Annotated in this window: 52 protein-coding genes (1 of these 52 running past the window's edge); 10 read left to right on the top strand and 42 right to left on the bottom strand. The window is 33.5% G+C overall.

Annotated features, from left to right (window positions below):
- On the bottom strand, window positions 1-8 hold the beginning of the coding sequence (locus JJD95_RS03810; RefSeq protein WP_291640526.1) for a hypothetical protein. It extends 502 nt beyond the left edge of the window; the window shows 8 of its 510 coding nt (coding positions 1-8); the start codon lies at window positions 6-8; its stop codon lies beyond the left edge, outside the window.
- A gap of 221 nt (window positions 9-229) precedes the next feature.
- On the opposite strand from JJD95_RS03810, the gene JJD95_RS03805 reads away from it, so the two are divergent.
- Entirely contained in the window at window positions 230-1,876 is a 1,647-nt protein-coding gene (locus JJD95_RS03805; protein ID WP_291640524.1) for a tetratricopeptide repeat-containing diguanylate cyclase, read from the top strand.
- 43 nt (window positions 1,877-1,919) lie between these two features.
- On the opposite strand, the gene JJD95_RS03800 is transcribed toward JJD95_RS03805, so the two are convergent.
- The 18 genes from JJD95_RS03800 to JJD95_RS03715 form a co-directional block, all read right to left on the bottom strand.
- Window positions 1,920-2,948: a 3-deoxy-7-phosphoheptulonate synthase gene (locus JJD95_RS03800; protein ID WP_291640522.1), complete on the bottom strand. Its 1,029-nt coding sequence runs from the start codon at window positions 2,946-2,948 to the stop codon at window positions 1,920-1,922.
- 183 nt (window positions 2,949-3,131) lie between these two features.
- Window positions 3,132-6,266: an AAA family ATPase gene (locus tag JJD95_RS03795; RefSeq protein WP_291640520.1), complete on the bottom strand. Its 3,135-nt coding sequence runs from the start codon at window positions 6,264-6,266 to the stop codon at window positions 3,132-3,134.
- Window positions 6,267-6,270: 4 nt separating this feature from the next.
- Complete coding sequence (locus JJD95_RS03790; protein WP_291640518.1) at window positions 6,271-7,443, bottom strand: exonuclease SbcCD subunit D; 1,173 nt, start codon at window positions 7,441-7,443, stop codon at window positions 6,271-6,273.
- 148 nt (window positions 7,444-7,591) lie between these two features.
- Entirely contained in the window at window positions 7,592-8,749 is a 1,158-nt protein-coding gene (locus JJD95_RS03785) for a glycerate kinase (RefSeq protein WP_291640536.1), read from the bottom strand.
- Window positions 8,750-9,043: 294 nt separating this feature from the next.
- Window positions 9,044-11,398: a xanthine dehydrogenase family protein molybdopterin-binding subunit gene (locus JJD95_RS03780; RefSeq protein WP_291640516.1), complete on the bottom strand. Its 2,355-nt coding sequence runs from the start codon at window positions 11,396-11,398 to the stop codon at window positions 9,044-9,046.
- Window positions 11,391-11,933, bottom strand: coding sequence for a (2Fe-2S)-binding protein (locus JJD95_RS03775; protein ID WP_291640514.1), 543 nt, complete (start codon window positions 11,931-11,933; stop codon window positions 11,391-11,393). The genes JJD95_RS03780 and JJD95_RS03775 overlap by 8 nt, the downstream gene beginning before the upstream one ends.
- A 1-nt stretch (window position 11,934) precedes the next feature.
- A complete protein-coding gene (locus tag JJD95_RS03770; protein WP_291640512.1) occupies window positions 11,935-12,789 on the bottom strand; it encodes a xanthine dehydrogenase family protein subunit M in 855 nt (284 codons plus the stop codon).
- A gap of 109 nt (window positions 12,790-12,898) precedes the next feature.
- Window positions 12,899-14,155, bottom strand: coding sequence for a uracil-xanthine permease family protein (locus JJD95_RS03765; RefSeq protein ID WP_291640510.1), 1,257 nt, complete (start codon window positions 14,153-14,155; stop codon window positions 12,899-12,901).
- A gap of 163 nt (window positions 14,156-14,318) precedes the next feature.
- Entirely contained in the window at window positions 14,319-14,651 is a 333-nt protein-coding gene (locus tag JJD95_RS03760) for an OB-fold domain-containing protein (RefSeq protein ID WP_291640509.1), read from the bottom strand.
- Window positions 14,652-14,653: 2 nt separating this feature from the next.
- Window positions 14,654-15,850 (bottom strand): acetyl-CoA acetyltransferase, encoded by a 1,197-nt coding sequence (locus tag JJD95_RS03755; protein ID WP_291640506.1) that lies wholly within the window; start codon window positions 15,848-15,850, stop codon window positions 14,654-14,656.
- Entirely contained in the window at window positions 15,847-16,521 is a 675-nt protein-coding gene (locus JJD95_RS03750; protein WP_291640504.1) for a hypothetical protein, read from the bottom strand. The genes JJD95_RS03755 and JJD95_RS03750 overlap by 4 nt, the downstream gene beginning before the upstream one ends.
- A gap of 37 nt (window positions 16,522-16,558) precedes the next feature.
- Window positions 16,559-17,350 (bottom strand): cyclase family protein, encoded by a 792-nt coding sequence (locus JJD95_RS03745; protein ID WP_291640502.1) that lies wholly within the window; start codon window positions 17,348-17,350, stop codon window positions 16,559-16,561.
- A 22-nt stretch (window positions 17,351-17,372) separates the two neighbouring features.
- Window positions 17,373-18,776, bottom strand: coding sequence for a DUF1116 domain-containing protein (locus JJD95_RS03740; RefSeq protein WP_291640501.1), 1,404 nt, complete (start codon window positions 18,774-18,776; stop codon window positions 17,373-17,375).
- 14 nt (window positions 18,777-18,790) lie between these two features.
- Window positions 18,791-20,359 carry an acyl-CoA synthetase FdrA gene (gene fdrA, locus JJD95_RS03735; protein WP_291640499.1) on the bottom strand — a complete coding sequence of 523 codons (1,569 nt, stop codon included), beginning with the start codon at window positions 20,357-20,359 and terminating at the stop codon, window positions 18,791-18,793.
- A complete protein-coding gene (locus JJD95_RS03730; protein WP_291640497.1) occupies window positions 20,337-21,335 on the bottom strand; it encodes a DUF2877 domain-containing protein in 999 nt (332 codons plus the stop codon). The genes fdrA and JJD95_RS03730 overlap by 23 nt, the downstream gene beginning before the upstream one ends.
- Before the next feature lie 187 nt (window positions 21,336-21,522).
- A complete protein-coding gene (locus JJD95_RS03725; RefSeq protein ID WP_291640495.1) occupies window positions 21,523-22,176 on the bottom strand; it encodes a pentapeptide repeat-containing protein in 654 nt (217 codons plus the stop codon).
- Window positions 22,177-22,386: 210 nt separating this feature from the next.
- Window positions 22,387-22,983, bottom strand: a complete 597-nt coding sequence (locus JJD95_RS03720; RefSeq protein ID WP_291640493.1) for a hypothetical protein — start codon at window positions 22,981-22,983, stop codon at window positions 22,387-22,389.
- 133 nt (window positions 22,984-23,116) lie between these two features.
- A complete protein-coding gene (locus JJD95_RS03715; RefSeq protein WP_291640491.1) occupies window positions 23,117-23,836 on the bottom strand; it encodes a M15 family metallopeptidase in 720 nt (239 codons plus the stop codon).
- A gap of 278 nt (window positions 23,837-24,114) precedes the next feature.
- Between JJD95_RS03715 and JJD95_RS03710 the strand changes: the two genes are divergently transcribed.
- A complete protein-coding gene (locus JJD95_RS03710; RefSeq protein ID WP_291640489.1) occupies window positions 24,115-24,498 on the top strand; it encodes a thioesterase family protein in 384 nt (127 codons plus the stop codon).
- Between the two features lie 82 nt (window positions 24,499-24,580).
- Here the strand turns inward: JJD95_RS03710 and JJD95_RS03705 are convergent, their stop codons facing one another.
- A complete protein-coding gene (locus tag JJD95_RS03705; protein ID WP_291640487.1) occupies window positions 24,581-25,894 on the bottom strand; it encodes a hemolysin family protein in 1,314 nt (437 codons plus the stop codon).
- A gap of 84 nt (window positions 25,895-25,978) precedes the next feature.
- Window positions 25,979-26,440, bottom strand: coding sequence for a peptide-methionine (R)-S-oxide reductase MsrB (gene msrB, locus JJD95_RS03700; protein WP_367114775.1), 462 nt, complete (start codon window positions 26,438-26,440; stop codon window positions 25,979-25,981).
- Window positions 26,441-26,749: 309 nt separating this feature from the next.
- Here msrB and JJD95_RS03695 point away from each other — a divergent pair, with 309 nt between their 5' ends.
- A complete protein-coding gene (locus JJD95_RS03695) occupies window positions 26,750-27,634 on the top strand; it encodes a cation diffusion facilitator family transporter (RefSeq protein WP_291640485.1) in 885 nt (294 codons plus the stop codon).
- Between the two features lie 108 nt (window positions 27,635-27,742).
- Here the strand turns inward: JJD95_RS03695 and JJD95_RS03690 are convergent, their stop codons facing one another.
- Complete coding sequence (locus tag JJD95_RS03690) at window positions 27,743-28,933, bottom strand: pyridoxal phosphate-dependent aminotransferase (protein WP_291640483.1); 1,191 nt, start codon at window positions 28,931-28,933, stop codon at window positions 27,743-27,745.
- 354 nt (window positions 28,934-29,287) lie between these two features.
- Between JJD95_RS03690 and JJD95_RS03685 the strand changes: the two genes are divergently transcribed.
- Window positions 29,288-29,485 (top strand): cold-shock protein, encoded by a 198-nt coding sequence (locus tag JJD95_RS03685; protein ID WP_071611355.1) that lies wholly within the window; start codon window positions 29,288-29,290, stop codon window positions 29,483-29,485.
- A gap of 115 nt (window positions 29,486-29,600) precedes the next feature.
- Here the strand turns inward: JJD95_RS03685 and JJD95_RS03680 are convergent, their stop codons facing one another.
- A complete protein-coding gene (locus JJD95_RS03680; RefSeq protein ID WP_291640473.1) occupies window positions 29,601-30,770 on the bottom strand; it encodes a YgeY family selenium metabolism-linked hydrolase in 1,170 nt (389 codons plus the stop codon).
- Between the two features lie 181 nt (window positions 30,771-30,951).
- Window positions 30,952-31,599: a L,D-transpeptidase family protein gene (locus JJD95_RS03675; RefSeq protein WP_291640471.1), complete on the bottom strand. Its 648-nt coding sequence runs from the start codon at window positions 31,597-31,599 to the stop codon at window positions 30,952-30,954.
- Between the two features lie 175 nt (window positions 31,600-31,774).
- On the opposite strand from JJD95_RS03675, the gene JJD95_RS03670 reads away from it, so the two are divergent.
- Window positions 31,775-32,368 (top strand): LysE family transporter, encoded by a 594-nt coding sequence (locus JJD95_RS03670; RefSeq protein WP_291640469.1) that lies wholly within the window; start codon window positions 31,775-31,777, stop codon window positions 32,366-32,368.
- A gap of 81 nt (window positions 32,369-32,449) precedes the next feature.
- On the opposite strand, the gene modA is transcribed toward JJD95_RS03670, so the two are convergent.
- The 17 genes from modA to ssnA all read right to left on the bottom strand — a co-directional run bounded on the left by modA (window position 32,450) and on the right by ssnA (window position 51,003).
- Entirely contained in the window at window positions 32,450-33,277 is an 828-nt protein-coding gene (gene modA / locus JJD95_RS03665) for a molybdate ABC transporter substrate-binding protein (protein ID WP_291640468.1), read from the bottom strand.
- On the bottom strand, window positions 33,270-34,064 hold the full coding sequence (locus JJD95_RS03660; RefSeq protein WP_291640466.1) for an ABC transporter permease: 795 nt from the start codon (window positions 34,062-34,064) through the stop codon (window positions 33,270-33,272). Before JJD95_RS03660 ends, modA begins: the two co-directional genes overlap by 8 nt.
- Before the next feature lie 29 nt (window positions 34,065-34,093).
- A complete protein-coding gene (locus tag JJD95_RS03655) occupies window positions 34,094-35,116 on the bottom strand; it encodes a molybdopterin-binding protein (RefSeq protein ID WP_291640464.1) in 1,023 nt (340 codons plus the stop codon).
- Between the two features lies 1 nt (window position 35,117).
- Entirely contained in the window at window positions 35,118-35,915 is a 798-nt protein-coding gene (locus JJD95_RS03650) for an XdhC family protein (protein WP_291640462.1), read from the bottom strand.
- A 14-nt stretch (window positions 35,916-35,929) separates the two neighbouring features.
- Window positions 35,930-36,694: an ABC transporter ATP-binding protein gene (locus JJD95_RS03645; RefSeq protein ID WP_291640460.1), complete on the bottom strand. Its 765-nt coding sequence runs from the start codon at window positions 36,692-36,694 to the stop codon at window positions 35,930-35,932.
- Between the two features lie 14 nt (window positions 36,695-36,708).
- Entirely contained in the window at window positions 36,709-37,737 is a 1,029-nt protein-coding gene (locus JJD95_RS03640; RefSeq protein ID WP_291640458.1) for an iron ABC transporter permease, read from the bottom strand.
- Window positions 37,712-38,728, bottom strand: a complete 1,017-nt coding sequence (locus JJD95_RS03635; protein ID WP_291640456.1) for an ABC transporter substrate-binding protein — start codon at window positions 38,726-38,728, stop codon at window positions 37,712-37,714. The genes JJD95_RS03640 and JJD95_RS03635 overlap by 26 nt, the downstream gene beginning before the upstream one ends.
- A 6-nt stretch (window positions 38,729-38,734) precedes the next feature.
- The gene (locus JJD95_RS03630) at window positions 38,735-39,274 is read right to left on the bottom strand and encodes a nucleoside-triphosphatase (protein WP_291640454.1); all 540 of its coding nucleotides are present in this window, start codon (window positions 39,272-39,274) and stop codon (window positions 38,735-38,737) included.
- Window positions 39,275-39,392: 118 nt separating this feature from the next.
- Window positions 39,393-39,722, bottom strand: a complete 330-nt coding sequence (locus JJD95_RS03625; protein WP_291640452.1) for a winged helix-turn-helix domain-containing protein — start codon at window positions 39,720-39,722, stop codon at window positions 39,393-39,395.
- On the bottom strand, window positions 39,723-40,532 hold the full coding sequence (locus JJD95_RS03620) for an XdhC family protein (RefSeq protein ID WP_291640450.1): 810 nt from the start codon (window positions 40,530-40,532) through the stop codon (window positions 39,723-39,725). It lies immediately after the preceding gene.
- Window positions 40,525-41,346, bottom strand: coding sequence for a selenium-dependent molybdenum cofactor biosynthesis protein YqeB (gene yqeB / locus JJD95_RS03615; RefSeq protein WP_291640448.1), 822 nt, complete (start codon window positions 41,344-41,346; stop codon window positions 40,525-40,527). Before yqeB ends, JJD95_RS03620 begins: the two co-directional genes overlap by 8 nt.
- Entirely contained in the window at window positions 41,339-41,950 is a 612-nt protein-coding gene (gene mocA, locus JJD95_RS03610) for a molybdenum cofactor cytidylyltransferase (protein ID WP_291640445.1), read from the bottom strand. The genes yqeB and mocA overlap by 8 nt, the downstream gene beginning before the upstream one ends.
- Window positions 41,947-42,690 carry a selenium cofactor biosynthesis protein YqeC gene (gene yqeC, locus JJD95_RS03605; protein ID WP_291640443.1) on the bottom strand — a complete coding sequence of 248 codons (744 nt, stop codon included), beginning with the start codon at window positions 42,688-42,690 and terminating at the stop codon, window positions 41,947-41,949. Before yqeC ends, mocA begins: the two co-directional genes overlap by 4 nt.
- A 14-nt stretch (window positions 42,691-42,704) precedes the next feature.
- The gene (gene xdh, locus JJD95_RS03600; protein WP_291640441.1) at window positions 42,705-45,263 is read right to left on the bottom strand and encodes a selenium-dependent xanthine dehydrogenase; all 2,559 of its coding nucleotides are present in this window, start codon (window positions 45,261-45,263) and stop codon (window positions 42,705-42,707) included.
- A complete protein-coding gene (gene hydA / locus JJD95_RS03595; protein WP_291640440.1) occupies window positions 45,256-46,629 on the bottom strand; it encodes a dihydropyrimidinase in 1,374 nt (457 codons plus the stop codon). The genes xdh and hydA overlap by 8 nt, the downstream gene beginning before the upstream one ends.
- Window positions 46,630-46,649: 20 nt before the next feature.
- On the bottom strand, window positions 46,650-49,652 hold the full coding sequence (gene ygfK / locus JJD95_RS03590) for a putative selenate reductase subunit YgfK (protein ID WP_291640438.1): 3,003 nt from the start codon (window positions 49,650-49,652) through the stop codon (window positions 46,650-46,652).
- A 19-nt stretch (window positions 49,653-49,671) separates the two neighbouring features.
- Complete coding sequence (gene ssnA, locus JJD95_RS03585; RefSeq protein ID WP_291640436.1) at window positions 49,672-51,003, bottom strand: putative aminohydrolase SsnA; 1,332 nt, start codon at window positions 51,001-51,003, stop codon at window positions 49,672-49,674.
- A gap of 290 nt (window positions 51,004-51,293) precedes the next feature.
- Between ssnA and dpaL the strand changes: the two genes are divergently transcribed.
- The 5 genes from dpaL (at window position 51,294) to JJD95_RS03560 (ending at window position 57,480) form a co-directional block, all read left to right on the top strand.
- Window positions 51,294-52,496, top strand: coding sequence for a diaminopropionate ammonia-lyase (dpaL, locus tag JJD95_RS03580; RefSeq protein ID WP_291640434.1), 1,203 nt, complete (start codon window positions 51,294-51,296; stop codon window positions 52,494-52,496).
- 57 nt (window positions 52,497-52,553) lie between these two features.
- Complete coding sequence (locus tag JJD95_RS03575; protein ID WP_291640432.1) at window positions 52,554-53,864, top strand: YgeY family selenium metabolism-linked hydrolase; 1,311 nt, start codon at window positions 52,554-52,556, stop codon at window positions 53,862-53,864.
- A 25-nt stretch (window positions 53,865-53,889) separates the two neighbouring features.
- On the top strand, window positions 53,890-55,083 hold the full coding sequence (gene ygeW, locus JJD95_RS03570; protein ID WP_291640430.1) for a knotted carbamoyltransferase YgeW: 1,194 nt from the start codon (window positions 53,890-53,892) through the stop codon (window positions 55,081-55,083).
- 97 nt (window positions 55,084-55,180) lie between these two features.
- Entirely contained in the window at window positions 55,181-56,110 is a 930-nt protein-coding gene (gene arcC / locus JJD95_RS03565; RefSeq protein WP_291640428.1) for a carbamate kinase, read from the top strand.
- A 29-nt stretch (window positions 56,111-56,139) separates the two neighbouring features.
- Window positions 56,140-57,480 carry a nucleobase:cation symporter-2 family protein gene (locus JJD95_RS03560; protein WP_291640426.1) on the top strand — a complete coding sequence of 447 codons (1,341 nt, stop codon included), beginning with the start codon at window positions 56,140-56,142 and terminating at the stop codon, window positions 57,478-57,480.
- Window positions 57,481-57,572: 92 nt separating this feature from the next.
- Here the strand turns inward: JJD95_RS03560 and JJD95_RS03555 are convergent.
- A partial coding sequence (locus JJD95_RS03555; RefSeq protein WP_291639266.1) for an IS3 family transposase occupies window positions 57,573-57,671 on the bottom strand: 99 nt, incomplete at its 5' end.

Raw genomic sequence — 57,671 nt, 5'->3', positions numbered from 1 at the left:
TTATTCATATATGTCCTTCTTCATTTAATTGTTATAATTCAATATATTCTTTTGCTAGTAAAATGTAACGAAAACTTTTTCTTATCAAATTTTTATTTTAAAATAAAAAGAATCAAAACAAATGCTTTAAATTGATCATTTTTTTTAAAAATAAAGGAAAAAAATATGTTATGTAGAATTATAAATATATAAATACAACACACTAATTATACAAAGCTGGGGGATATTTATGGATATTTCAGAAATTATAATGAATAAAATTAAAGAGTCAAAAAAAATATCGTTTAAGCAACCAAGCCTTGCTTTTGCTATGAGTTTGGAAGCTTATAATACCGCAAAGAAAAATAAGTTAAAGTTAGAAGAGGCTTATGCACTCTTTGCAATGGCATTAGCTTGTAGGTCAATGACAAAGATAAATGACTGCTTTAATTATGCTTTAGATGCTTTTAAGATATTTAAGATGTATGATAACCCTTTGGATTTAGCGGATACTTTAAATCTCATAGGAATTGTACATTTTTATAATGCCATGTATGAGAGAGCACTGGAGAACTTTTTAAAAGCATTACATCTTCTAGAAGGAACAAAAAACTATCCAACAATGAGTAGAATCCTTAACAATATAGGTGAGGTTTATAAGGAAGTTGGCAATCATTCAGAATCATTAATTTATTATAATAAGGCCCTAACATTATGCAAAGAATATAACTCTATAAGTAACACAGCAGTTATATTAGCAAATATGGGAGAGATATATTTTATAAATGAAAATTATTCTACTAGCTTTGAATATTATAAAAAAAGTTATGATATTTTAATTGTGCATGATGATATAACTGCTCTTTCAGAGGTTGAAAATAGCATTGGGAAAGTTTATTTTATCCAAAAAGAATATGACACGGCGAGGGAATGCTATAATAATGCTCTTACTAGGTTAGATGGAATTGGAAACAAATATTTTATAATAGATGTGCTTATAAATCTCGCACAACTTGAAGCACTTGAAAACGAAGAGATATTTTTAGGGCATCTCCATAGGGCTATTAAATATGGTGAACAAATAAATGCAAGAAAGAAGTTAAGTAAGATTTATAAAATTATAACTGAATTTTATGAGAGAAAAGAAGATTTTAAATTATCACTTATGTTTTATAAAAAATATCATTTAATGGAACAGGAAATGGAAACTACCGTAATCTCTCAGAAGCTTGAAATAATAAAAATTGAGCTAAGTAAACACTTTAGCGGCGAGGAACTCCAAAAAATTACCAAATTAAATAAACAATTGGAGACGGATATTTGGAATAAAAACGCACTATTGGATACAATGAAAAGAACAAATAGAAATCTAAGTGTAGAGGTAATATCTGATGAACTTACTAATATACCAAACAGGAGAGGGGTTAATAGTTATCTTTCTAATGTGTGGAGGGAGAGCACAATAAAGCCCATAAGTTCATCACTTTTGATGATTGATATTGATTATTTTAAACGTTATAATGATTATCATGGACACCTTGAAGGTGATACTTGTCTTAAGAAAATCGCTTACTGTTTAAATAACGTTTTTGGAAACGGATCTGGAATACTTGGCAGATTTGGTGGGGAAGAATTTGTATGCTTTATTAAAAACACAGAATTCAAGGACGTTTCAGCTCTTTCAGAACTCCTTCGAATTTCTATTGAGAAACTTGGCCTTAATTATATTTGGAATAATGAGTTATGTCCAGTAACAATTAGTATAGGCGGTATATTTGGTTATACCTCAGATTTTAACAGTTCTCATGATATGTATTTAATTGCCGATGAGGAACTTTATAAAGCTAAAAATGCTGGTAGAAACAAAGTTTTTTTAAAAAATAAAAATGAACTATAAAAGTTAAGGTGCTAATTAACATTATAATTAGCACCTTAAGACTCTATAAATTTTCAGCGATATAATAAATTAATTTCTCTGTGCTTTTCCATCCTAGACATGCATCCGTTATAGATTTCCCATAAACTCCGCCCTCTACATCTTGTTTACCTTCTACAAGGTAACTTTCAATCATAAATCCTTTTACCATTTTCTTTAGTAGAGAATCATATTTCCTACTCATTAACACTTCTCTGGCTATTCTTGGTTGTTCTTTATAAGACTTCATTGAGTTTGCATGACTAGTATCTACAATAATAGAAGGGTTTAGAAGCTTCTGTTTTTCATATTCTCTCGCAATACGAATTAAATCTTCATAATGATAGTTTGGAATATTTCTACCATAAGAATCTACGGCTCCTCTTAAAATAGCATGAGCAAGAGGATTACCTTCTGTTTTAACTTCCCACCCACTATATAAAAAGGTATGTTCAATTTGTGCAGCTTTAATGGAATTCAGCATTACATTCAGATCTCCTCCAGTAGGATTCTTCATGCCTACCGGCATATCAATGCCACTTACTGTAAACCTATGTTGCTGATTTTCTACGGAGCGAGCTCCAACTGCATGATAACTTAATAAATCTGAAAGATATGCATAATTTTCCGGATATAACATTTCATCAGCAGCCGGCATGTGAAATTCACTTAATGCTTTTATATGAAGTTTTCTTATAGCTGTTAACCCTGCAACTAAATCTGGTTCTTTATTTAAATCTGGTTGATGGGCCATACCTTTATACCCTTCACCAGTAGTTCTCGGTTTATTCGTATAAATTCTTGGTATAATAATGATAGAATCTTTTACCTTTTCTTGAACTTTTACAAGCTTTTCTATATATTCACACACTGAGTCTTCATTGTCAGCTGAACATGGCCCGATTATAAGGATAAACTTATCATTTTCATTTTCAAACACTTTCCTTATATCATTATCCCTAGTTCTTTTAATTTCCTTAATATGATTTGACAGAGGCATTTGTTCCATAATTTCCTCTGCAGTAGGTATTCTTTTTATAAATTTCATATTCATATATATTTCCCTCACTTTGCTTATTTGATATTAGTTCATAAAATTATCCGATTAAATCATCATCTGCGATGCTGCAATATTAACGACTTCAGAAGGAGATTTAGACTTCCACTGAAGTTTTTTATTTATTATAGCATATAACTCCCACTTATAGAAGTTGGAGACTTTCCTTCTGAAATGTCGTTAAACCTTAAATTCAGCCATACTACCCTTACTTGTAGAACTTACCTCAAGCCTAGCATCTATTCTTTCTTTAAGTTCAGGTACATGAGATATTATACCAACTAATCTTGAGTCCTTTTGCAAATCCATAAGACATTCTATTGCATTATCTAGGGATTCTGGGTCTAGTGTTCCAAACCCCTCATCTATAAACATAGTATCTAATTGTATGCCGCCCGCGTATGCTTGAACTACATCAGCAAGGCCCAGTGCCATAGACAATGAAGCTTTAAAACCCTCTCCACCTGATAGTGTTTTTACATCTCTTGCTTTTCCTGTATAATTATCAAATACCTCAAGTTCTAAGCCTTGACCTTTTCTTTTATCACCAATTTCTTGCTTTCTTAATAGTTCAAATCTACCTGAGGTCATTTTATTGAACCTGATGTTGGCAGCCATAATAATATCCTCAAAATATGCAGCTAGCACATATCTTTCAAAGCTTATTTTCTTAGAGTTATCACCATTAATAATGTTTGATAATTTGCCTACTATTTCATACTTCTTTTCATCAATTTCTATAGTTTTACTATACTTTTCACAATCTTCAAGAATTAAACTATTATTTCTTATTCTTGCGAAGAGCTCCATTTGTTCTTTGTTTAATGATTTGAAGATAATATCTTCGCTTACTAGTTTGTCTTTTAATATTTCCAGATCAACTATTATTAACCCTTCAATTTCCTTTAATGATGCTTCATACAATTTTTTCACACCAGATAAATTAATATTAAACTCATTTATTTCCACGTCAAGATTCTCAATTTTTTCTTCAGTTAAACTACTGGCCTTATAATCATCGTACCCACTAAACCCTAGTTCTAATACACTTTCTTTGAATACACATACTGCTTTCTTAAATTCTTCATCTGCATTTTCTTTCATTTCATTTGTTCTTTTATGTCGTCCCATCTCTTGGTCCAGGTTACCCTTTATTTTACTAAAGGCACTTTCTGCATCTTCATATGCTTTTTTAAGAGCCTTTTGCCTCTCACTTAAAGCTATTCCAATTTGAACTAGTTCTCCTACATTTTTCATTTCACCCTTAAAATCATTTTTTATACTATCTAAGGTATTTTTTGCCGCACGTAAATTCCCATCTTCTAAAACATGTTCTTCATTCTTTAGTTCAAGTTCACTTCTTAACTTCTCATTGTTTTTTTGGGTAATATCCCTAATTTGTATTTTTTCACTCTCTTTATTAATCATAGTACTTAAGATTTGTATTTTATTTTTAAGCTCTAATAGTATGGCCGTATTATTTGTAACTAACACATTTACCCCAGCACTAATATCCATAACCTGATAATTATCCTCTTTATTTAGTAGTTCTTTAACACCAGGCGTAATAGAGTTATCTTTAATTGCTTTTAAAGAAGAGTTAATATCCGTTAAGTCATTTAACTTTTTATCCCTTTGATCTCTAACCTCTTCGAGAGAATCTTTACTGATTTTTACCGCCTCTTCAGTTATTTCACTGTTTTCTAGTTTAGCAAGGCTAGGATGATGAATTGATCCACAAACCGGGCATGATGCTCCTTCTTGTAAGTTACTTGCAAGTATTCCAGCTTGGTTTTTTCTAAATGTATCTTCTAAGAGTTCAAATTTTCCCTTTAGCACTTTAAATCTCTGATCTATTTCTTTAAAATTCTCTGTGGCTTTTTTATGTTTTCCATTCTCATTAATCCATAAATTAATATCACTACGGAGTCTGTCTAATTTATCTTTTTTATTGTTTTCATTTATTTGTTTAATTTCTAAGGTTCCATTTTCCTCTTTAGCTTTTTTAATTTCTGCTAACTCATTATTAATTAGCTCTATTTTTTTATCATTTTCAAAACTAGTTAACCCTATTACCTTTATTCTGATTTTTATTTCTGTAACTTTTTTATCTAAGGTCTCTAGGATAACCTTGTTTTTTTCGTATGCAATAGCCTTATCCTTTAATCTTTGGTTTTCATCTATATCCTTTATTAACTGACTTTTTTCATTTTCCTTGCCTTGCTCATCTTTAAAGTTCTTCTCAGCTTTTTTATAACTTTCAGTATATATATCTATTTTTTTATCTATTTCTTCTATTTCTTTTTTTAATTCCTTGATTTCATTATTTTTGTCATTATACTTATCTTCATACCTTTTAGCAGTTAAGGCTTTCTTACCTCTAAAAAGCACACTGCCTTTATTTTTAAACTGTTCAACCTGTTGATTAAGCTTGTCTAGTTCTCCCTTGTTTTTTTCTAAGTTATCAAACCTCTTATTATTAGCTTCACCAAGAGTCTTTTCACTTGATATTTTATCTATAAGCCTACGGGTTTCTTCTATTTTTGCATCTAACTTCTTTTCTTTGTCCCTATCGCCTTCTATAAATTTATAAAAACAGCTCATTATAAGTTCTATATTGTGTTTATCAGCATTTATTAGCCTAAATAATCCGTCGTCCACTTCACTGCAAATAAAACTTCTTATTTTATTTGATCTATCTCTCTCAACCTGTTCAATGCTTCTTTTTAGTTTATTTGATTGTTCTTTTATGTTGTTTTGGATACTTTGAAAAATTTCTGTTCCAAATATTTTTCTAAATATATCTTCTTTTTCATCACTTTTTGCATTTAAAAGTCTCTTAAACTCTCCCTGTGGTATCATTACTAATTGTTTAAATTGTTCTGTGGTTATACCAAGAATATTTTCTACTTCTTTAGTTACTTGATTTACCCCTGTTACTGTTTTATCCTTAGAAAGTTTAATCTCAGCACTAGGTTTATTTTCTACAAAACCATCGCCTCTTTGTTTGGGCTTTATATATGATGGTGTTCTTTTTACATAGTACTCTTTTTCTCTTAATGAAAACCAAAGTTCAACCTCCGTTGGAGTCCCCGGATCTGCAAAATCACTTCTTAAGGATTTTGATTCCCTATCACACCCATTTGCCTCACCATACAGTGCAAAGTTTATAGCATCAAATATTGTTGTTTTCCCAGCTCCAGTGTTTCCTGTAATAACAAACATATTTTTATCTTGCAGATTTTCCTCGAAATCTAACTCTTGTTTTGTTGCATAGGGTCCAAATCCATTTATTATAAGCTTACGAATTTTCATTACTCTAAACCCCCTTTTCAGCTTTTTCTATGATTTTCACCATGACCTCGGTCTCCTCTTCAGAGCACTTTTCACCTATTATGTCCTCATAAAAGTTATCAAAAAGGCTAAGTTTAGATTTTTCTCGTACATTAACTGCTACTGTTCCTGTACTGGTTATCTTTATCCTATCTTCTCTTGTAAGTTCCATAACATTTGGATAAACACTTCTTAGCTTTGACATTGGATCTAAAATTTCTCCCTTATCTCTTAACACTACCTTTATATAGTCCTCTTTATTATCTAAATAGCTTACATCATTCTTTATTAGTTCTTTTAATTCTCCTGTAATAATTCTAAAATCTCTTCTTGGTTTAAACTCATGGAAATCTATTTCCACTTCGCCCTTTTCATTTAAATTTACAATAGTTATTCCTTTTTTTTGTTTAGTCTCTGAGAAAGAATATTTTAAAGGCGACCCAGCATATCTTATTTTATTTGTTCCAACCTTCTGCGGTCCATGTAAATGGCCAAGGGCAGTATAATTAAAAGCATCAAAATAAGCTGCATTAATAAGGGCTGATCCTCCAATGGACAGCGGCTTCTCCGATTCGCTTTCCTCAAGTGGAGCAGTTACCTCGTCTTCATTTTTCATGTATGAAACATATCCATGTGCAATTGCCACATTTCTCTCATCTTTATTCATAATATTATCAATAGAATCTAGTATATTCTTCATAGCATCGTCATGATTTTTTATGCTTTCATCTCCAAATAAATCTCTAACTACTGGTGGGTCTGCATAAGGAATAGGATAAAAATTTACTGGACCATGTTCATCATTAATAGTAATCTTTTGTATTTCCCTTTTTAGTGTTCCACTAATATATAAACCACTTTCCCTTAGGAGTTCGCTTGCAAAGTCTATTCTTTCATTACCATCATGATTTCCAGCTAAAGCTATAATAGGAGTCTTTAGCTCCTTAACTATTTTACCTAATACCTTGTTGAGTAATTCTATAGCTTGTACCGGTGGAACCGACCTATCATATAAATCTCCAGCTATTAATACAACATCCGGTTTTTCCACTTTAATCTCTTCATAAAGCTGCTCCATTATAAATTCTTGATCTTCAGTCATATAAAATCCATTAACAGATTTACCTATATGCCAATCCGCAGTATGGAAAATTCTCATAAATTTACACCTCCAAAATATCGCTATATATTTGTTGTATAATTACACAATTCTTTATAGACCTTAGAAATCCTTCATTTAATTTAAATATAATAGAGAACAATAAATGAGGCAACTGAAAGTTGCCTCATTTATTTCTTTTTTAAATTTACTCTTTTCCGCCAAAATACAATATCTTTATCAATCTAGCAATATTTTCAGATGCTTTTTTAATACTATTATATCCATCTTTCAGCGCTTCCTCTAAGTTTTTAGGCTTATCTACTATACCAAAAACTGAGGTTACTCCCATTGAGTATAATTCTTCTATATCATCTCCAACCTTGCCAGCCAGCACAATGATTGGTATATTATACTTTTTAGCAATGTGTGCAATTCCAACTATGGTTTTTCCATACTTTGTTTGACTATCTATACTACCTTCACCAGTTATAATAAAATCTGCATCTTTAATTCTCTCCTCAAATTTAGTGTGCTTTATAACTAAATCTACACCCCTTATTAAACTACCATTTAATAAGAAGAAAGCTCCACCTAATCCACCTGCAGCACCGGTCTTTGGTATATTAGAAATATCAATATCAAAAGCTTCTTCTAATACCTTTGCAAAATTAATCATTCCAAGTTCAAGTTCATCTGCAATTTCACCTTTGGCACCCTTTTGAGGTCCAAAGATTTTTGTTGCGCCCTTCTCCCCAACAAAAGGATTTTGGACATCGCAGGCTACTTCTATACTTATTTTTTTTAGTCTAGAATCCATCTTAGAAATATCTAATTTATGAATTTTAATTAACTCTTTTCCACCAAGTCCTAATTCAGTACCATCCGCACCTAGAGCTATCACTCCTAATGCTTGCAACATCCCTAGACCTCCATCGTTTGTAGACGATCCTCCAAGACCAATTATTAGATGATCAACGCCTTTATCCAAAGCATCAAGAATCATTTCTCCAACCCCAACGGTTGTTGTATTCATTGGATTTCTTTTAGATTTTTCTACTAAGTGTAACCCACAAGCTTCCGCGACTTCAATTATAGCCTTTTTTTCTTTTATCAACCATCCATATCTAGCCTCTATCTTTTCACCTAAAGGACCTTTAACTATTATTTTTCTAAATTCACCCTTTTGAGCATTTACTATTACCTCTGAGGTCCCTTCGCCGCCATCCGCCATAGGAATTAAATCAAATTCTGCATCTTTAAGGATACTCTTAATGCCACTTTTCATAGCCAGGGAAGCTTCAAACCCACTTACACTTTCCTTAAAAGAATCAGGTGCAATCACAAATTTAAGTTTTTTCAAAATATCACCTCTTTTTATGAATACTTATGTTAGTTTAATATCTCTTTTCATTGTGATCCTCCTAATAATGTTGCTATTAAATTATTCATTAATCTATTATAACCCAAAAACAATCCTTTGGGTTATACCCATTAACTATTATATATTTAACTCAAAATCATAATTCTAAAATATAGATGATTAGCACTGTTTACAACACAAACTAATTTGCAATTAATTATAGGTACAATGTCAAGTTTTAGTTTTAAACGCTGATGAATTATTTCACCAGCGTTTATACATCTTAATGAGGCACCTTTAAAGTTTTTTCGAAATTGCCATTGCAACATTTTCAGGGGTAAGAGGTAATTTGTAAAAATTAATGCCTAGTGCATCATAAAGTGCATTTCCAATAACCGATGGCACAGAAATCATGGGCTGTTCACCAATGCCTCTGGCACCATAAGGCCCATCTGGTTGATGATTTTCAATTAAGATAGGAATCATTTCCATGGGGATATCCTTTGCTGTAGGTATTTTATTGTCTGTAAATGATGGATTCATAAGCCTTCCCTCTGGGGTGAACTTATACCCTTCAATTATTGCAGATCCAATTCCCTGAAGTACCCCTCCTATGATTTGGCCGCAAACAAGTTTCCTATTAATTGCCTGGCCTATATCAAAAGCAGAAGCTATTTTAATAATCTCAATGTTTCCAGTTTCAATATCAACCTCCACTTCTATTCCATGTGCTCCGAAAGTCCAGTCAAGAGCTGGTAATCCTTGTCCCGTTACTGGGTCCAGGAAAGTAAGTCCATCAGCCATATATGTACCCTTTGCTATAAGGGGACCGCCAATGCCATTCCCATTTCCGTAAGCATAGCCAAGTGCAAGATCCTTGTACTTTATTTTTCTCTGCTTATGATGTATATGATAAATATATTCATCTCCATGTGTCAAATCCGAAGTTGAAGTTCGAAGTGCCTGAGAAGCCACTTCCTTCATTTGCTGTAGCATATTCTCTGCACATTTCTTTACTGCATTACCACCCATAAATGTGAATTTCGAAGCAACGGTAGACCAATCATAAGGATGACGGCTAGTATCAACTTCACACAATACCTTTACCTTTTCTAAAGGCATATCAAGCACTTCTGCTGCAATCTGAGCCATTACTGTGTTTGCACCCTGACCCATATCTACACCTCCAATCATAATGCGGATATTACCATCATCATCCATCTGCATTATTGCAGAGGTAGAAGTGTGTGGAGGCATTGCAGGTGCCTTTTGGAGAGAAGCAAGACCCTTTCCACGTAGCTTTCCTGTTTTAATGTTTTTATTGCGTTCAGCTTCTGATTGATATCCTGTCCATCCGATTTCCTTTGCCACAGCTTCTAAACATTCGTAAGGTCGTCCTGAATTTTCATTTATCAGCTCTCCGCTTATTGTATGACAACCAGCCCTTAGTATATTTTTCATACGGAAATCATAAGGATCCATTCCAAGTTTTTGTGCCACCATATCCATTTGACGCTCCATAACCCAGTGTGTTTCTAAATGTCCAAACCCTCTGTAAGCCGTGCTAAAAACTTTATTTGTATAAAGTGTTCGAGAGTGAATCTCAAGATTAGGTATCTCGTAGGGACCTGCGCCTGAATAAGTTGCTGATTTTCCAACATTTACGCCGTAATCAGCATAAGCTCCACTATCCCAATCAAAATAAATTTCTTCAGCAGTAATTTTTCCGTCCTTTTTAACGCCAGTCTTAACATGTCCACGCATCCCGGCACGAGATGGAAGTTGATTGAATTCCTCTTCCCTTGTTGCGGTTAACTTTACAGGGCGGCCTTTACATGCACGTGAGAGAATTGTTACCAGTGGTTCGAGATGTATCCCTGCTTTGCCTCCAAATCCTCCACCAACATAAGATACAATTACCTGTATATCAGCTACAGATATATTAAGAGCTTTCGCAAGCAGCTTACGTACTCCAAAGGGAGATTGAGTTGAAGACCATATTTTAACCTTGTTTGTATAGGTATCAGCCTGAGCTATGGCAACATGAGTTTCCATAGGTGCATGAGCAACGGCAGGTAGCGTAAGCTCATTTTCAACAATCAGATCAGCCTCCTCAAAGCCTTTTTTGATATCACCCTTTATAGTACTATTCCAACTTGCAATATTGGAATCAGGTTGTGGAAAAAAAACACCTTTAACATATTCAAGCTCATTTATATCTTCATGAACAAGTATCTTACCTTCTAAGGCTTCATCGATAGTTTGTATGCTAGGAAGATTATTATATTGAATTTTAATTTTGGATACTGCAAGTTCTGCTGTCTTTTCATCTATTGCAGCAACAGCAACAACTGGCTCTCCCTGATACCTTACTGTACCTCTTGCAAGTATACGCTTATCAATCATATACAGTCCAACAAGATAAGGTATGTCATCACCTACAATAACAGCTTTAACACCAGGTAAAGCTTTAGCTTCGGTTATATCTATTGATACAATCGCGGCTCTTGCATAGGGAGAATAAAGGCACCTAGCGTACAACATTCCCGGTAATTCCAAATCATACGTAAAAACCGCCTGACCTGTTACTTTTTCCAGTGCATCAGTTCGATTAGGAGATTTCCCAATATAACGGTACTCTTTATCACTCATTATTCTTTTCCTCCCTTTCCAACTTGGAAGCTGATTTAATTGCTTCAATAATCGGAACATAACCTGTGCAGCGGCAGAAATTACCTGCAATGGCTTCCTTTATTTCACTCTCACTTGGATCCGAATTTCTATCTAATAGAGAACGTGCTGACATTAACATACCTGGTGTGCAAAAGCCACATTGTAAAGCATCCTGGTTCATAAATTCTTTCTGGAGTATTGATATTTTTCCGTTTTCACTAAGTCCTTCTACTGTTATAATATTTGCATCCATAGCTTCCAAAGCGAGTATTATACATGAATTTACGGAAACGCCATTCATTATTATTGTACATGCTCCACATTCTCCTTCACCGCAGCCTTCCTTTGTACCTAAAAGCTTTAACTCCTTACGTAAAAAATGAAGCAAAGACATGGTAGGATCAATACATACACATACTTTTTCTCCATTTACGATGCAGTTAAACCTCACTGCCTTAAGTCCTGAATCAACATAAGTAACACAGCTTTCTAGATTTTTATGATTTTCGCACATATTATTTACCTCCCACTTCTAATAAATGTAGCAAAGCACGTTTTACAAGAACTCCGGACACATGAAGACGATACTGCGCAGAAGACCTGACATCAGAAATTGGTCTTATAATATTACATACTTCTTTTCCAGCCATAACTGCAATTTCTGACGTTAAAGGCTGTGAACTAAGGGTTTCTTCAAGCTTTGTTATCCTTATTGGTGTTGGTGCTACAGCAGTTATAGCTAGTTTTATTTTTTTATCCCCTGTCATCCTAGCAGTTACACCTACTATAGCAAGATCATGCCCCTTTATTCTTGCTTGCTTCAAAAATATGCTGGTATCTCCTTCTAAAACATCTGGAAGCGAAATTCCAATAACAAGCTCATTTTTCTTAAGTACCGTCCTCTTAACTCCAGTAAAGAATGAATTGATATTGACTGTTCTAGTGCCTTCTGTACTTGCAATATGAACCACTGCATCATATACCATAAGGGGACCTGCAAGATCTGCCCCAGGCGATGCGTTACAAATATTTCCTACAAGTGTAGCACGATTTCGCAGTTGGTAGGAAGCAAGTAAATTTGATGCTTGTACCAAAGAAGGATACTTTAAAGATATTTGTTTTGATTCTGCTACCTGATTCACTGTAACTGATGCACCGATAAATAAACCGACATTTACTTTATATTCTAGCCTGTTTGTCTCAGGTATACCCTTAATATCAAGTATGTGCCTGGGCATTTCTGCATTATGACGAAGAACTATCATTAAATCTGTGCCACCAGCGAGGATTTTAGTTCCATCATCCTGCTCCAAATAATTCAGAGCTTCTGTCAAGAGTTGCGGTTTTACATAATCAAACACACTTAACACGATTGACCCCCTTATTGTACTAACCATATGGAGTACATTAATTTTTTAATAATATCTAAATTATAAAAGCCCCCGAACTATCAGTCCGAGGGATGATAAATCGTTATTTTTATTGCTTATTTCTATTTAATATTGCATTTAATATAATCCCAACTATTGCAGCAAGACTAAGTCCTGAAATCGTAACGTTTTCATTTATAGGTATTCCCAAATTAATCCCTGTATATTTTTGTAGATAAGTTGTTCCAAGGCCTAAAATTAACATTGTAGCTATTACTATTACAATTCCTGCATCATACTTTTTGATATTGGTTTTCATATTTTTAACACCTATAAGTGCAATCATCATAAAGAGCATTAAACTTATTCCACCCATTACCGGCACAGGAATTGACCTTAGAACTCCCCCAACTTTTGCAACAAATCCAAGAAAAATTGCAAATATAGCAGTAAGTCTTAAAATTGATGGATCATAATTTTTTGTAATTGCTAAAACTCCTGTATTTTCACTATAAGTAGTATTAGCAGGGCCTCCTATGAAACCAGAAAATAGTGTAGCTAATCCATCTCCCAGTAGTGTACGATTTAAACCTGGGTCCTTAATAAAATCTTTCCCTACTACTTGACCGTTAGTGGTTATATCCCCAACATGCTCCATGAAAACAGCAAGCACAACTGGAGTAATAATTGCTATAGCACCTAATTCAAATTTGGGGAAAGTAAATTTTGGTATTGAAACTATAGCCGATTGACTAATAATAGAGGTATCAACAAACCCTATTGCAAGACACACTAAATATCCTACGACAACACCACATAAAATCGATATTTGCTTTAAGAAACCGCTACCTTTAAATGTTATTAAAAGCGCTGTACCTAAAGTTATAGCTGCAATCCATATTTTAACTTTGGCCATATCAATTGCAACTGGGATTAAATTTAATCCTATTAGTATTATCATCGGGCCTATTACTTGTGGTGGCAAAATTTTCTTGATTCTATTTATACCAATTTTTTTAATGAACAAGGAAACGATTACATAAATAAAACCAGCTACTACTATACCTCCTTGAGCATAAGTCAAATCTCCTTTGTACATTTCCTTTACTGTAATTATTACAGGGATAAATGCAAAGGAAGAACCTAAAAATACGGGTACCTTTCCCTTAGTACATAAATGGAATATGAGAGTACCTACCCCTGCGGCGACTAATGCCACTGATGGATCTAGCCCAGTTAGTATGGGAACCAAAACTGTAGCTCCAAACATTGCTATTAAATGTTGGATAGCTAAAATAGTTTTTCTAGACATTTTTAAGAAGTTTGATTTTTCATTTCCTTTAGTATTGTTAGGGTTATTTACCATATAATATTCTCCTTATATATTAGTATGTAAATTTTCTAATTTGAAAAGTTCCCTAGTTAATATATATGTATTAAATTCACTAAATATGGTTAATTATTTTTTAATATTTTATAGTGAAAGTGACAGTTAATAAGAAATTAACTGTCACTTTCATTACCTGTCTTTAAATAAAGATGAATCCATAATGGTCCTTTCCTATTCCTTCTTTTACAACTCCTACCGTTGACGTAAGTTTCATTCCTATTTCAGGGTTTTCTACTTCAAGTTGTCCACTCACAACAAGGCCGTTTGTAAATTTAACAATTCCAAAACTCATATATGGTTTCATGTATCCCTCTGGAAGATTATATACTTTTGTATAGGTTACAAGTGTTGCCTCTCCTCCTAGTGGGACCTCCTCAAACTCTCTATTTTCACACTTTTTACATACATAATGCTTCGGATGATGAAGTTCACCACAAGCTGTACATTTATAGGCATACATTTTCTCTTCCATAATTATGATTCCTCCTTAGTGAGTATCGTTGCAACAACATTATTTCCGAAACCACCAAAGTTAACGCAAAGGCCAGCTTTAGCACCCTCTACTTGACGTCCCGTAGCTTCCCCCCTTAGTTGCTTTACAATTTCTACAACCTGGGAAACTCCAGTTGCGCCAAGTGGATGCCCCTTTGCTTTTAAGCCTCCCGAGGTGTTAATTGGGATTTTACCACCAATCTTTGTTTGTCCATTTCGAGCTGCTATATGACCCTTACCTCTCTCGAAAAATCCAACCTCTTCAGATTCAACTATCTCTAGTATTTGGAATGCATCATGAAGCTCTGCAACATCCATATCTTGCGCCGTAAGTCCTGACATTTTATAGGCCATTTGCGCGGAAAGCCTAACAGCAAGTAAATCCGTAGGGACTTCTCTTTCAGCTACCGCATGGGTGTCTGTGGCTTGACCTATTCCTGCTATTTTTATTGGTTTTCTCTTGAATTTATCTGCTTTGTCCATGGCACATAATAAAACTGCTGCTGACCCGTCAGATACAGGACAACAATGGTACATACGAAGTGGCTCTGCAACATATGGATTTATTATATTTGCATCCTCATCCTCTGTTATACAATAAAGATTAGGCACCACATGTATATGTGCTACTGGGTTATTCACCGCATTCTCGTGATTTTTAACTGCCACTATGGATAAATCCTTTTCTGTTATTCCATACTTATCCATACATAATTTTGTAAAGAGCCCTGCAAAGGCCGGGAGTGTTAACCCATAGTTATATTCTGCCTCTGGGTGAAGCATTGTGGCAACAAAATCTGTACCTTCCCAGCCGCTAACAACCCTCATCATTTCTCCACCAACTACAAGCACACAGTCACACATTCCACTGGCTATAGCCATATATCCTAGTTTTATAGCGGATGCTCCTGAGGCTGGACCATTTTCAATTGTTTCAGCCATTGCTGGTCTTAAATTCAAATAATCCACAAGTGCCGATGCAATACCACTTTGCTTATTAAGTATCCCTGCACCCATTGTTGCTACAAAAACCTGATCAATGCCATGGCCGTTACCTGTTTTCACACCAGCATCATCTAGCGCCTCCACAGCAGCCATACTAAGCAAATCAGTAAATGTTCCATCCGACATTTTACCGAATTTACTATGACCTACTCCTACAATACCAACTTCTCTCATCTTTTATATCCTGGGATTTGAGAATAAGTTGATGGAAGAATTGGATGGTCTGCAGTTTTAAGTAGCTCTTCCTTTACGGGGCGACGACCACCTGATTTATTTGCTTTATGTTTTTCCCATAATGCTTTAGTTAAAACATAGGTTGGGACTCCCCCTAATTCGTGCCAAGTTTCTGGTCTTGATTCAAGTTCATATTCAATCATCCATCTCTTAAATCCGTTTGGGCTCTCAGCTACAATTAATACTTCTTCCTGATTCAAGAAATCCAAATGATATTCCATTTTAGCAGCAAATAATTGTGCTCCTATTCTAAGTCCCTGTTTCAGTGTCATTGTATGATGAGATACTCCTACTTTATCATCAATCATACGACCATTTACTAGTCCCACGAGCACACCATCTATTGTTCCGATTAGGCAATATTCATCCTTCACTCTATACCTGTAATAACCTAAAAGCTCTGCATAAATTCTAGATGCAACTATGTCATAAAAATCTTTTTCAACTGTCATAAGAGGCATAACCGCTTCGAGAATATGTGGAACTTCCTCTCTTGTTATTTGACGAATTACTAATTTTTCTCCAGTAGCCATGGTAATATACTTAGGTGGATAAGGTACCATTTTTGTTTCAGCTGGTCTAAGGCTTTGTTCCATTTTATCTACTATCATTATTTATCATCCTTTCAAATCCATATTTTTTCAATAATTACTCTGCATCAAATGCTACAATACGAGATATACAAGATTCCCCACCTTCGAATCTCCATGGAAAACATCCTATTATTAATCTTTTGCCCAACACCTTATCGATATCTCCACCAACATTTTCAGCATGAATAATATTTAATGGAAATAAATCATAATGCATTAATTGATAATCATCTTCTGGCCAAAAATCTTCAATGCCTTTACCATACTTGGCTTGTAAATATTTTTCTGCTCTTCTAGCTTCCTTTGGAGCCCATTCACGAATCTTTGTGTTCATTGGATGATCAGCGGAACCACAATCAACGCCTATCCATTTAAATTCCATTAGCTTACACCAATCCGAAAATTCTTTTGTAGGCCCTGGATGTCTCATCATTGCTCTTTCCTCGTCAGCCCCTGGCTCATCCCAACCATATTTATTATAGCCAGTATGGATAATTAAAATATCACCTTTTCTAACATCAGCTCTATCCATTATGTCTTTTGAAGTATAAATCCCATAATCCTCAGCTATATCTGATATATCAACAACAACGCCCGGTGCCACAAGTTCTTCTAATGGAATACTTGCTATATCGCGTCCGTGTGTACAAAAATGTAGTGAACCGTCAAGATGAGTACCAACATGATTTGAATGAGTTAGAACCTGCCCATTTGCACCATTGGATGAGAGTCTTTTGAAAAATTTAATTTCCAGTGGCTCATAGGTTGGCCATGCTGGTGTTAAATGACTAATTTTCTGAGTTAAATCATACATTTTTACATTTTTAAAAGCATCAATAATATTCATAATATACCCCCTGTTAATAAATTTAGATTGTTTTCTTTATAAAAGAAGTAAGTGCATCTTCAAAACATTTCATTGGAGGATGAACTATACCTGCACCTACTTGACCAATACCTGCTCTATTGCATGCAACTCCGGTATTTATAATTGGTAAAATTCCTGTTTCAATAACTTTTCTAATATCTATTCCTGTAGGTGTGCCTCTGAAATTCATGTTCGGCATCTTAAAAGCATTATTTTCAGCGCAGGTAATTTCATACATACTAGTTGTATAGTTTATGGCATCCTTTGGGGTCCCCCCTACGAATTGAACAATGGCAGGAGCCGTTGCCATAGCAAATCCCCCTATTCCTGCTGTTTCAGCTATTGTACTATCTCCTAAATCGGGATTTGCATCCGTCTCATCAAAGCCTGGAAAATATAAGCCATCAACTATTTCACAAGGTGCTGTAAACCACTCACTTCCAGTTCCAGCTACTCTAATGCCAAAATCAGTACCATTTCTTGACATGGCACACACCACTGTACTATATTTTATGTTTTCTAGTGGGTCCAAGCTGCATTTGCATGCTGGCATGGAAATATTTAAAAAGAAGTGATCATTTTTATCTATGAAGGTTAACACATCTGCTTTTATGTCATCTGAGAAATTGGTTCTGACTATAAATGGTGCAAGCTCCCTAAATAATAGTGAAGTTCCTGCTTTATTTCTGTTATGTCCCTCATCACCCATCTGAATCGCTTGTGCTAGTATTGTTTTAACATCAATACTACCCTTTAAAGTAATAGCGTCAGTAATTACAGGTGCTAGTACTGATTCCATCCAGTTTAGTTTTTCAATTACCTCTGAGCTAAAAGCTCCAAACCTTAGAACTTTTCCAAGACCCTCGTTTAGAGTACAATATGCATAATTTCCAAAGGTCTTGTTTTGAAGCTTCCAAACAGGCATTGAATAAGTTACAACTCCTGCCATCGGTCCTACTGTATTGTGATGATGACATGGTTCAAAGATAATTTCTCCAGAGGCTGCTAAAGTTCTTGCATTCTCTTCGTTTGTAGCAAGCTCTTCATATATTAACCCACCTATTATTGCCCCTTTAACTGGTTCACTCATTCTATCCCATGTTATTGGTGGACCTGCATGAAGAATTGTATGCTTTGTCATGCCTGGAATATCAGTACCAGCCTTACCGATACCAACAATTATTGGTTGAGCTGCAAGCAGTCTGCCCATTGCCTCTTTGTTTGCTTCTCTTATTTTTTCACTTATTCCATCTAAACTAGAAAGTTTTTTACAAGCCTTGCTTGGCGGTCTCCAACTAACATGCACGCTCTGTACATTTTGCTTTTTTAAGTCTTTATTAAAAGACTCTAATCCTAGATTTACAACACTAAGTTTCACACCAAATAATTTATTTATCTCTGCCACTTTCCACCCCTCCTTTATATTTTATTTAATCTTCCAAGAATTAATGAGGATAGTTTAACAGCTTGAGCATTAGAAGGCATTAGTATAACTCCTGCACTTTCTAACTTTTCACACTGGTTTTTGTAATCTTGAGGGTCTCCATACGTACCACATATGTACCCGATTACACATAAATAATTGTTTTTGTTTTTCATAGTCTTTTTCGCATCTATTATAGCTTCAAGCATTTCCCCTGCTGGATCTATGTTTGATCCATAACCCAGCACAAAATCCATAATCACTATTGCAACTTCTTGGTCTAATGCTTCCATCGGAAGTCTTTCTACCCTAGCCACTGGGTCTATCATTGGATGTGGTTTTCCAACAGTGAAATCATCGTCACCTAGGTCAACACATGTGTGTTCTTTACTAATGTGTACATCATCTAGTTTAAGATTAGGTGACAATGGGATATTAGAATATATTCTATAGCCATCTTTTCCTAGCATCTTCATCGCTTCATCTGCTAAGGTTCCACCTGTGTATAGTGCTCTTAAATACTTCTGTCCACTATTAAACTTTTTGCATTCACCTTGGACAATTTCTTCTATTTCCGCATCCGATAGTGTAAAACTAGTAAAATCACTTATTTTCTTTCCTTCTGATAACATTACTGCCTTTCTCGCTGCATCCTCTAGATTTAAACATGAGTGTGCACCATGCTTTTCTATATCATTTCTATCGCCACCTATAAAACTTACAACAACTGGCTTATCTGTGGTTTTTACCATATTTAATATCTTTTCCGCTACTTCCGGTGCTGGTGGTTTAGATATTAACACTATAACCTTTGTTTCATCATCATGGATTAGAGCTTTGAAACCCTCAATCATCATAATTCCGCCAACTGAACTCTTAAGATCTCTTCCTCCTGTTCCGATAACCTGGGATACTCCACCACCCATTTTATCTATAATAACAGTAACCTCCTGCGTTCCTGTACCAGAGGCCCCTACAATCCCTATATCTCCCCGCCTAACAACATTTGCAAAACAAAGTGGGACGCCATTAATAATTGCAGTTCCACAATCTGGTCCCATAACTAGTAATCCCTTATCTCTGCCTATTTTTTTAAGTTCAATTTCTTCTTCCACTGTGACATTATCACTAAATAACATTACATGAAGGTTATTGTTCAATGCACTCTTAGCTTCATATGCGGCATATTTTCCAGGTAATGATATAATCGCCATGTTGGCTCCCTCAAGATGCTTAACTGCAGAGCTAAGAGTTTTGGGTTTATATTCTTCCACCGAGTCATTATCCTTGGCCCTTACATTTAATAATTCATCAACCTTTTCAACAATGATTTTAATGGCGTTTTCCTCATCACTCCATGCTGCTATGAAAAAATCATTAGGTGTAATTGCCCTTATTGCATCATTTGATAAGTTCAGATTTTCTGTTAGCTCTTTATTCAGATCTGTTCCCATACCAACTATAACTTCTTTGACATTTGGCATTTTTTTAATTTCCTTAGTTATTAACATTAGTGCCACAGAATCATAATAAGTATTTTTTCTAATTTCCGCACAATGATTCATTTATCCAAACCCTCCTATACTTTAATTTAGTCAAAATTCTAAGTCCCACGTAAATTCCAAGTGCTGTGTCAGTTCCTGATGTTTCACCGTATTCAATAACTTCTCTTAAACCTTTAATAATATTTCTATGGTTTTCATCATTGGTATCATTATTAAGATTCAGAATTGCTTCCATTAAATCTTGTACAGCCTCATTTGTCTCCCCCACTGATGAATGTTTCAACATTTCAGCGCTAACTCTAGTTGTTTTTTGAAGGCCACTACTAATAATTTTACTGTTGAATTCGTATATTTTCCGAGAATTTAATTTATAATAACTTCCCATATATATGTACGCAATCATTAAGCCACTAATAAAATCATCCATTGATGGGGTAAGTCCACATCCAAACCCTATAACATACTGTGCTGTATATCCTATGCCATCCTCATATCCATTTATTACTGCATAAATAAAATCCATAAACCTGCCCTTTATAAATTCAAAACTTTCATCAAAATCACATTCAGGAAGGAAACCCAATTCAAGTTCTGGTAGTTCATCTGCAAGCATATTTGTGAGTGACCCCATAACATAGTACTTTCCATGTGTTTTTAACCCTTGTCCAATAATTTTTATGTTCTCTAAAATCTTGTGCTCTAGGCAGTATAAAATATTGGTATCAACCAGTGAAGACCACTTTTCAGCACCACTCATGGATATAAATAAATTAATTTGTCTGCAATGAATTTTACTTGTAGTAAATTCAAATATCAAACCTTGTGTGATATTTAGATTATTAAAGTCAACTTGTCCTAACCCATCCACAATTACACTCATTGGGGACATTTTTTTCTGTTTGCACAAGAGTGTTATGAATAAATCACCGCACTCAATATTGCATGCATTTTTAAATACAGAGTGAACATGTCCATATAATGTACCGCTTTCTAAAATAATCTTTTGAAGATTTTCGCATATAAATAATCCATTCATTAAAATCATCCCTTTATATATAAATCTTATTATTAAATTTATATTTTTATTCATTAATTTTTCTAAATATAATGCAGCTATTGAAAGAGATTTACGATTCTAAATAATATTAAAAAGTATAATAAGGCTGCAATCCTCTAAAATTAAAGGATTGCAGCCTTATTAGTAATTATTTATAAAATTAGTTTCATTTAATAATAAGACCTAGTATGGAAGAAAGAGAAACTGCTTGCATAGTAGTAACTCGTGCACCCTTAACGTCAGCAATATTTACTCCAATTCCTTCAATCTCACAACTAGTAAAATCTATTCCTTTAAGGCTTGTAAAATTCATTTGGGCCTGGATAAGATTAGACTCCTTAAATTCAACTTTTAAAAATTTCGAATTTTGAAAATCTGAAGAACGTAATTGACATCCAAGAAATGCAACTTCCTTAGAATTAGAATAACTAAAAAAAGCAAATTCACCATTGCAATTCTCAAATATTACATTTCTAAACGTGCCTTCATTTAAATTAATACCAATGATTTTACAATTCACAAATTCTACTTTATGTAATGAAGCCTCATTAAAATCTACATTTGATAAGTCACAATTTTCAAATCTCACATCCATCATTTCTATGCGTCTGAATTTTATCTTATTAAAAATAACATTTTTAAATATTACTTGTTTAAAAGTAACTCTGTCTGCTTCATGGTTTTCTAAAGAACAATCACTAATTGCTCCAAAAGAAAAAATACTTTCATCCTCAATATTTTCTTTTGAAATGTCTATTATATCTAAATCGCTATCAAATTTAGGCCTTAAAACTTTTGTTTTTATTTTATTATCTTCCATATTATACTCCCCCATTTAATCCCATAAAATTTCAAAGAAGAGTGAGTCAATTTACTTTTCTTTGTATATTTAAGTAGTATTTTGTAGTTAATTATATCATAGCAGTATAATATATATTATAGCATAAATACAATCTTTGAACCTTAAAGCTCAACGCAAATACATGAATTTTCACTTTAAAAAATAATAGCTTACTATCTTTTATACATCTTAAGGTGTATATTGCCCTTCTACTTTTACAACTACATCATTTTCAGCATAGATATAACATAACATATGTTCATTCACACTAGAAACATTTTTAAAGTTATTATAAGAAACAGAATGATTATTACCATCACCATTATATGGGTCTATCCAACATCCTAAAAGATTTAGTGAGGCCTTATCATCTATAATATAGTTTTTCGTCTTTTCACTGCTATTAACAATATAGTAATCATCATATACAAAGTATTCGCCATTTTCATATTCGGCAGCCCCATCTTTTTTAGCTGCTTCAATTGCTTCATTCCCCATTAGAAATTTTACATCATCAAATCTCAAATATCTCTTGCCATCTTCTTCATATACCTTAGATATATAACCTATTTGTTTTGATTTAACTATTTGAGTTGGCTTAACCATAACTTGGATTCCAACGAATCCACTGTCTACTTTATTTGAGGGATCAATATTTTCACTAATCTTATTAGCTACTACGTTATTATTTATAAATTTAACAGTTACTACTAAAGAAACTACTAAAGCTATCAGAGCTAGAGTAATCATAACTCGCACTTTGGGTTTATTTAAATTAAAACTCATAAAATCATCAATCCTCTCTTATAATTTCATTACTATGATATTCATCAAAACTAGAATTTATTATAATAATAAATAAAACCACTAAAATATATTAGCAGTTTCTTCACTGTCCATAATAAAGTTCTACTTATCTTTATCTGTTAGCAATACTTATATTTAAATATTCTTCTAATGTAATACCTCTGTGCACAATCTCCTTAGCCACCTTACCTCCAACATATCTAATATGCCAAGGTTCGTAATCATATCCAGTAATTTGTTCTTTTCCTTCTGGATATCTAAGTATAAATCCATATTTATAGCAATTCTCAATAATCCATTTATAAGCTTTCGTATTTTTAAACCCTTCATCTAAAGTTGTATATTCATCTGAGAGTAAATCCATAGCGAGCCCCGTTTGATGTTCACTTTCTCCTGCTTGTGCAACATATTTGTCTGCTTCCTCTTTCCCACTTCTATCCACTTTATCATTGTAAAGTTTTTCTTGGTAAGAATAATCCCTATATCCTGATACTCCAAGTAATGTTATATTATCATTTTTAGCAGCATTAAAAAGATACTCTAGTGCTACTGCTGCATTTTTTTCCATTTTCCTAACATTTGGATCTCCATTAGATATAAACTCAACATTTGGGATTTGAAATTCTTTTATGTAATTGTCTTTTTCTAGCCCATTTTCTTTATTCACTAGTACTATGTCAGAGCTAAACGTATAAACCTCTTCCATTTTATTATCTATTTCCTCAATATTTGTTTTTGGAGTATTATTAATGATAGCAGAATCAACCTGTTTAACACCTAGTGTACTGCTCAGCATTATTAAAACAAAAATACAAAATTTATTATTTTTCATGCCCCACTGCTCCTTTTTAAAATTGTCTTTCGTCTAATATTTCTGCCCAAAAAATATAATAATATACAATAAATAAAAGCCACATTATGGATTAATCCATAATGTGGCTTTAGATTTCAATCGGTGTATTGAAACTGCATGTTAAAATCCCTGTGGAGTACAAAATGAAGTAATCAAATTTTATTTGATATACTTTCACAATGGTGTTAGTATAGTACAATAAGTTATTTGTATAGCTAAATAATAATAATAATAATTACTAGAGTGGAGTGATCAAAATGGAATTTAATTTTAATAAAAACTTAAAATTTGCTGAGCTAACTGTATCCAGCAGTGATACAGCAATTTCTTATGGATCTGGAGATCTAGATGTTTATGCTACTCCAGCAATGACAGCTCTTATGGAGAATGCAGCAATGAATTGTGTAAAGCAAGAGCTTCCTGATGGTTTTACAACAGTTGGTATAGAGATTAATGTTAAACACATAAGGGCAACACCTGTCGGCGTTAAGGTTAGAGCTGAAGCTTTACTCGAAAAGGTAGAAGGTAATAAATTAATCTTTAAGGTAGAAGCCTATGATGACATGGGCAAAATAGGTGAAGGAATTCATAAAAGGTACATAGTGGAAGCTGAAAAATTCATAAAAAAAATAGTCCGTTAAAATCTTTCGTTACAACTAAGACTTTTTCAAACATAGCAAGTACATATAAATGATGCTCTACTTTTAAAAAGTAGAGCATCATTTATATGCATATTTTAATTTTCCCTATTCTTCTTTCTCTGACTTCTTCTATTTTAAATATTACATTACCATATTCAATAGTTTTGTTTTCATTCTTCTTTGGAATACATCCCAGTAGACTAACTAGAAAACCTCCTATTGTATTGTAATTTTCTGACACTAACTTCAAGTGTAAATTATCATTTAATTCGTCTATTGATAACAATCCATTCACTATATAAGTATTGTTATCAACTTTTTTTATATCAGGTTCGTCATAATCATATTCATCTTCAAAATTCCCCATAACTTCTTCTATAAGATCTTTAGTAGTAACTACCCCTGAAAATCCTCCATATTCATCTATAAGTACAGCCATATGATTTTTAGCTCTTTTTAATTCCATAAATAATTCATCTATATTTTTACTTTCATTAACAAAGTAAGGAGCATGTAATATACTCTTAATGTTTACATTTTCAAAACCATTTGTGCGAGCCTCTATTATAAAGTCTTTCATGTGAAGTATTCCTATGATATTATCAACATCACCGTCATATACTGGCACTCTAGAATAATTTTGCTCTAATAGATCGTCTAAAAACTGTGTAACAGGATCATTTATATCAATCAAAAACACTTCAGTTCTTGGAGTCATAACTTCTTCAGCTGATTTGTCATCAAATTCGATAATATTATTTATCATCTTTTTTGCAGTTTCGTTTATAGATCCATGTTCTTGACCCACTGCTATAAGTGATTTCATTTCTTCTTTTGATAGTTTTTCCTCTGTTTTTTTTATGTTAAGACCAGTAATCTTAACTAAAACATTAGTAGACTTTGAAAGTACCCATACAAAAGGAAAAATCAGTTTAGATATATAAAAAATAGGTACTACTGAAAACATTGCAATAGTTTCTGATTTTTGCTGCGCTATGAGCTTTGGAAACCATTCACCAAACACAATCATTATATATGTTATTCCAATAGTTATGCTAGCTAAAGCAATTTGTTCACTAAAAGGCACTTCCAAATTATTTAAGTACCTTGCAAAATTACTAGATATACCAGTAGCTGCAGATGCACTAGCTAAAAAAACAGTAATCGTAATTCCAATTTGAATAGTCGATAAATATTTTGCTGGTTCTTCAATAAATCTCACTAAAAGCTTTGCTTTTTTATTACCCTCTTCAGCAAGACATTTAATTTTATTTTTGTTTAATGATACTATTGCCATTTCCGATGATGCAAAGAATGCATTTATCAATGTTAAAATACCAATTAGTATAAATTGCGCCATTATATTATTAAGCGCGGGGTCAGGGTCTGAATTCATTAAAAATTCCTCCTCTTAAATAAAAAATCTTATTACTACAATTATATCACAAAATTGATTGTTTTATTGAGATTATGAAAATTATTATTCTAATGAACTTAGAAGATATCCATACCCCTTTTCCTCCATTTTGTTCATAGGTATAAATTTTATAGCAGCACTATTAATACAGTACCTATTTCCGCCCTTATCTTTAGGACCATCATCAAATACATGACCTAAATGTATATTTCCACTTCTGCTTCTAACCTCAGTTCTAATCATATTAAATTTCTTATCCTGTTTTAATTCAACTACTTCAGGTACAATAGGCTTGGTAAAACTGGGCCATCCGCATCCTGAATCATATTTGTCTTTCGAAAAAAATAATGGTTCACCTGTCACTATATCTACATATAAACCATCTTCGTGATTATCAAAGTACTCATTGGAAAAAGCTCTTTCAGTATTATCCTCCACAGCCACCTTATATTGATTATCTGTCAACTTATCTTTTAGCTCTTCATTACTAGGTCTAGGATATTTTTTAATATCTATGTTAGTCACCTCTTTAAGAAAATTAGATAAACCTTTATTGTTATTTAATTATATCACTATCTAAATACAAAATTCAAATAACAGAATCTCACGGCATACCATATGCTGTACTGTAATTACTTTTCAAGGAATTAATTTAATGTATATGTTATGTGTTCCCATACTCCTGGATAATAATCACTCCCAAAATATAGTGGATATTATTATCAATTGATAATATATTTCGTCACAAAAAAGTGTTGCAAATCTTACTGTATCTGCATATACTAGTGGTATAGTTCGTAAAATCTATTATCAATTAAAAACGAGGTGTGTTAATTGGACAGTGAAGAAAGATTTAGTATTGGGATCAAAATATCTAAGATAACAATAACTTTCAATATTTTGTTATCAGCAATTAAATTGTTTGCAGGCATTATAGGCAGAAGTGGAGCTATGATTGCTGATGGTGTACATTCACTTTCTGATGTACTAAGTACACTTGCTGTAATGCTTGGATTAAAATTAGCCAAACAGCCTGCTGATGAAGACCATCCATATGGTCATGAAAAAATGGAGCCTATTATGGCTAAGATACTGGCAAGCATATTGTTAATTACAGCACTACTAATTGGTTACAACGGTATTAAGGTTATTATTAATGGAACAACTGTAATTCCGCAAAAGATTGCTATGTATGCAGCTATACTTTCTATAATCGTTAAAGAATGGATGTATAGATATACAGTCAATGGCGCTAAAAAAATTGAAAGCTCCGCCCTTATGGCAGATGCTTGGCATCATAGATCCGATGCATTTTCATCGATTGGAACATTAGTTGGAATTGCAGGAGCTAGAATGGGCTATCCAATATTAGATCCAATTGCATCACTGGTTATATGTATTTTAATAACCAAAGTAGCGGTAAATATTTATAAGCAAGCTATTGATCAATTAGTTGATCACTGCGCTGATAAAAACACTATTAATAACATAAAAAATAAAATTGAAAATATAAATGGCGTTATAAGTATAGATGAGCTAAAGACTAGAGTTAGTGCTAATAGATTATATGTAGATGTAGAAATATGTGTTAATAGCGATTTATCCGTTTATGAAGGTCATGAAATTGCGGAGAGTGTTCATAGTACTATAGAAAATTCAGATAATAGAATTAAACATTGCATGGTACATGTTAATCCAAATTTAAATAACAAAAACTAATAGAACATCCTATACTTTAATGCAAATACTTTTAGGACTCAATTTTATATATATTAAAGGAAGCCTCAATGGCTTCCTTTAATTTTTTATCTTAATTTTATCACAATATTATTTAATTTCGTAAAACTGGGCTAATTTATCAAAAGCTGATAGTGAATTTTGTATTTTTTCGTAAGAAATACAGTAAGCTAACCTTGCATGTCCTGGGCATCCAAAAGCTGACCCCGGTACTAGTAATAAGTTAAACTCTTTTGCTTGATCGCAGAATTCTTTATCGTCTGCTATTGGTGTTCTAACAAATAAATAAAATGCCCCTTGTGGTTTTACACATTTAAAACCTATTTCTGTAAGATGATTATATAAAAGGTCTCTGTTATTTTTATATATACTTACATCAACTTCAGCCTCTAGACAATTTGCAATAACCCGTTGGAATAGTGATGGTGCATTTACAAAGCCTAAAATTCTATTAGCTACATTTAAAGATGCCATTATCTCTTCAAAGGAATCCATATTTGTATTTGCAACTACGTATCCTATTCTCTCACCAGGTAGTGATAATGATTTACTATATGAATATCCAATAAATGAATTTTTATAGTATTTTAAAATATATGGAACGACGGCATTGTCATAAACTATTTCTCTGTATGGTTCATCAGATATTAAATATATGCTTGTACCCAGTTCCTTTTCTTTTTCACAAAGTAGTTTTGCTAAATCTTGTATGACCTTTTCCGAATAAACAATACCTGTTGGATTATTTGGCGAGTTTATAATAATTGCTTTTGTTTTGATATTTATTTTCTCTTTTAATACTTGCATATCAGGTTCAAATGTATCGATATCCGTCGAAACTACTACAAGCTTACCATCAAAATTATTTACATAGTTTCTGTATTCGCCAAAAAAAGGTGAAAAAACAATAACTTCATCCTCTGAGTTAAGCAATGTTTTTAACAATATATTCAATCCACCAGCTGCTCCGCAGGTCATAACTATATTATTGAAGTCGATGTTTATATTATGTTTTTTATTTAAATATTGTGCTATTTTTGCTCTAACATCTTCATATCCAGAATTATTCATATAGCCATGTACAAGTTTAGGAGCTGTTTCATTTAATATTTTATTAATTTCATTTTTAATATTTTCAGGCGGTTCAACATTGGGATTACCCAAGCTGTAATCAAAAACATTTTCTTCTCCATAAATTTCAGATAATCTTTTACCTTCCTCAAACATAGCTCTTATTATAGAACTATTAGCTACTAACTCTTTCATTTTGTTAGATATCATTTCAAGTCTCCTTTTTATGTTTTTTTATAAATATAGTTAATTATATAATTCAGTATAGCATATGAAAGCTAGGTTGTTTGAAAATTCTAAAAAATTTAATCACCAACAAGTTATATAATATTATTTGTCCTAAATAAAGGTAATATCATAGCACATATAAAAATTTTATATTTAATATAACTTGCTTTTTGAAATCAAGTATGATAGTATAGGAATTGACTTAAATGAATAGTAAGTAATGCAGCACAGATATATTTCAATTAGTACTTTTTAAATATAGTATTTTAATATCGAAATTTTATTTAGTGAACTATTACAAAGCATTTAAGAAATAAAATTTCGGAGGTATACATTATGAACGGTACAGTTAAATGGTTTAATGGAGAAAAGGGATTTGGTTTTATTACAGGAGAAGACGGAGTAGATGTTTTCGCACATTTCTCTCAAATAAATTCAGATGGTTACAAATCACTTGATGAAGGACAAAAAGTTTCTTTTGATATAGTAAAAGGACCTAAAGGCCCTCAAGCTGAAAATATTACAGTTCTTTAATTTGAACTAATATTTAGCCATTAAATAGGAGACTATTTAATGGCTTTTTTATTTTTTGTTATATATGTATATAAAGGTACTACCTACATGGCACGTAGGTGGTACCTTTGTAACTTCATCTATTTTTTAATCTGCTTACATATAAACTAGGAATAACTGCATACATAGCGGTTGCCTTTACTAATTCACTTTTCCAAGTTCGTTCATTTGTTGAATGAACCTCTGCCTCATGACCTGGTCCAAATCCAATACATGGGATATCATACCTCCCCATGATAGAAGCAGCATTTGTAGAAATTGCCCATTTGTCAAATAGAGGTTCTTCATTAAACAAAATTTTATAGCCTTCTACTAAAGTTTTGCAAACTGGATGTTCCTCTTCTATTACCCACGCTTCAAAATAAGCAGCTGTTGGATAAACAACTCCCTTATAGGAAGATTTTTCGTAATCACAAATGGAGACCTGTGCGATCGTCCCTTTCACTGAAGGAAGATTTCTTATTTCTTCTAGTGCATCTTGATATGTTTCTCCGTTAGTTAACCTTCTATCTATTGAAATTGTACAGCAGTCTTTCATATCACCGCTTAAAGTAGAAATACCCGGCATCCCAGAAACAGTTATGGACCCCCCTCCTAAAAACTCATCATACTGTAATTTTTCATTAAGACAGTTTAAATCATTTATTATGGAACCCATTTTACAACCTTCAGCAATTACTTTTATCTCCATTCTTCCTCTATGACCCCTATATATATTGCAAGAGGTAGGCTCTGTAATTACAACAAATTCAGGCTGAATCTTATCTTCATTTATCATATACTGCCAACAAAGTCCCGCGCATTCCTCCTTTTGAACTGTACCTGTAATAATCAGCGTATAATCATCTTCTAATTCTAACTCTTTAATCATTTTTCCAGCATAAACCATAGAAGCCATTCCGCCTTTTTGACCGCTTCCACCTCTTCCTATGATTATATCTTCATCTTCATATCCCCTATATGGATCATACTGCCATAAATTTTCTTCTCCAATACCTACTGTATCAATATGTGCATCCATAGCAATAACATGTTTACCATGCCCTATAGTCCCTAATATGTTACCCATTTTATCTATTTCTATATTATCAAAGTTGGCCTTTTTCATTTCCTCTTTTATTCTCTCTACAATCCTTCTTTCATGGCAGCTTTCACTTGGGATAGCAATCATGTCCCTTAAAAACCCTGCCATGTCCACTTTATATTCTTCTGCTTTCTGTAAGACTCTTTGAAAATCTACATTCATAGAAAACCCTCCTTCTATTTATCAGAGTTTATCAGTTTATACCTCTAGTGCTTTATCTTTACTACTAACCTTATCATATTTATAAACATACAAAAAAATTACTCAATCAAAAAATAAAAGGAGGCTGTCTAAGAAAAAAAAAGCACTCCCATCCATAATAAATGAGAGTACTTTGTTTGCGCTATTTATAAATTTCCACAGGAGTATTCATTTTAGTATATTCCCAAATAATTCTAATATCATCATCTGATACTGCAATACATCCAAAAGTCCAATCACTACTGGTTCCGCCTCCATGTATACCTACAGATCCACCTAAGGCAGTATTCCAAGCTGGTCTTTTTCTACTTTCAATCTCAGATTGTACTTCTTCAAAATCTGTTTCACTAATCAGGCCCTCTTCTAATCCTATTTTTGCATCTTCTACATTAGGATAACTGAGTCCTAAGAATAGAGTATACTTACTTTTATCGTTTCTTGTACAAATATAATATTTGCCTTCAGGGGTTTTCTTATCACCTTCCTTATCTTTATCTCCAGTAGGCGCTGACCCTAATGCAATTCTAAATCTACCTATTAAATTGTCATCTCCATATAATTCTAATATCCTTATTCCTTTGTACACCTTTATACTTACATCTAGTGGTTTATTTTCAGGCTTTGTATAAAACATTCTCTCTTCAGTGTCAATTGACATAGTTTCCCTGTAAACTAGCCCTGATTTATAAAAATCAAAATTAGTAGTTTTAAAATTCCTTTTATATAGTTCATAGGATGATATTACTCCTACTGCTAGAAGCGCTCCAATAATTATGTTCTTTTTACGCATTTTCATCTTCCTTTCTATACTATTCTAATGTATATTTTTCCATTCTCATTTCTTTAAATTTTATCACAGAGACGCACAATTGTGAACAGTTTGTTTTACTCTGGGACAAATAGTGTATAATATCTTTAAAGAACGTTATAATGTTTATATTTTATTTTTATAGGGGGCATACTATATGATTAATCTAGTTCCTTTTTTATCTTATGTATTTGTAGCTACATTTACACCGGGACCAAATAATATATTATCCATGGTAAATGCAAAACGGTATGGCTTTAAGAATTCATTTCCCTTTATCTTTGGAGTTTTCACTGGATTTACTGTACTTATGATTGTTTGCAGTTTTTTTAATCTGTTTTTATTTGATTTGATGCCAAAAATAGAACATTATGTTGGTATATTTGGTGCAGTTTATATGCTTTACCTTGCTTATAAAGTTGCATTTAATACGAAAACTGGAACTAACCACACTAGTAAACAAACAAATACTTATTTAACAGGACTAACAATGCAATTTTTCAATCCGAAAGCAATATTATATGGTATCACTGTAATGGCCAATTTTATAATCCCATATTACAAATCAGGCTTTACTTTAATATTTTTTTCCTTTTCCCTTTCAATAATAGGACTTATATCTATTGTTAGTTGGGCACTCTTTGGTGCTTTATTTCAAGATTTTTTAACGAAATATAATAAACAATTTAATTTAGTCATGGGGCTATTATTAGTTTATTGTGCTATCTCTATTTCTGGTTTAATTGGTTAACAAATACTTCTAAATTAAATCCACTATATATAAAATCGTACATCCATTTAGGATGTACGATTTGCATTAAATACTATTTCCTTACGACTTTATACTTTCAAATCCATATTTTTTGAAAATATCCTGACCTTCTTTACTTAACAAGAATGCATAAAATTTTTCCGTGTACTCATTTTCCGTCTTCAGTCTAGAAAGCCAGTACTCTGCCCTCACATTATGCACAGGGTCAATACTTAGCACTTTAACCTTCTCCACAACACTTGTTGTAACATCTGATGAATATACAAAGGCTACATCTGCTTCTCCCATGACAACCTTATTTACCACCTGTTTTACGTTGTTCTCCTCCGATACAATATTATTTAGTACACTGTCCTCAAACTCTGCTCCATATATTCCTGATAGAGAGTGAATTATCTCTCTTGCATAGCCTCCAGCAGGAACTTCCTTTTGTGCTATTACTAGTTTGCATTTACTTTGCAAGTCCCTCACTTTTTCTATATGAGCTGGATTATCTTTTGGCAGGATCACAACCATAGAATTTTCTAAAAAAGCCTGTCCTTTTGAGATAAATCCCTGTTCTTTTAATGCGTCATAATGCTTTTGGTTTGCCGACAAGAAAATATCTGCCTCAACTCCTTGCTCTATTTGTAGCCTCAATCTACTTGTACTTTCCAAATTGAGTTTTACTTTTACCTTCGGGTTCTCTTTTTCGAATAATTTAATTACTTCTTCCATGCTTTCAGTTAAAGACGAAGCTGCAAAAACAGTAATTTCCTTATTTGAAATCTTATTAGACTGTTTATCTGCACATCCACCACTCAAGATAATTAATGATAAAGTCATTATTATTGACACCATTCTTGTTAAACTCTTTTTCATTGTTTTTTCTCCATATCCATTAAGCATTATTGTCCCCCTCAGATTTTGTAATAAGTTTCAATACAACCAAAACCGCAATTGATACAATAACTAAACATACTGCAATTCCCATAGATAGGTTTAGATCCTTTTCCATTGCAGTATATATAGCAAGAGGAAGAGTCTGTGTTTTGCCTGCCAAATTACCCGCAAATAGAATGGTTGCTCCAAACTCAGCGAGTGCTCTCGCCCAAGCTAAAATAGCTCCAGTTATCAATGCATTTTTGGATAAGGGAAGTGTAACATTTACAAAAATCTGAACTGGATTACCTCCTAAAACTGCTGCACAACTCTCTAGTTCTCTATCTACCTTTTCAAATCCAGCCCTTGCTGCCATAATAAATATGGGGATGGATATAAATACTTGTGCTATAACCACAGCTATGAAAGTGAAAGGCAGCTCAATACCAAAGGGAGATATGTATTTCCCAATGAGTCCATTTCTACCAAAGGTTACTAATAATAGTAAACCCGCCACAGCTGGAGGCAGTACAAGGGGAAGTTGCAAAATAATTTCAACAAACCCCTTTCCCCAAAATGAATATCTAGCCATATAATATGCAGTAGGCATTCCTACAATTATAATTATTATTAGTGAAAGAAAGGTACTTTTTAAACTTATAATAATTGCCTGCAATACAAAAGAATCAAAAATTAAATCTAGTGACTTGCCCCACGGAAAGGTGAACAGTGCAATTATAGGACTTAATAAAAATAAAACACATATACCACATATTAAACCTAAAATTATTTTAAACAATCCTTTGTCCTTCATGTTAAACCCCTATTCTAAGCTATATTATTCTAAACTCCCTTTCCAAAAGCACAATCAGGGTATTTGCACTCCTCACATTCGTTGCAAAGTCCACCATGTCCATAGGCTGCAAAATCTGCAAAGCTCAATTTCTCATTTGCAAGAATCCTTGGAAGTACCAAATCAAAGATGGTTGTTCTACTGTACATTACACACCCTGGAAGTCCAAGTATTGGAATTTCACCTTTATAAGCTAATAAAAACATTGCTCCCGGAAGCACAGGTGCACCGTAAGTTATAATTTCTGCTCCTGTTTTTTGAATTGCTGTTGGTGTAACGTCATCGGGGTCTACTGACATACCACCTGTACATATCACCATTTCAGCACCCTTGTCTATCCATTCTTCAATTGCCTTTGTTATGTTATTCTCATCATCTGAAACTATAGATTGACCAAGAACTACGCATCCATATTCCTCTACTTTTCTTCTTATTACTGGCCCAAATGCATCCTTTATTCTGCCCTTAAATACTTCACTACCAGTAGTAACAATTCCTATTTTCATAGGTATAAAGGGACGGATATTAACAATTTTTTCAGTGCCAATTAAATCTTCTGCTTTTATTATCTTATCTTCTTCAATTACAAGTGGAATAACTCTTGTTCCTGCAACTTTTTGCCCCTTTTTTACGGGGTAATTATTATGAAGCGTAACTAAAATTATCTCCCCTATGGAGTTAAGCTGATATAACAGATTTGTATTAATTGTAAGAAGTCCTGGATAATCTGCTATAAAATTTATTTTACCTTCTTTTACTTCACTAAATGTAAGTCCCTCTCCTGCCGTAAGTGCTCTTAATCGCTCTGCAGCATCATTTTCATGAAGATAACCTTCTTTTTTCTCCCATACATATAAGTTTTCTTTTCCTATAGAAAGTAATAATGGTATATCTTCCTCTAAGATTATATGTCCTTTTTTGAAAGCTATATCTTTTACTACCCCTGGAATAATTTGAGTAATATCATGACAAAGAACCGACCCAACTGCCTCATTTACTGGTATTTTTTTCATATTAATAGCCTCCATTCATATGTTTTAACTCTCCATTATTTTTCACTAAAACTATCTCAGACAATATGCTTAATGCTACCTCTTCTGGGGTCTCTCCACCAATTCCGATTCCTATTGGTGCATATACATTTTTCAGATATTCTGCATCAATATTTTGACTTATCAAGTTGTCCATTATAGTAGAGACTTTCTTTTTGCTTCCAAGCATCCCAACATATGCAGTAGTTTTTGTTATGACTTCCATCAATATATTTTCATCGGATTTAGTTGAACCACTTGCAATAACTACATAAGAATTTCGATCTAAATCATATTTTTTTATACACTCTGAAATATCACCATATATTAATTTTGTTGCTTTCGGATATCTCTCTTTTGTTAAAAGCTCTTCCCTATCATCAAAAACATACACGGAGAAACCCGCCAAAATAGCAAATTTATAAAGACAATATGCCACATGACCTGCTCCTGCTATTATAAGTTTTTTTTGTGGCATATAGGTTTTAATAAATATTTTAAGCTTACCTACGCAAGCATTCTCTCCGCTGTCTTTAATGCATACATCAAAAGAAATCATCTCGCTAGTTTCTTCTTTAATACACTTTTTTGCTGCAGTTATAGTTTTAAATTCTACCTTCCCACCGCCTACTGTACCAAAAATTTCACCATTTTCTTTTATAACCATAGAAGTGCCTATCCCCCTTGGAGTGGACCCCTCTTGCTCAACAATAAATGCGTAACATACTTTTTTATCTTCCATAAGCTCATTTTTTATAATACTAAGCAATTCTAATTCCATATTTCGCTCCCTTCTTACAAACTAACAAAGTTTATTCCATTTTTTGAATTCAATACCTCAAATTTCATATCATATACCTCAAATAAGCTCTTTTGAGTTATTATTTCACCAGTTTTTCCAGAATTCAAAACTTTACCACCACTAAGTAATACTGCCCTATTACAATATCTCATTGCAAGATTAGGATCATGAATAGAAAGCAACATACCTATGTTAAAATCCTTGGCTATATTTTTTATTCTATTTAATACGTCATGCTGATTGCGAATATCTAAATTAGAAATGGGCTCGTCCATTAAAATAAATTTTGCATCTTGTACTAAAGCTCTGGCTATTAAAACTAACTGTCTTTCTCCTCCACTAATTTCACAATAATTTTTCTGCGATAAATGTCCAATACCAAGGTTTTCAAGAGCCTTCTGTGCTAATTCATACTCTTTACTATATGGCCTATCAAATAAGTTTAAATAAGGATTTCTACCCATCACCACTAGTTCAATGACTCTAATCCCATAGATTGCTTCCTCATTTTGTGGGACATAAGCTATTAATTTTGATAATTCCACTATAGGTATTATTTTAGAGTCCCTACCCTCTATGGTAATTAACCCACTCTTAGATGTAAGTAGTCCTAAAATCAATTTTATTAAAGTAGTTTTCCCAGATCCATTTCTTCCAAGTAACGCATACATGTTACCTCTTTTAAACTCTAAATTAATATCCCCTAATATACACTTTTCATTATAGCTAAAAAACAAATTTTCTACTTTTATATTCACATTTTATCTCCTAACTATATTGTTTTCTTAAATATTAATAGATATCCTAGTACAGGAGCTCCTATTGCTGCCGTAAGTATACCAACAGGTATTTCTGTAGTGCTAATACTCCGCGCAACATCATCAATCAGAATTAACGTTGTGGCACCTATCAAACTGGTAATTAAGTAAATATACTTATTCTTATATCCAAGAATTATTCTTGTAATATGAGGTACTATAAGTGCAATCCAACTAATTGTTCCCGCTATACTAACACAAAAACAAACTACAAAAGAAACTAAACACAAAATGTAATTTCTAAATTTTGAAACCTCCATACCCATGGTTTTTGCCATATCATCATTAAGTAAAAGCATTTTCAATTTGAACCTCAAACTGTTTACAATAAAAATAGTAGGAATAACAATAAGACCAGCACCAATGGCATTTGTCCAGTTTGCTCTATACAACCCACCCATACTCCAAAAAACAATGGATGGTAACTGTTCGTAAGGGTCCGCTAAATATTTTATCATTGAGAGTAATGCGGAAAAGAACGCCGAAACAATAATCCCTGATAAAACCAAATACAGTATATTATTGTCCTTAGACGCTTTTTTTAACCCATAAGCAATAGCCACCGCAAGTAATCCAAAAACAAATGCAAACATTTGAACTATACCTGGGAACTCAAAGGGTAATATAATCCCAAGTGCGGCGCCAAAGCTTGCTCCTGAAGTAACTCCTAATATATCTGGTGATGCAATGGGATTTTTAAATACCTGTTGAAAAACTAGTCCTGAAATCGCAAGTCCAGCACCCACAAAGGTAGCAAGTAAAATTCGTGGAAGCCTTATTTTATATAATATTAAAAGACTTGGATCAGAGATAGGTTCACCTATTCTAAATTCGGCTAAACTCATAAGAACGTTTTTATATTGGGCTATACTCATTTTATATCTTCCCAAAAATATTGATATAATAAAGACTATAATAAAAATTATAAAAAATAAGATAAGTTTATGATGTAGTATTTTACTTTTTGGTGTTACTTTCTCCAAGTAAAGTTCCCCCTAACTCATCGAAAGATTTACCATAAAAATTACTATAAAATTCATTTACAACTTTGTGAATATCTAAATCACTAAATTCTTCTGGATATAGTGTTTTACTCATCCAAAGTATAGCTAATATACTACTTGGCTGTGGCATATCCCAAGGTGCAATGTTTGATGGTATTTGATATACCGTTTTATTTTTTATAGCACCTACCGTTTGAAGTTCGGCTTTTTCCATAATTTCAGTTGGAGTACCCTCTGGGCAATACATAACGGAAGCGATTACATCAGGATTCCATGCAATAACTTGTTCCACAGAAACATCATTCCATCCACCTTTTAACTTAGCAGCAACATCTATTCCACCAGCAACCTCTATCATTTCATGTTGATAAAAATCCCCTGAAGAGGTTGAGAGAATACCATGTGCACCAGCTATATATACTGTTTTTTTATCTTTAACAGTATTAACTTTTTTAGTAACATCTTCAATCTTCTCTTTATAGTATGCTACTAATTCTTTTGATTTTTCACTTTCCTCTATAGCATCTCCAACTTTAACAATATCTGCTTTAAGTGCTTCTATAGTTTCAGGATTAATAGAAACAACTTTTATATTCTGATCGGTTAATTTTTTCATTGTGTCATCAGATTCTTTTGTTGGATATAGAATAACCACATCAGGTTTTAAAGCAACTATTTGTTCAATATTTACACCATTTTTCTTTGAACCAACTTCCACTAACTTACTTGCCATATTCTCATCAAGCTTAACAAGAAGAGGATCACTTTTAGCTCCATCATTTGCTCCAACTAATTTATCCATGCCACCTAATGCGAGTACAATATCTGTGGCCGGTTTATATGTTGTAACAACTCTAATACTTGTGTTTGTTTTAGTATTTTCTTTCTTTACAGTTGATACTCCTGAACAACCCGTAAATAAAACTATCACAGATATTGCTAAAGTTAAACTTTTTTTTACAATTTTCATAATTTATCACTCCCAATATTTATTAATTTCATCTATAATATTATCTCTATTTTCTAAGGTGACTCGGATCACTTTAACATCCGGTCTAGACTCAATTGAACTTAGGAAATCGTTTGTCTTTTCTTTTAGCACTCCAAGCACTTTATGCTTACTATCAAGGGCTTTGTGTACTTGTGCCCTAAACCTCATCGCATCCCTTTCAAAAAAACCAAGTTCATCCATAATTATAAAAGATTTGGGTATTCTTAAAGATTCGCGAAGTATTTCAACTCCTTTACAATCAAATACTTCTGGAATTCCGTAACAACGCTTCCCTTTGTAAGTATCAGCATTAATACCTACTAAATTTTCAGAAATATTACAAATCATAGATTGAATCTGGCTTTCTATATAATATCCACATAAAAAACCATTTTCATAGCATGGTTTTGTCTTAAAACCTGAAATACTAATGGCACTAGGAATATATGTTTCTATAAATTTGTTAATGGCTGTAGATTTCCCAATATGAACTTCCCCTGTTAAAAAAATATTGTTAAAGGTCAATTTTCACCCTCCTAAAAAATCGGTTATATTCTACAATACATAACGATTCATATAATAATACCTTTTATTTAAAAATATATCAATATAGATTATAAATATCAAAAGTTCAAGTAATCTATTACTTGAATTTTTTATTAAATAATTCTGTAATGCACTCTCCCACTTCACTTTCTAATTCGTCAAACTTTCGTATTAATTCTATAACTTCCTCTGTGAGTATTGATCCCCCACCATCTTTTCCGCCAATTTGTTTTTGGAGTACCTTTATACCAAGTCCTTTTTCTAAACATGATATCATATTCAAGGCTTTTGTATAGGAAAGTTTCATAGAACTTGCTGCCTTTCTTATAGACCCCAACTCATCTATTTTTAAAAGTAGCTTTTTAGGACCCTTTCCAAATACTTTTATATTGCCCTCTTTTAAGTAAATTCTCCAATTTACATTCATCTAAAATTCTACCTTTTTAATATCTCTTAAATGCTCCAAAGACCCACTATTTTTAGCCAATAATATTTCGCTCATTATACCAAAGGCGATTTCATTTGGCTCCTCTGAAGAAATATTAATTCCTATTGGTGCATATACATTTTTAAGTGCTTCTCTTTGAATTCCTTCGGCCATAAGACTTTTCATAACAAATTCTGTCTTTTTCTTACTTCCAATCATTCCAATATAAGAAGCATCAGATTCAGCAGTAAACTTAAGAGCATCCGCGTCACATTTATGACCCCTTGTTACGATTATAATATAAGTGTTTTTGTTAATAGGATACTTAGAAACCTGTTCACCTATATCACCTACAATTATTTCATCGGCTCCTTCAAATCGCTTTCCACTCGCAAATTCAGAACGATCATCAAATATTACAGTATGAAAATCCAATATTTTTGCTAGCTTAAAAAGTTCTATTCCTATGTGTCCAGCCCCTATGATAAGTAATTTGGGCCTAGGTTTGAATATTTTTACATATAGTGTAGCTTTACCTCCACACTGCATATGTAATTCGCCTTCATCGTTGAGTTCAAACTCAAATTCTCTATCTATTTCTTCCTTAATGCATTCTATGGCTTTTTCAATTACCACAAACTCAATATTTCCTCCACCTACACTTCCTTCTATTCTTCCATCTTCCCAAACTGCCATAAGAGAACCTTTTTTTCTTGGCGTAGAGCCCTTTATTTCTGTAATAGTTACTAATGCTGATTTTTGACCACTTGCTAGACTTTCATAAATCTCTTTAAGAATTTTCTCATTCATAATGCATTTCCTCCCTAGACTTATTCATTAGATACAGCACCGCTTCTAACACTCCGCCAGCTATACTTCTTGCTTTATCAGAAATAGTATAACAATTAATTTTTTCTGACTCCCTTGGATCAATATCTGCAATCTTAAATCCCACGGGTACAGTACTTCCATGGCGTAAAATCCCTCTGAGCAGCCCCGACATTGTTGCTTTTACTGGTTTTTCTCCTATATAAGCAATAACCTCATCCCTTTGAACTATAGCACCAATATCAACAATGTTCTTCATTACTCCAGCACTATCCGAATGTATAACTCTTTCTTTAGAATAACCCATTATACTCCCAGGTATCCCTGTATTTTCCTTAGCCTTACCACTTAAAATAAGTCTTCCTAAATTATGCCCTCTTGAAGTCTCTATCACAATATCTACGTCTTTACCTGCTGTAAATCCCGGCCCAAGAGCAATAGTAATGTCTGCCATATCCTTTGTGGTTCCCATGTTTTTCTTAGCAATAATTGCATCAATCACGACCTTAGGCTTTATTTTCAAAATATATTTGCCCTCCGCATCTATAATCACTGGAATTTTTTTACTAATCCAAGCATTTTCTATCCCACTTAAACATCCTACATGTACAGCTGTAATCCCTTCTATCTCTACTTCTTTTTCATACACAGCTTCACTATAAGAAACACTCCGTCTAATGCAAGTAGGCTTTGCTACTTCTAAGACTAATACCCTAAAACCACTTCTATATAATTTTTGAATTGTACCAGATGCTAAATCTCCCCCTCCACGTACAATAACAATATCATTAAACATAATCCTTATTCTCCTCTAGCTTTATAATATAGTCATAATTTTCACTAGTATCAACATCAAATAGCTCCCAGCTATCACTTGTTTCTACAAATTTAACCTTGTCTAGATTTTTATTTATTATTGTTTTACCACCAATGTCTCCCTGTAATTTTATAAAGTCATCCTTAAATTCGGGAGGAAATATTACAGGATTTCCTAGCCTTATAGCGCATTTAGGTACTATTATATTAGTTGGATTTTCTATAAACTTACGTATTAAGCTTTTAATTGTATCTACACCTAAAAAAGGCTGATCTGCAGTAAAAAACATATACCCATCTGTTTCTTTTGCATTTACCACACCCAATTTAATAGATTCACTTATTCCTTTATTTGCATTTTGGTTTTTAATCACCACAAGCTTATTCATATTCCCAATTTCTATAACTTCTTCTTCCCTGGCTACAAGAATTACCTCTGAAAATCCACATTGCAAAATAGTGTCTATTGTTCTCTGTATTAGTGACTCACCTCTATATTTTAAAAGAAGCTTATTCACTCCCATTCTCCTTGAGTAACCTGCTGCTAAGATTATAGCACTTATCATATCATCGCCTACTTTCATTCATAACTTTCTTTACTGTAATATACATCAGTTTTTAAACTTCCAATAAATACTTTATCAAGTAATTTCTGATTAGTCAAATCCACATCATTAATCAACGACTTAGCTAATATTAAGTCATTGGCTGACTCCACTTTATTGATGTATAATATTTTTTCCCCTAGTCCCGCCTTAAACAGTCCTAGAGGATTTATAATTATCTTAAGTAGGTGTTCAAGTTGGACGGTTTCACCCTGTTTTGCGCCAGTTAACTCACAGAATAGTTTACTTCTATGAACATTATTCTCATTGATTATAAGTCCTAATGATTGTATATCTATAATGCCCACAGTTTTAGTGGTATTACTATATATGACTGGTTCAGAGTCATTCCATGCTTTAAGACGTTTTTTCTTTGCCCCATCTGCTTCTATTAATACATAATCAAAGTGTTGTGTTAACTCATCTAACTCTTTTTTACTAAGGCCTAGTATTTTGTTTTCACAATTAACACCTGACCCTAAAATATAAATCCCATTTTCCTTCATATGAATATATCGCTGCAGCATTTCACTATCAGTACATATAAAATCATACCTATCCTCTAATGGAACGTATATCTTAGTGGTTGTGGTTACGAGGACTTTGTTACGTCCCCGTAATTCTTCTGCTAGCTTAAACATCATTGTGGTTTTTCCACCTGCACCTACAATGGATATAATATCACTCTTCTTTAACCCAAGGTAATTACTGATCTTCATAACATCACCCGTTTTTATTTTTTCTTTCTATATGGTGTATTAGAAATAGGAAGCTTAGTCCTAAATTCCCCATCATAATTATAATAGGCACCAGCCACAGCGGGAGCGGTAGGTATTGAACATATCTCGCCTATTCCTTTTGCTCCGTATGCAAGTTTATTATTGCCTTTACCGAGTATTATACACTCTATTTTTGGAACCTGTGTTACTTTAAATAATCCTAATGTAGCAAATTTTGCAGTTGGAATGCTGCCCACAAGTGGATAATCTTCTGTTAATGAATACCCAAGACTCATAACAACGCCACCCTCAATCTGTCCCTCAATGTTTTTAGGATTAACAGCAGTACCAACATCATGAACCGCAATAACTTTATCTATTGTACCTTCATCATTTAAGATAACAACCTGAGTTGCATATCCATAAGCAACATGACTTATAGGGTTTTGTTTAATTGAATTCATTTTATCAGTTATTCCCTTAAATTCTCCGTTAAATTCCTCACCATCTAAGTTTTCTAATTTCTGATAACTTAATGTATCAAGAAGTTTTATAGCTGCTTTTTTAGCCGCCTCACCAGTAAATAAGGTTTGACGTGAAGCTGTTGTATTTCCTGAATCAGGGCAAGTTGAAGTATCTGGCGCTGCATATACAACACTATCCGATGATATATTAAGAGTTTCACAAACTATTTGCGTTAATATAGTTCCAAGTCCTTGTCCAATACAAGCTGCACTGGAATGGATATATACTTTATTATCCTTTACAATGAGTTTACAACGTCCTACGTCAGGAAGCCCTACCCCAAGCCCACTGTTTTTTATTGCACAAGCTATTCCAGCTTTTGGATACTTTTCACATATTTCTTTTACTGCTTCTAGTGTTTCAACAATAGCTGTAGACTCATCTGCAATTTGACCATTAGGAAGTATCTGCCCTGGTCTTATAGCATTTCTATATCTTATTTCCCATGGAGTTATTCCTGCCATTTCTGCAAGCTGATTTAAATTAGACTCTATTGCAAAACAACTCTGTGGCACTCCAAATCCTCTAAATGCTCCTGCCGGTGGGTTATTTGTATATACTGCTTTTCCAACTATGTCAACATTTTGATAATTATACGGACCTGCTGCATGGGTACAAGCTCTTTGAAGGACTGGTCCTCCCAGGGATGCATAAGCTCCAGTATCGGCAATTATAGTAGCTTGCATAGCAGTCAAATATCCATTTTCATCACATGCAGTTGTAAACTCCATTTCCATTGCATGACGTTTTGGATGTAACATTATGCTCTCTTTCCTTGAGAGTGCAAACTTTACAGGTTTGTTTGTTAAAAAGGCAAGAATCGCTGCATGATGCTGAACACTCATGTCTTCTTTGCCACCAAACCCACCGCCAACTATTTTACTTACTACTCTTACTTTACTTTGATCGAGTCCAAGTGCTTCTGCTGATTCCTTCCGTGTTTGATAAATTCCTTGGTCTGCACAATATATTATTATCCCACCATCACCATCAGGTCTAGCAACAGCTGTTTCTGTTTCTAAGAAAGCATGTTCTGTAAATGGTGTGCTGTATTTATTAGTTACTACATACTTTGAACTTTTTATAAATTTATCAGCATTACCAAACACCAAGTTTTCAGTTGCAAGTATATTACCACTTGCGTGTATTTGAGGAGCATCTCCTTTTAGAGCCTCGATTGGAGATGTAACAGGCATTAATTCCTCAAAATCAATTTTAACTAGTGATTTAGCTTTCTCTAATATTTCTTGTGACTTCGCTGCTATTAAAACTATAGCATCTCCTATGCAGTGAGTTGTCTTGCCAATAGGTATTAATACATCCCAGTCCTTTATAATATGTCCGACTTTTTGATTTCCAGGAAGCTCATCTGATGTAATTACTGCATAAACTCCCTGCAAATTTTTAGCCTCGCTAGCGTCTATACTTTTTACTATAGCCCTTGGATATTTAGTTCTAACTGCTCCACCATAAATCATGCCCTCTATACGCAAATCATCTACATATTCTGCTGTTCCGACAACTTTACCCACTGCGTCAATTCTATTTAAGTTTTCCCCAACTAGTGCGCTGCAGACACCTTTAGGTACTTCTGTATTCTCTCTTAATAATTTTGCAGCAAGTTTCACAGCTTCTATTATTTTTACATATCCAGTGCAACGACAGATATTATTCTTTAAGGCATTTTTTATCTCCAGTTCTGTTGGATCTTCTACCTTATCAATTAAACCTTTTGAACTTATAACCATTCCTGGGGTACAAAATCCACACTGAACTGCTCCAGCTTCCATAAACGCATATCCGTAAACATCTTTTTCTCTATCTGTAAGTCCATCAACAGTTACAATATTTTTATCCACAAGCTTACTTGTTTTTAATACACATGCTTTTTTTGCCACGCCGTCAACTAAAACCATACATGTTCCACAAGCACCTTCAGAGCAACCATTCTTAACTGATGTTAGGTTCATATCTTCTCTTAGAAAAGTAATTAACTTTTTATCTTCACTTGTAGAGATCTTATTTCCATTTACAACAAAGTTAAACATTATTTCCACCCCGTTTTATATATTTTCCTGAATTTTCATTTATAATATTTCCATCCTGCACAATATGATTTCCTCTTAAAAAAACCTGTTTAGCATATCCTATAGTTTTAAAGCCTTCATAAGGTGTATAATCTACATTTTGTTTTTGATTATCCACAGATATAAACCCAGCGCGAAGTGTATCCCATATAACTATGTCTGCATCACTTCCAACTTGTAGAGTTCCCTTGCGAGGATACATTCCAAACATTTTTGCTGTATTTTCACTAAGCATGCTACACATTTGTTCTTTAGTTATTATATCCTTATCTACTCCATAGGTATACATGAGGATTGGCCTATGTTCAATTCCTGGTAGTCCACTTGGAATTTTACTAAAATCATTTATGCCATGTTCCTTTTGCCCTTTAAGATTAAAACTACAATGATCTGTTCCGATTATGTCGATATCTCCACTCTGAAGTGCTTGCCATAATCTTTCTATGTCATCTTTTTTCCTTAGTGGTGGTGACAGAACATATTTAGCACTTTCAAAATCCTCGCCTAAATATAAACTATCATCTAGAAGTAGATATTGAGGACAGGTTTCTATATATACTTTCTGTCCTCTTTTTCTTGCTTTTAAAACCACATCTAAGGATTCTTTTGTACTTAAATGTACAATATATATAGGCGCTCCCGCTAAGTATGCAATATCTATAAATCTTGATACTGCCTCCGCTTCAACCATATTGGGCCTTGATAATGGATGAGCAGCTGGAGTAGTATTTCCTGAGCTCAGCTGCTCATTTACCATAGTATTTACAAGATCACCATTTTCACAATGAACACCAAGTATAGCGTTATACTTTTTAAGGCATTTTAGTATTTCATATATTTCTCCATCATTAACACGTAAATTATCATAAGCCATATACGCTTTAAATGACGTTATCCCTTGCTGGCACATTGTCTGAATCTCATTTTTAACATCTTTGTTCCAATCTGTTATTGCCATATGAAAGCCATAATCACAGCTTGAAACGCCTTTTGCTAGGTTATGCCAATTATTAAAGGCTTCACTTAGAGTTTCTCCTTTGTTTTGGGTTGCAAAATCTAAAATTGTTGTAGTTCCACCGATGATAGCTGCAGCAGTACCGGTTTTAAAATTATCTGCAGTTCTAGTGTATCCTGTGTCTAGATCAAGGTGAGTATGGGAATCAATAAATCCTGGAAATACTAAGCAGCCTTTTGCATCTACTATTTTAGCCTTATCATCTTGTAAATCCTCACCAATGTTAACAATTATCTCACCTTCAATTTTAATATCTGAAATATAGCTTTTACTCGGAGTTACAATAGTTCCGCCTTTAATAATAATTGACATTTTATTTCACCTCACATTTTTTATATCATATAACTATAATCAGTGATTACAGCCCAAATCATATTCTCTATATCTTTAGGTATTCCTGTATTATTATCTTTAAGATTAACCTCTAAAATTTTGCCTTCTAATCTAACTTTCACAATATTCTTATCCACATTCAAGATCACAAATCCCATATTTTCACTATTTTCAAAGTCTGCTACTGTAGCATATAGTGTAAACTTCTCTTTATATGGAGCACTACTATATGGACAGAACGTTTCACAGTTACCACACTCATTGCACAGTTTATCAAGGTGGATTATTTGATGCATTTCTTTACCCTTAACGTTTATTGTGACATTTGCACGATTAGGACAAACATCCACGCAAACTTCACATATCGATGAACATTGAAGGCATCTTTCAGTTTCAGAAGTACCACAAGTTCCCATTTTAAGTATACCTTTCTTTGCATTTATTCCAGAAGTATCATCATTTAATCTTTCTGAATTTATTGTGAAATCATAATTTTTCTCATTGCTAACTACAGCCCTTGCAAACTTAGTTGCTTCTGCTATACCTTGAACTACTGTTGAAGGACCATGTAGACCATCTCCAGCGACATACACTTTTTCGATGTTTGTTTCTAGTGTTGCCTCGTTTACAACTGCCTGTTCTCTTTCATTTACCAAAATATTGTTTTCTTTAAATATCTTAGCATCTACCTTCTCGCCAACTGCTGATACTAAAATATCTGCAAGTATTTCTACCATCTCTCCGCTACCAACTGGTTTTCTTCTGCCGCTTTCATCTGGCTCTCCCAATTTCATAACTTCACATGTAAGAACTCCATTACTAATTTTAACTGGTGCTAATAACTCCTTAAACTCTACTCCATCTTCAATTGCAAGGTAAAGTTCTTCAGCATCTGCAGGCATGTACTTTTTAGTTCTACGGTACACTAAATATACATGTTCTACTCCCTTAACTTTTTTAGCTGCCCTAGCTGCATCCATAGCCGTATTACCACCGCCTACAACTACAACATTTTTGCCAAGGTTAAGGCTGCTATCTCCACTTCTTAATCTCTCTAAGAATTCAATTACATTAATAACATTGTCACCTTTAATATCTAACCTGCCTGGTTTCCAAGCACCAATTGCAAGTAAAATATATTTATATCCTTGTTTCCTTAACTCATCTACAGAATTCTGCTCTGAGTTTAGGTGAATTTCAACTCCTAATTTTTTAATAAGCTCTACGTCTTTTTCAACAGTATCCCCTGATATTCTAAATTCTGGGACTACATGTTTTACTATTCCACCTAGTGATTTTCGTTTTTCAAAAATTGTTGCACTAATTCCTTCTCTTGCAAGGAAATACGCTGCTGCAAGCCCTGTAGCTCCTCCACCTATTATGGCAACCTTTACGCTACTTTTTTCTGTTTCTTTAATCTCTTTCATCAAATTATCATATGCATTTTCTGCAGCTTGTAATTTTATGTTTCTGATATTAACTGACTCATCACAGAAAATTCTACTACATTTGCTCATACAGGCATGATTACATATTGTTCCAGTAATAAATGGTAGAGGATTCTTTAAAGTTATAACCTTTAATGCCTCGAGATGTTTGCCTTGCCCTACAAGACGTATATATTCTGGAATATCTTGATTTATAGGACATCCATCCTGACAAGAAGCAACAAAACAATCAACTAGTGGTACTTTTGCATTTATTTTACGACTAGGAATTGGTTTTATAGGCTTAATATGATGAATATCACTTATCGAACTATTTTTAAGTTCATACAATTTTTCATTATCCATAACATACTTGTTCTCATATTCTGATTCTTTAAGAGTTTCAGCGATTTGAACACATCTTTCATATCCACCAATTTTCAACAGCGTTGTTGCTATTGTTATAGGCCATATACCTGTTTCAAATATCTGTTTTATATTGAAAACATCTGCTCCTCCAGAATAAGACATTTTAAGTGTGCCATTAAATTCTTTTGAAAGCTTATAAGCAAGAGCTATTGAAAGTGGATATAGAGATTTTCCTGACATATACATCTCATCGCCAGGTAATTCATTATTTTTAATTCCCACTGGCAATGTATTAGTTAATTTAACACCAAAGGTTAATGCAGCGCCACTTGCTAACACTTGAAGGCGTTTAAACATAACTATAGCATCAGCATATTGCAAGTCTTCAATAAAATGATGATCATCAAATGTCAGATAATCATATCCCATACCATCTAATGTTTTTCTTGCAAATTCATAACCTAATATTGTAGGATTACATTTTACAAAGGTGTTCATACCTTTTTCACTTATTAAATATGTTGCAATACGTTCAATTTCTTTTGATGGACATCCGTGTAGAGTTGATAATGTTATTGATGTACTTACTTTAGTTGATATATTCTCAACATATTCACTATCTATATTTTTAAATTTTTCTATATTATCTAAAGTATATTCTTTGCACTCCTTCCATATATCACTCTTAGATGCATCTTTTAGGCCCATAATAAAATCATCTATTTTAGGTGAAGAAATCCCCTCAAAATCATAGCCTACGCTCATGTTAAAAATAAATCCATTAGGATCTCCAAGTTCTAATTCTTTTGATAATAATTTTAGGGCAAACCAAGCTTTAACATACTCATCATAAGCCTCAGTAACTCTAAGCTCTGTTGACCATTCTACGTTATAGCACTCATCTGATGCATTTATACATGGCTTTGATACAGGTAAATCTTCTCCATCAAGAGTTTGTACTGTTTTTAATTCAAAAAATCTACATCCAGAAACATAAGATGCAATTATATTTTGTGCAAGCTGTGTAGCTGGACCAGCAGCTGGCCCAAAAGGAGTTTCTATTTTTTCTCCAAAAATTTCAAGCACCTTATTATCATTGTCTTTAAAAAATTTATTTACTCCAAATATCTTACCATATTTCTTGTTTTCTTCAGTTATCCATTCCATTAAATCTTTAAATGGAATAGGTGTCATTCTATCTCTCATATCTAATTCCTCCTATTTTTTATTTATTAATTTTATTCCATAACTCAGTTGATAATTCTCTTGATTTTATCATGATTTTTTCAGTATCAACTCCGATTATTTCGCGGTCTTTCATAAGCACTTTACCATTTATCATTGTAGTTGTAACGCATCTCCCACTTACTCCAAATAATATATGAGAGTTTGCATTGTTTCCATCTAGCGGTGTTAGCGAATCATATTCCGCTACTATAATGTCAGCATAAGCTCCCTTTTTTATAACTCCAAGTGGTTTTTCGAAAAATCTATTGGCAATCTTTGCATTATTGTCGAAAATCATTAGTGGTACTTCACCCCATGCAACAGTTGGATCACAGTTATGATGTTTTTGCAAAATATTTGCAACCTTCATTGATTCAAGCATATCACTTGTATATCCGTCTGTTCCAAGTCCTAGTGTAATTCCTTTTTTTGCAAGTTCAAGTACTGGTGTACATCCTACTGCATTTCCCATATTAGATTCGGGATTATGAACTACCATAGTATCCGTGTGCTTTAATAAATCCATTTCCCCATTATTTGTATGGATGCAATGAACAGCGATAGTTTTCTCACCTAAGATGTTAAAATCAAAAAATCGATTTACTATCCTTTTGTTGTAATTTTTAAGGCAATCGTATACATCCGTTATACCTTCAGCTGTATGTACATGATAACCAGCATCGTAAGGCATATTCTGTGCACAATACTCAAGGGTTTTATTACTTAATGTAAAGGATGCATGAAGTCCCATCATACCCTTTTGCATATCCGAAGTGTCGTTTTTTACTTTTTTCATAAATTCAACATTTTCTTTTACTGCTTGTTTCATTTTTTCCTGTCCATCTCTATCAGAAACTTCATAACATAGTGAAGTTCGGATTCCAAGTTCTTTAGCTGCATCAGATATTTCAAATAAACTTCCTTCTATATTACCATAACTTGCATGATGATCAAAAACAGTTGTAACACCATTTCTTATACAATCTAAGTAAGTTGTATAAGCACTATACTTTGTATCTTCCAGAGTTAGTAACCTATCTATTGTCCACCACATTCCTTCTAAAATATCAGAAAAGCCTTTAGGACTAAACCCCTTAATCGCAAGACCACGAGCGAATGCACTATATATATGATGATGAGTATTAATCATTCCTGGCATAATCAAACCTTTTCTGGCATCCACAAACTCTGCAGCCCCATATTTTTTCTTCATTTGCTCTGTGGTTCCAAGATCTACAATAATATTACCATCAACACATACACAACCATCTTGGATAAATGTATTATTATCATCTCTAGTTAGTAACTTACCATTACCTATTAATATCATAATATTCCTCCTACAATTTATATTTTTTCGATAGAAAAACAATTAAATTTATTAATTGATTATTCACATTACTTTATAATTACATTTTATCATCTTTTTAAGATTTCTTCAATCAATTTAAAAATATTTTTGTAAATTAAAAATATTTTTGTAATTTTTGTTGATTTTAGAAAAAATTTTTGATATACTGGATTTATGAAATTGTTTAAATTTTCAGCTTTATTATATAATTTAATCGATATTATAACAAAGCAAAATATGATATATATGAAAACACAGGAGGTTTTTTAATGACAAAAATAAAATGGGTACCTAATAAGCTCCCAAAAACATCTACTGACACACTGAATATAATGTCACCTGAAAAGGTTTTAAAAGCTGCTTCATTTCATAAGAGTTTTCCACAGTATACTGAAACGCCACTAGTTAAGCTAGATAAGATGGCTAATTTCTTAGGACTTAAAAATCTATATGTAAAAGATGAATCTAAAAGATTTGGATTAAATGCTTTTAAAGTATTAGGTGGATCTTTTGCTATAGGTTCATATATTGCAAAAAAACTTGGAAAAGACATATCTGAACTACCGTACAATATTCTAACATCAAAAGAAACTCTTGAAGAATTTGGACAAACAACTTTTTTTACTGCAACAGATGGTAATCATGGAAGAGGACTTGCCTGGGCTGCTAACAAATTACATCAAAAATGTGTTGTTTTTATGCCAAAAGGCTCAACAGAAACTAGACTGAAAAACATCCGAAATGAAGGTGCTACAGCAACCATTGAAGATGTTAATTACGATGAATGTGTACGCATAGCAATGGCGGAATCAGCAAAGGTTCCCGGTTCTGTTGTTATTCAAGATACAGCTTGGGAAGGTTATGAAGAGATTCCAACTTGGATTATGCAAGGTTATGGAACAATGGCAATGGAAGCCAACGAACAACTAAAGTCTGATAGCTCCTCCGCACCAACTCATATTTTCATACAAGCTGGTGTTGGTTCTCTTGCTGGTGCAGTTCAAGGATATTTTGCAAATGCTTATCCAGAGAATCCCCCAACAGTAGTTGTGGTGGAATCAAATTTGGCAGATTGTATATTCCGCTCTGCTAAAGCTAACGATGGAGAAGTAAGAATTGTTAGTGATGATATGCCAACCATTATGGCAGGGCTTGCCTGTGGCGAACCAAATACAATAGCATGGGATATTTTAAAAAACAACAGCTCTCACTTTATATCATGCTCAGATCATGTGTCAGCTAACGGTATGAGAATACTTGCAGTGCCTCTTAAGGGTGATCCTAAAGTTATTTCTGGTGAGTCTGGCGCTGTAACAATGGGTATTTTGTTTGAAATCATGACAAACGATAATTTAAAGGATTTAAAAGAAGCTCTAAAACTAAATGAAAATTCAAAAGTTCTACTCTTTTCAACTGAAGGAAATACTGACCCAGATTTCTACCGTAAAATTGTTTGGAATGGTGAATATTAATTTAACATTCCAATGCATATAAAATTTATCTAAAAATTATTATAGGAGGTATACATTATGGATTTTAATGGTATTAAACTAAGTGCAGAGGGCTATGAACCTCAAATGACCAAATTCTTACGTGATTTAATTGCTATACCGGGCGAAAGCTGTGGAGAAGAAGGTGTTGTTAAAAGAATAGAGCAAGAAATGATATCACTTGGTTTTGATAAAGTAGATATTGATGCGCAAGGTAATATTTTAGGTTATGTTGGAACAGGTAAAACTCTTATAGCTTTTGATGCTCATATTGACACTGTTGGTCTTGGAGAGCTTTCTAACTGGACTTTTGATCCTTATATAGGTTATGAAACTGAAGAAGAAATTGGCGGACGTGGTACGTCTGATCAACTTGGTGGTATAGTTTCTGCTGTATACGGCGCTAAGATAATGAAAGATCTTGACATGTTAAGCGAAGATTACACAGCTCTCGTAGTTGGATCAGTACAAGAAGAGGACTGTGACGGAAACTGCTGGCTGCACATCATAGAACAGGACAAAATAAAACCTGAATTTGTTGTAAGCACAGAGCCAACTGATAGCGGTATCTACAGAGGACATAGAGGACGTATGGAAATCCGTGTTGATGTTAAGGGTGTTTCATGCCACGGTTCAGCTCCAGAAAGAGGCGATAACGCAATCTACAAAATGGCTGAAATATTAATGGATGTCAAAAACCTTAACACAAATGATGCTGCCGATTCTACAGAAATCAAAGGTCTCGTAAAAATGTTAGATAAAAAATTCAACCCTAATTTTGAAGAAGCTAATTTCCTCGGACGTGGTACTGTAGCTACATCAGAAATATTCTTTACTTCACCAAGCCGTTGTGCTGTAGCTGATTCTTGCGCGATTTCATTAGACCGTCGTATGACATCTGGAGAAACATGGGAAAGCTGTTTAGAAGAAATCCGTCAGCTTCCAGCTGCTAAAAAATACAATGCAGAAGTTACTATGTATAAATATGAAAAAGAAAGTTGGACTGGACTTTCATACCCTCAGGATTGCTACTTCCCTACATGGGTTATTCCTGAAAACCATGCTGTTGTTAAGGCAATGGAAGAATCCTACAAAGGAATGTTCGGAACAACAAGAAGCGGTTCTGAAAGCACTGATGAAATGAGAAAAGCTCGTCCACTTACTGATAAATGGACATTCTCAACAAACGGCGTTGCTATAATGGGTCGTCATGGAATACCATGCATAGGATTTGGACCTGGTGCAGAATCTCAGGCACATGCTCCAAATGAAAGAACTTGGAAAGCTGACCTAGTTAAATGTGCTGCTGTATATGCTGCTCTTCCAACAATTTATTGCAAAAACAAATAATCTAAATTAAAAGGAGTGTTTAATAATGGCTTTAATGGATAAGTACGTAAGCAAACTTGACTCACTTGACCTAAAAAATATGTATAACAATGATTTTTTACTTACTTGGGAAAAAACACAGGATGAATTAGAGGCAGTTTTTACTGTTGCACAATCTCTTCAAACGCTTCGTGAAAACAATATATCATCAAAGATTTTTGATAGTGGCCTTGGAGTATCATTATTCCGTGACAATTCAACTCGTACAAGATTTAGTTTCACTTCTGCATGTAACCTTCTTGGACTTGAAGTTCAAGATTTAGATGAAGGAAAATCTCAAATTGCTCATGGAGAAACCGTAAGAGAAACTGCTAACATGATTTCTTTCATGGCAGATATTATTGGTATCCGTGATGATATGTATATTGGAAAAGGTAATACTTATATGCGCGAAGTATCTAAAGCTGTTAAAGTAGGTAATGAAGAAGGCACTTTAGAACAACGTCCTACACTTGTTAATTTACAATGTGATATTGATCACCCTACACAGTGTATGGCTGATGCTCTTCATCTTATCAATGAATTTGGTGGCATTGAAAACTTAAAAGGTAAAAAAATCGCTATGTCTTGGGCATATTCTCCATCATATGGTAAACCACTTTCAGTTCCACAAGGAATAATCGGACTTCTAACTCGTTTTGGTATGGATGTTGTTCTTGCACATCCTGAAGGTTACGAAGTTATGGGTGAAGTTGAAGAAGTTGCAATAAAAAATGCTGCACAGTTTGGTGGATCATTTACAAAAACAAACTCTATGGAAGAAGCATTCAAAGATGCAGACATAGTTTATCCAAAAAGCTGGGCTCCTTTCGTTGCTATGGAAAAACGTACAGATTTATATGGTAATGGTGATACTGAAGGGATTAAAGCCCTTGAAAAAGAACTTCTTGCGCAAAACGCAGAACATATGGATTGGCAGTGTACTGAAGAACTTATGAAAACAACAAAAGATGGAAAAGCACTTTATATGCATTGCCTTCCAGCTGATATCACAGGACTTAGTTGTAAAACTGGAGAAGTTGACGCATCTGTATTTGATCGTTACCGTAAACCACTTTACAAGCAAGCTTCTTATAAACCTTACGCAATAGCTTCTATGATTTTCTTAAGCAAAATTAAAAATCCTCAGGGAGTTTTAGCTATGCTTGAAAAAAATAATGTAGAGCGCAAAATAAAATAATGTTTTAAATTGCTTTTCCTAAAAGGCTACATGGAGTTTTACAATCCATATAGCCTTTTGCTCTCAAAATTGAATTTATCATAGGAGGTATAATTTTATGAACAAGAAAATAGTAATAGCCCTGGGTGGTAATGCTCTTGGTACTAATTTACAAGAACAAATGGAAGCTGTAAAATCCACTTCTAAAGCTATAGTTGACCTTATAGAAGCTGGAAATGATGTTGTTATTTCTCATGGAAATGGTCCTCAAGTTGGAATGATTAATATTGCAATGAGTGAGCTTCATAAAAATAGTCCTAAGTATTCATCTGTTCCTATGTCTGTCTGCGTTGCAATGAGTCAAGCATATATTGGTTATGATTTACAAAATGCATTAAAAGAAGAACTCCTTAATCGTAATATAACCAAAAATGTTTCAACCATAATAACACAAGTCGAAGTAAATCCAAGTGATAAAGCCTTTGAACATCCAACAAAACCTATTGGAAGTTTTATGACAAAAGAAGAGGCTGACACTTTTATAAAGACTGGTAAACAAGTTGTTGAAGATGCAGGTCGAGGATACAGAGAAGTTGTAGCTTCACCAAAGCCAGTAGGTATTGTTGAAATTGATACAATAAGATCGTTAGTTGATATAGGTCAAGTTGTTATTGCCTGTGGCGGGGGCGGTATTCCTGTTATAAGAGAAGGCAATCACCTAAAAGGTGTAAGCGCTGTTATTGATAAGGATTTTGCTAGTTGCACACTTGCAAAAGAACTTGATGCAGATTGTCTTATTATTTTAACGGCTGTAGAAAAAGTTGCTATAAACTTTGGCAAACCAAATGTAAAGTGGCTTGATAATATATCAGTCCATGAAATTAGTCAATATGCAAAGGAAGGACACTTTGCTCCTGGGTCAATGCTACCTAAAGTAGAAGCTGCAATTGATTTCGCGTCATCAAAAGAGGAAAGATATTCACTTATAACTCTACTTGAAAAAGCTAAAGATGGTATAGCAGGTATTACAGGTACTACTATAAAATAACTAAAGTTAAATACTAGGAGGAGTTTATTATGAGTTCTAATCAAAAATCACTACTATTTAGTTATGATGGTATGCCATCAATTAAGGAAATTATACCCTTAGGCCTTCAACACGTTGTTGCTATGATTGTGGGATGTGTTACACCCGCTCTCATAATTGCTGGAATTGCAAATCTTACTGGACCAGACAAAATTTTACTTGTACAGTCTTCACTGTTTTTTGCAGGTATAGCAACACTAATTCAAATTTTTCCCCTGGGCAAGGTTATCGGTTCAAGGCTTCCTGTAATTATGGGGGTAAGTTTTGCATATGTTCCTACCCTTGCAGCTATTACTGGTGAATTTAATCTTGCTACGGTTTTTGGAGCACAAATAGTTGGTGGAATGGTAGCCATAATTTTCGGAATATTCCTTAAAAGGCTTATAAAATTCTTTCCACCACTTGTTACTGGTACAGTTATTTTTGCCATAGGATTGTCGCTATATTCAGTTGCTATTAAATATATAGCTGGCGGCGTTGGTTCTCCTACGTTTGGCTCCCCTTTGAACTGGGCCGTTGCCATGATAACCCTTGGAGTTGTAGTCTTTCTAAATTTCTTTACTAAAGGAACTCTCAAACTAGCATCCATTTTAATAGGTATAGTTGTAGGGTATCTTCTTGCCCTATCTCTTGGAATGGTATCTTTTGATGCTTTTGCTTCCGCAGGACTTCTTCAAGCACCAAAACTTATGCACTTTGGTATAAGCTTTAATGCTACAGCCATAATATCTATGGCTATAATGTATATTGTAAATTCTGTTCAAGCTATAGGTGATTTATCTGCTACTACGGGTGGAGGCATGGATAGAACTCCTACACATAAAGAGCTATCTGGCGGTATTATTGGAAACGGTTTCTCCAGTGTACTCGGTTCTCTCTTTGGTTGTATGCCAACTGCAACATTTAGTCAAAATGTTGGTATAGTAATTACAAATAAAGTTATTAATAAGTGGGTATTTGCATTTGCTTCCTTTGTTGTTATTTTAGCAGGCCTTATCCCTAAATTCGCTTCACTGCTTACAACTATCCCTCAATGTGTTCTTGGTGGAGCAACAATCTCTGTTTTTGCCACTATAACAATGACAGGAGTTAAAATGATTTCCTCAGCTAAGCTTACGATGAGGAACTCTGCAGTTGTAGGAATTGCCATTGCCTTAGGTATAGGTATTGTTCAAGTTCCTGATGCATTTGTACTATTTCCAACATGGTTTATATCTATATTCGGTAAATCATCTATTGTTGTTACAACAATAGTTGCAATAGCGCTAAACCTTATCTTACCTAAAGATAAATCTGAAGACGTTGTTATTACTAATAGTAAATCTAAATAAAACGCAAGTAAAAAGATTTAGGGCATATGAAAATAAAAAAACTATGTATTATAAACTGGTACCTATGTCAAGGACATTCTAAAAAAAGAAGATTAACAAGACAAGAGATGATTTCTGTATTGTACAGGGGTCATTTTTTTTAAGTCCCATTGATACCTATAATTATTATAATATATAATGTACTTATCAAT

Source organism: Clostridium sp., from assembly GCF_016650035.1.
Classification (GTDB): Bacteria; Bacillota; Clostridia; order Clostridiales; family Clostridiaceae; genus Clostridium_AD.
This window is presented reverse-complemented; position numbering and strand designations above follow the sequence as displayed.

Bases quoted from the DNA above. Each gene is read 5' to 3' on its own strand.
- dpaL (WP_291640434.1), top strand. From the start codon at position 51,294: ATGACAAAAATAAAATGGGTACCTAATAAGCTCCCAAAAACATCTACT.
- JJD95_RS03625 (WP_291640452.1), bottom strand. From the start codon at position 39,722: ATGAATGTAAATTGGAGAATTTACTTAAAAGAGGGCAATATAAAAGTA.
- yqeC (WP_291640443.1), bottom strand. From the start codon at position 42,690: ATGAAGATCAGTAATTACCTTGGGTTAAAGAAGAGTGATATTATATCC.
- JJD95_RS03745 (WP_291640502.1), bottom strand. From the start codon at position 17,350: ATGAATATTATTGATGCTTTTAAAAATGTAAAAATGTATGATTTAACT.
- JJD95_RS03680 (WP_291640473.1), bottom strand. From the start codon at position 30,770: ATGAATGTAGATTTTCAAAGAGTCTTACAGAAAGCAGAAGAATATAAA.
- JJD95_RS03755 (WP_291640506.1), bottom strand. From the start codon at position 15,850: ATGAGAGAAGTTGGTATTGTAGGAGTAGGTCATAGTAAATTCGGTAAA.
- JJD95_RS03725 (WP_291640495.1), bottom strand. From the start codon at position 22,176: ATGGAAGATAATAAAATAAAAACAAAAGTTTTAAGGCCTAAATTTGAT.
- JJD95_RS03805 (WP_291640524.1), top strand. From the start codon at position 230: ATGGATATTTCAGAAATTATAATGAATAAAATTAAAGAGTCAAAAAAA.
- fdrA (WP_291640499.1), bottom strand. From the start codon at position 20,359: ATGAATCATTGTGCGGAAATTAGAAAAAATACTTATTATGATTCTGTG.
- JJD95_RS03675 (WP_291640471.1), bottom strand. From the start codon at position 31,599: ATGCGTAAAAAGAACATAATTATTGGAGCGCTTCTAGCAGTAGGAGTA.
- JJD95_RS03655 (WP_291640464.1), bottom strand. From the start codon at position 35,116: ATGAAAAAAATACCAGTAAATGAGGCAGTTGGGTCGGTTCTTTGTCAT.
- JJD95_RS03650 (WP_291640462.1), bottom strand. From the start codon at position 35,915: ATGGAATTAGAATTGCTTAGTATTATAAAAAATGAGCTTATGGAAGAT.
- yqeB (WP_291640448.1), bottom strand. From the start codon at position 41,346: ATGTTTAATGATATTGTTATTGTACGTGGAGGGGGAGATTTAGCATCT.
- JJD95_RS03765 (WP_291640510.1), bottom strand. From the start codon at position 14,155: ATGGTAAATAACCCTAACAATACTAAAGGAAATGAAAAATCAAACTTC.
- JJD95_RS03730 (WP_291640497.1), bottom strand. From the start codon at position 21,335: ATGAATGGATTATTTATATGCGAAAATCTTCAAAAGATTATTTTAGAA.
- JJD95_RS03710 (WP_291640489.1), top strand. From the start codon at position 24,115: ATGGAATTTAATTTTAATAAAAACTTAAAATTTGCTGAGCTAACTGTA.
- JJD95_RS03760 (WP_291640509.1), bottom strand. From the start codon at position 14,651: ATGGAAGAGAAAATGTATGCCTATAAATGTACAGCTTGTGGTGAACTT.
- mocA (WP_291640445.1), bottom strand. From the start codon at position 41,950: ATGAAAGTAGGCGATGATATGATAAGTGCTATAATCTTAGCAGCAGGT.
- JJD95_RS03670 (WP_291640469.1), top strand. From the start codon at position 31,775: ATGATTAATCTAGTTCCTTTTTTATCTTATGTATTTGTAGCTACATTT.
- JJD95_RS03705 (WP_291640487.1), bottom strand. From the start codon at position 25,894: ATGAATTCAGACCCTGACCCCGCGCTTAATAATATAATGGCGCAATTT.
- ygeW (WP_291640430.1), top strand. From the start codon at position 53,890: ATGGCTTTAATGGATAAGTACGTAAGCAAACTTGACTCACTTGACCTA.
- JJD95_RS03750 (WP_291640504.1), bottom strand. From the start codon at position 16,521: ATGATAGTAGATAAAATGGAACAAAGCCTTAGACCAGCTGAAACAAAA.
- JJD95_RS03800 (WP_291640522.1), bottom strand. From the start codon at position 2,948: ATGAATATGAAATTTATAAAAAGAATACCTACTGCAGAGGAAATTATG.
- JJD95_RS03620 (WP_291640450.1), bottom strand. From the start codon at position 40,532: ATGAATGAGAAAATTCTTAAAGAGATTTATGAAAGTCTAGCAAGTGGT.
- JJD95_RS03685 (WP_071611355.1), top strand. From the start codon at position 29,288: ATGAACGGTACAGTTAAATGGTTTAATGGAGAAAAGGGATTTGGTTTT.
- JJD95_RS03720 (WP_291640493.1), bottom strand. From the start codon at position 22,983: ATGAGTTTTAATTTAAATAAACCCAAAGTGCGAGTTATGATTACTCTA.
- JJD95_RS03795 (WP_291640520.1), bottom strand. From the start codon at position 6,266: ATGAAAATTCGTAAGCTTATAATAAATGGATTTGGACCCTATGCAACA.
- JJD95_RS03715 (WP_291640491.1), bottom strand. From the start codon at position 23,836: ATGAAAAATAATAAATTTTGTATTTTTGTTTTAATAATGCTGAGCAGT.
- ygfK (WP_291640438.1), bottom strand. From the start codon at position 49,652: ATGAGAGATAGAATGACACCTATTCCATTTAAAGATTTAATGGAATGG.
- JJD95_RS03775 (WP_291640514.1), bottom strand. From the start codon at position 11,933: ATGTGCGAAAATCATAAAAATCTAGAAAGCTGTGTTACTTATGTTGAT.
- JJD95_RS03660 (WP_291640466.1), bottom strand. From the start codon at position 34,064: ATGAAGGACAAAGGATTGTTTAAAATAATTTTAGGTTTAATATGTGGT.
- hydA (WP_291640440.1), bottom strand. From the start codon at position 46,629: ATGTCAATTATTATTAAAGGCGGAACTATTGTAACTCCGAGTAAAAGC.
- JJD95_RS03790 (WP_291640518.1), bottom strand. From the start codon at position 7,443: ATGAGAATTTTCCATACTGCGGATTGGCATATAGGTAAATCTGTTAAT.
- modA (WP_291640468.1), bottom strand. From the start codon at position 33,277: ATGCTTAATGGATATGGAGAAAAAACAATGAAAAAGAGTTTAACAAGA.
- JJD95_RS03780 (WP_291640516.1), bottom strand. From the start codon at position 11,398: ATGAGTGATAAAGAGTACCGTTATATTGGGAAATCTCCTAATCGAACT.
- JJD95_RS03635 (WP_291640456.1), bottom strand. From the start codon at position 38,728: ATGAAAATTGTAAAAAAAAGTTTAACTTTAGCAATATCTGTGATAGTT.
- JJD95_RS03690 (WP_291640483.1), bottom strand. From the start codon at position 28,933: ATGATATCTAACAAAATGAAAGAGTTAGTAGCTAATAGTTCTATAATA.
- xdh (WP_291640441.1), bottom strand. From the start codon at position 45,263: ATGTTTAACTTTGTTGTAAATGGAAATAAGATCTCTACAAGTGAAGAT.
- JJD95_RS03560 (WP_291640426.1), top strand. From the start codon at position 56,140: ATGAGTTCTAATCAAAAATCACTACTATTTAGTTATGATGGTATGCCA.
- arcC (WP_291640428.1), top strand. From the start codon at position 55,181: ATGAACAAGAAAATAGTAATAGCCCTGGGTGGTAATGCTCTTGGTACT.
- ssnA (WP_291640436.1), bottom strand. From the start codon at position 51,003: ATGATATTAATAGGTAATGGTAAGTTACTAACTAGAGATGATAATAAT.
- JJD95_RS03575 (WP_291640432.1), top strand. From the start codon at position 52,554: ATGGATTTTAATGGTATTAAACTAAGTGCAGAGGGCTATGAACCTCAA.